General features: G+C 35.6%; 44 protein-coding genes (2 of these 44 running past the window's edge). 26 read left to right on the plus strand and 18 right to left on the minus strand.

Annotation, left to right across the window (positions count from 1 at the left end; all coding sequences use genetic code 11):
* Positions 1–258 carry the 3' end of a LysR family transcriptional regulator gene (locus tag B0M43_RS21860; protein ID WP_078005381.1) on the plus strand. Its footprint begins 621 nt before the window's first position, so only the last 258 of its 879 coding nucleotides appear in the window; its start codon lies off the left edge, out of view; the stop codon is at positions 256–258.
* Positions 259–429: 171 nt separating this feature from the next.
* A complete protein-coding gene (locus tag B0M43_RS21865) occupies positions 430–1,710 on the plus strand; it encodes a DUF2130 domain-containing protein (protein WP_078005382.1) in 1,281 nt (426 codons plus the stop codon).
* Positions 1,711–1,815: 105 nt separating this feature from the next.
* On the opposite strand, the gene B0M43_RS21870 is transcribed toward B0M43_RS21865, so the two are convergent.
* On the minus strand, positions 1,816–2,598 hold the full coding sequence (locus B0M43_RS21870) for an META domain-containing protein (RefSeq protein WP_078005383.1): 783 nt from the start codon (positions 2,596–2,598) through the stop codon (positions 1,816–1,818).
* Between the two features lie 267 nt (positions 2,599–2,865).
* On the opposite strand from B0M43_RS21870, the gene nirB reads away from it, so the two are divergent.
* From nirB to B0M43_RS21915, 9 genes are all read left to right on the plus strand, one after another.
* Positions 2,866–5,379, plus strand: a complete 2,514-nt coding sequence (gene nirB / locus B0M43_RS21875; protein WP_078005384.1) for a nitrite reductase large subunit NirB — start codon at positions 2,866–2,868, stop codon at positions 5,377–5,379.
* A gap of 207 nt (positions 5,380–5,586) precedes the next feature.
* Positions 5,587–5,964 carry a nitrite reductase small subunit NirD gene (nirD, locus tag B0M43_RS21880; RefSeq protein WP_065450653.1) on the plus strand — a complete coding sequence of 126 codons (378 nt, stop codon included), beginning with the start codon at positions 5,587–5,589 and terminating at the stop codon, positions 5,962–5,964.
* Positions 5,965–6,269: 305 nt separating this feature from the next.
* Complete coding sequence (locus B0M43_RS21885; RefSeq protein WP_078005385.1) at positions 6,270–6,854, plus strand: DUF4202 domain-containing protein; 585 nt, start codon at positions 6,270–6,272, stop codon at positions 6,852–6,854.
* A 66-nt stretch (positions 6,855–6,920) separates the two neighbouring features.
* Complete coding sequence (locus tag B0M43_RS21890) at positions 6,921–8,726, plus strand: ATP-binding protein (protein WP_078005386.1); 1,806 nt, start codon at positions 6,921–6,923, stop codon at positions 8,724–8,726.
* A gap of 511 nt (positions 8,727–9,237) precedes the next feature.
* Positions 9,238–9,897, plus strand: coding sequence for a response regulator transcription factor (locus B0M43_RS21895; protein WP_065450418.1), 660 nt, complete (start codon positions 9,238–9,240; stop codon positions 9,895–9,897).
* 95 nt (positions 9,898–9,992) lie between these two features.
* Positions 9,993–11,471, plus strand: coding sequence for a nitrate/nitrite transporter (locus tag B0M43_RS21900; protein WP_078005387.1), 1,479 nt, complete (start codon positions 9,993–9,995; stop codon positions 11,469–11,471).
* Between the two features lie 105 nt (positions 11,472–11,576).
* Positions 11,577–12,839 (plus strand): alginate export family protein, encoded by a 1,263-nt coding sequence (locus tag B0M43_RS21905; RefSeq protein WP_078005388.1) that lies wholly within the window; start codon positions 11,577–11,579, stop codon positions 12,837–12,839.
* A gap of 206 nt (positions 12,840–13,045) precedes the next feature.
* A complete protein-coding gene (locus tag B0M43_RS21910; RefSeq protein ID WP_078005389.1) occupies positions 13,046–13,669 on the plus strand; it encodes a bifunctional 2-polyprenyl-6-hydroxyphenol methylase/3-demethylubiquinol 3-O-methyltransferase UbiG in 624 nt (207 codons plus the stop codon).
* Positions 13,670–13,928: 259 nt separating this feature from the next.
* Positions 13,929–14,699, plus strand: a complete 771-nt coding sequence (locus tag B0M43_RS21915; RefSeq protein WP_078005390.1) for a carboxylesterase — start codon at positions 13,929–13,931, stop codon at positions 14,697–14,699.
* Positions 14,700–14,790: 91 nt separating this feature from the next.
* On the opposite strand, the gene B0M43_RS21920 is transcribed toward B0M43_RS21915, so the two are convergent.
* Positions 14,791–15,501: a Crp/Fnr family transcriptional regulator gene (locus tag B0M43_RS21920; RefSeq protein ID WP_078005391.1), complete on the minus strand. Its 711-nt coding sequence runs from the start codon at positions 15,499–15,501 to the stop codon at positions 14,791–14,793.
* 182 nt (positions 15,502–15,683) lie between these two features.
* Between B0M43_RS21920 and B0M43_RS21925 the strand changes: the two genes are divergently transcribed.
* The 3 genes from B0M43_RS21925 to B0M43_RS21935 all read left to right on the plus strand — a co-directional run bounded on the left by B0M43_RS21925 (position 15,684) and on the right by B0M43_RS21935 (position 21,984).
* The gene (locus tag B0M43_RS21925) at positions 15,684–19,202 is read left to right on the plus strand and encodes a nitrate reductase (protein ID WP_078005392.1); all 3,519 of its coding nucleotides are present in this window, start codon (positions 15,684–15,686) and stop codon (positions 19,200–19,202) included.
* A 344-nt stretch (positions 19,203–19,546) separates the two neighbouring features.
* Positions 19,547–20,977, plus strand: coding sequence for a rubredoxin (locus B0M43_RS21930; protein WP_078005393.1), 1,431 nt, complete (start codon positions 19,547–19,549; stop codon positions 20,975–20,977).
* A 377-nt stretch (positions 20,978–21,354) separates the two neighbouring features.
* Positions 21,355–21,984 (plus strand): hypothetical protein, encoded by a 630-nt coding sequence (locus B0M43_RS21935; protein ID WP_078005394.1) that lies wholly within the window; start codon positions 21,355–21,357, stop codon positions 21,982–21,984.
* A gap of 118 nt (positions 21,985–22,102) precedes the next feature.
* Here the strand turns inward: B0M43_RS21935 and moaA are convergent, their stop codons facing one another.
* The 16 genes from moaA to B0M43_RS22015 all read right to left on the minus strand — a co-directional run bounded on the left by moaA (position 22,103) and on the right by B0M43_RS22015 (position 37,652).
* Positions 22,103–23,110 (minus strand): GTP 3',8-cyclase MoaA, encoded by a 1,008-nt coding sequence (gene moaA / locus B0M43_RS21940; protein WP_078005395.1) that lies wholly within the window; start codon positions 23,108–23,110, stop codon positions 22,103–22,105.
* Positions 23,097–24,011, minus strand: coding sequence for a bifunctional molybdenum cofactor biosynthesis protein MoaC/MoaB (moaCB, locus tag B0M43_RS21945; RefSeq protein WP_078005396.1), 915 nt, complete (start codon positions 24,009–24,011; stop codon positions 23,097–23,099). The genes moaA and moaCB overlap by 14 nt, the downstream gene beginning before the upstream one ends.
* Positions 24,004–24,441, minus strand: coding sequence for a molybdenum cofactor biosynthesis protein MoaE (locus B0M43_RS21950; protein WP_072972525.1), 438 nt, complete (start codon positions 24,439–24,441; stop codon positions 24,004–24,006). The genes moaCB and B0M43_RS21950 overlap by 8 nt, the downstream gene beginning before the upstream one ends.
* A gap of 104 nt (positions 24,442–24,545) precedes the next feature.
* Complete coding sequence (gene moeB, locus B0M43_RS21955) at positions 24,546–25,619, minus strand: HesA/MoeB/ThiF family protein (protein ID WP_078005397.1); 1,074 nt, start codon at positions 25,617–25,619, stop codon at positions 24,546–24,548.
* An 11-nt stretch (positions 25,620–25,630) separates the two neighbouring features.
* Entirely contained in the window at positions 25,631–25,867 is a 237-nt protein-coding gene (locus B0M43_RS21960) for a MoaD/ThiS family protein (protein WP_078005398.1), read from the minus strand.
* Complete coding sequence (gene cobA / locus B0M43_RS21965; protein WP_065450432.1) at positions 25,867–26,658, minus strand: uroporphyrinogen-III C-methyltransferase; 792 nt, start codon at positions 26,656–26,658, stop codon at positions 25,867–25,869. The genes B0M43_RS21960 and cobA overlap by 1 nt, the downstream gene beginning before the upstream one ends.
* 5 nt (positions 26,659–26,663) lie before the next feature.
* Positions 26,664–27,236, minus strand: a complete 573-nt coding sequence (locus B0M43_RS21970) for a molybdenum cofactor guanylyltransferase (RefSeq protein ID WP_078005399.1) — start codon at positions 27,234–27,236, stop codon at positions 26,664–26,666.
* A gap of 167 nt (positions 27,237–27,403) precedes the next feature.
* The gene (locus B0M43_RS21975) at positions 27,404–28,150 is read right to left on the minus strand and encodes a sulfite exporter TauE/SafE family protein (RefSeq protein WP_078005400.1); all 747 of its coding nucleotides are present in this window, start codon (positions 28,148–28,150) and stop codon (positions 27,404–27,406) included.
* A gap of 205 nt (positions 28,151–28,355) precedes the next feature.
* Positions 28,356–29,528: a gephyrin-like molybdotransferase Glp gene (gene glp / locus B0M43_RS21980; RefSeq protein ID WP_078005401.1), complete on the minus strand. Its 1,173-nt coding sequence runs from the start codon at positions 29,526–29,528 to the stop codon at positions 28,356–28,358.
* Positions 29,529–29,695: 167 nt separating this feature from the next.
* Entirely contained in the window at positions 29,696–29,953 is a 258-nt protein-coding gene (locus B0M43_RS21985; protein WP_065450436.1) for a DUF6755 family protein, read from the minus strand.
* A gap of 18 nt (positions 29,954–29,971) precedes the next feature.
* Entirely contained in the window at positions 29,972–30,490 is a 519-nt protein-coding gene (locus tag B0M43_RS21990) for a ubiquinol-cytochrome c reductase iron-sulfur subunit (protein ID WP_065450437.1), read from the minus strand.
* A 10-nt stretch (positions 30,491–30,500) separates the two neighbouring features.
* Entirely contained in the window at positions 30,501–31,070 is a 570-nt protein-coding gene (locus B0M43_RS21995; RefSeq protein WP_065450438.1) for a 4Fe-4S dicluster domain-containing protein, read from the minus strand.
* Positions 31,071–31,089: 19 nt separating this feature from the next.
* On the minus strand, positions 31,090–33,306 hold the full coding sequence (locus B0M43_RS22000) for a molybdopterin oxidoreductase family protein (protein WP_065450439.1): 2,217 nt from the start codon (positions 33,304–33,306) through the stop codon (positions 31,090–31,092).
* Positions 33,307–33,475: 169 nt separating this feature from the next.
* Positions 33,476–34,528 (minus strand): MFS transporter, encoded by a 1,053-nt coding sequence (locus B0M43_RS24540; protein WP_078005402.1) that lies wholly within the window; start codon positions 34,526–34,528, stop codon positions 33,476–33,478.
* 26 nt (positions 34,529–34,554) lie between these two features.
* On the minus strand, positions 34,555–36,147 hold the full coding sequence (locus tag B0M43_RS22010) for a magnesium transporter MgtE N-terminal domain-containing protein (protein WP_065450441.1): 1,593 nt from the start codon (positions 36,145–36,147) through the stop codon (positions 34,555–34,557).
* 29 nt (positions 36,148–36,176) lie between these two features.
* Positions 36,177–37,652: a nitrate/nitrite transporter gene (locus B0M43_RS22015; RefSeq protein ID WP_078005403.1), complete on the minus strand. Its 1,476-nt coding sequence runs from the start codon at positions 37,650–37,652 to the stop codon at positions 36,177–36,179.
* A gap of 1,282 nt (positions 37,653–38,934) precedes the next feature.
* On the opposite strand from B0M43_RS22015, the gene B0M43_RS22020 reads away from it, so the two are divergent.
* The 12 genes from B0M43_RS22020 to B0M43_RS22075 form a co-directional block, all read left to right on the plus strand.
* The gene (locus B0M43_RS22020; RefSeq protein ID WP_078005404.1) at positions 38,935–42,066 is read left to right on the plus strand and encodes a TonB-dependent receptor; all 3,132 of its coding nucleotides are present in this window, start codon (positions 38,935–38,937) and stop codon (positions 42,064–42,066) included.
* 16 nt (positions 42,067–42,082) lie between these two features.
* Positions 42,083–43,555, plus strand: coding sequence for a RagB/SusD family nutrient uptake outer membrane protein (locus B0M43_RS22025; RefSeq protein ID WP_078005405.1), 1,473 nt, complete (start codon positions 42,083–42,085; stop codon positions 43,553–43,555).
* Positions 43,556–43,582: 27 nt separating this feature from the next.
* Positions 43,583–45,151 (plus strand): arylsulfatase, encoded by a 1,569-nt coding sequence (locus B0M43_RS22030; protein WP_078005406.1) that lies wholly within the window; start codon positions 43,583–43,585, stop codon positions 45,149–45,151.
* 43 nt (positions 45,152–45,194) lie between these two features.
* Entirely contained in the window at positions 45,195–47,120 is a 1,926-nt protein-coding gene (locus B0M43_RS22035) for an arylsulfatase (RefSeq protein WP_078005407.1), read from the plus strand.
* A gap of 69 nt (positions 47,121–47,189) precedes the next feature.
* Entirely contained in the window at positions 47,190–47,741 is a 552-nt protein-coding gene (locus B0M43_RS22040; RefSeq protein ID WP_078005408.1) for a DUF1254 domain-containing protein, read from the plus strand.
* 379 nt (positions 47,742–48,120) lie between these two features.
* Positions 48,121–48,714, plus strand: coding sequence for a DUF1214 domain-containing protein (locus tag B0M43_RS22045; protein WP_078005409.1), 594 nt, complete (start codon positions 48,121–48,123; stop codon positions 48,712–48,714).
* A gap of 275 nt (positions 48,715–48,989) precedes the next feature.
* Complete coding sequence (locus B0M43_RS22050; protein ID WP_078005410.1) at positions 48,990–50,060, plus strand: sterol desaturase family protein; 1,071 nt, start codon at positions 48,990–48,992, stop codon at positions 50,058–50,060.
* An 8-nt stretch (positions 50,061–50,068) separates the two neighbouring features.
* A complete protein-coding gene (locus B0M43_RS22055) occupies positions 50,069–52,021 on the plus strand; it encodes an alkyl/aryl-sulfatase (RefSeq protein ID WP_078005411.1) in 1,953 nt (650 codons plus the stop codon).
* A 10-nt stretch (positions 52,022–52,031) separates the two neighbouring features.
* Complete coding sequence (locus B0M43_RS22060) at positions 52,032–52,751, plus strand: rhodanese-like domain-containing protein (protein ID WP_078005412.1); 720 nt, start codon at positions 52,032–52,034, stop codon at positions 52,749–52,751.
* 161 nt (positions 52,752–52,912) lie between these two features.
* The gene (locus B0M43_RS22065; RefSeq protein WP_078006115.1) at positions 52,913–54,529 is read left to right on the plus strand and encodes a sulfatase-like hydrolase/transferase; all 1,617 of its coding nucleotides are present in this window, start codon (positions 52,913–52,915) and stop codon (positions 54,527–54,529) included.
* 273 nt (positions 54,530–54,802) lie between these two features.
* Positions 54,803–56,065 carry a YeiH family protein gene (locus B0M43_RS22070; RefSeq protein ID WP_078005413.1) on the plus strand — a complete coding sequence of 421 codons (1,263 nt, stop codon included), beginning with the start codon at positions 54,803–54,805 and terminating at the stop codon, positions 56,063–56,065.
* A gap of 486 nt (positions 56,066–56,551) precedes the next feature.
* Positions 56,552–57,671, plus strand: the 5' portion of a protein-coding gene (locus tag B0M43_RS22075; RefSeq protein ID WP_078005414.1) for an arylsulfatase. Its footprint extends 527 nt past the window's final position; only the first 1,120 of its 1,647 coding nucleotides appear in the window; it begins with the start codon at positions 56,552–56,554; its stop codon lies off the right edge, out of view.

Consider the following 57,671-nt stretch of genomic DNA (forward strand, 5'->3'; position numbering starts at 1 on the left):
CTTTGTGCTTTTTACGGCTTTGAACCGCAAGTTGTTCACGAATCCAACAACATCAATTCGATTGTGCAATTGGTCAAAAATGGTTTGGGAATTTCGATTGTTCCCTCTAATATTGCGAAGAATAATCAGGATGCCGAAATTGGTTTTATTGAACTGAAAAAAGTCAATTTATTTACGGATGTTTCGTTAATTACTTCAAAAGAAGATGATTCTGAGATTACGAAAACTGCCGTGGAGTTTTTATTGAAAAAAGAATAGCCACGAATTCACGAATTTCTTTTTTTTGTTTGCGCATAGATTTTAAAAAATAAAAATTCGTGAATTCGTGGCTAAAAAAACGTTACAATTTATCACAACTTGTTTTGCACTTAAAAGAGAACTTTTAAATACCTTAGCAAATTATAATTCTCGTTAAAAAAATCAATAAAAATGGCTGAGCAATCTTCAATTATATGCCCAAATTGCGGGACACCAATCGATGTAAATGATGTATTAAAACATCAGTTGGAAGATAGTATCCGTAAAGAATTTCAACAAAAAGCCAATGCTCAATCCAGAGAATTGGAACTTAAAAATGAACAATTCGAAAAAGCCAAAGCCGACTTTGAAGCCAAAAAGAAACAGGAAAATGAACTTTTCGCTGAACGCCTAGAACGCGAAAAAAAGACAGCCGAAAAAGAAATCACCGAAAAACTAAAAGCCAAACTCGAAGAAGAAAATAAAGATCGTTTGACCTTAATGGAAAAAGAACTTTCTGAGAAATCAGAGAAACTTCGAGAATTGAATAAAATGACAGGCGAAATTGCAAAACTCCAACGTGAAAAACTGGAAATGAAAGAAGCCATCGAAGCTGAAGCTCAAAAGCAATTAAACGCTACTTTGGTTCTGGAACGCGATAAAATCCGTAAACAGGAAGAAGAAAAAAACGAATTAAAAATAAAAGAATATCAAAAACAATCTGACGATCAGAAAAAGTTAATCGAAGAAATGAAACGCAAGCAGGAACAAGGTTCTATGCAGTTACAAGGCGAAGTAATGGAATTAGCAATCGAAGAATGGCTGGCGAATAATTTTCCGTTAGACAGTATTGATGAAATTAAAAAAGGTGCCAATGGTGCTGATTGTCTTCAGATTGTAAACACACGCGAACTGCAAAATTGCGGTTCTATTTATTACGAAAGCAAGCGTACCAAAGCTTTTCAGCCATCCTGGATTGAGAAATTCAAAAATGATATTCGAACTAAAAGAGCGAATATCGGTGTTTTAGTAACCGAAGTAATGCCAGCCGGAATGGACCGAATGGGAATGCGCGACGGCATCTGGATTTGTACTTATGAAGAATTTAAAGGTTTAAGCGCGGTTCTGCGACAATCTTTGATTCAGGTAAGTCAGGCGGTTCAGGCGCAGGAAAACAAAGGCGATAAAATGTCGATGTTGTATGACTTTTTAACAAGCAACGAATTCCGTTTGCAGATTGAAGGAATCGTAGAAGGTTTTACGCAAATGCAAGGAGATCTTGATGCCGAAAAAAGAGCGATGCAGAGAATCTGGAAACAACGCGAAAAACAAATCGAAAAAGTAGTACATAATACTTTAGGAATGTACGGATCGATTCGTGGTATTGCCGGAAATGCGGTGCAAACGGTAAGAGCTTTAGAACTTGATTTTATTGAAGAAGAAAAAGAGGATCCTAAGGAATTATTTGAATAATTTTTTTAAATTCCAATAATTTAAATTCCAAATACCAATTTCTCACAAGTTTGTCATTCCTAGTTCCTAGGAATGACAAACTATTCGAAAACATCGAAATTCAAATCAATCCACCTTTCTAAATACTAACAATTTTCCTGACGGATTCGAAAGTGTCAATCTGTTATCTCCAATAGAATAAGTAGTTGTACTTTGCAGCGCTTTTATAAATTGATCCTCCTTATTTCCTTGTGCACAAGCCATCCTAGTTGCAACTACTTTAGAAAATCGCAGAAGATCTTTTTCATAAAAAATACTCCCGCTAATTGCATTACAACCTCCGTAACCCATAAATTTATTTTCTGAAGAATTTATTTCAATCCTTGGCAATTCTTTTTGATAATCAGTTGCAAAAACTTTGAAACCGTTTAGTTCTTCCAAAACCCAAATATCATGAAGGCGATAGTCAGTGTTATAATTCCCGCATCCGCTCAATTTTGTATTAGTAAGCTCGGTGTTATTTTTAATTTCAACTGAAACTTTATAAGGAGAGATTACTCCCGACATCGAATTTTGACATTCTAATTGCTGAATCGTGATTGTCGCACTTGCTGTTTCATTACTTACTTTATACATTTTTATATTAGCATCCATTGCCTTTATGACTTCGGTTGCAGGAAAAGCAAGTTTTTCCTTTCCCGGAATTAAGGATGTAAACTCAATATTCTCATTGCCCATTTTTATTCCCCAAAAAGGTTCATTCCCGGTTCCCGTAAAGTAATATTTCATTTGATCTTCCTGACTTCCGTATTCAGAACTAGTATTTTGTGTATCTGAAGTTTTGCCCGCTGTAGATTTACAACCTACTGTCAATGATAGTAATAGCAAAAGTGTAAGTAATTTTTTCATAGAATTTACGTTAAGAATATTCCATTTAAATAAAACATATATAAAATTCTTATGAATTTACGACATTTTTTCGAAATCCTTATTTAGAATCTTTTCAAATTTATAATAGTTATAACTTTTCTAATTCAATCAAAACCCGCATTACGTAAAAGATTACGATAAAATACGTAAACAACAATCGTTATCAATTCAAAAAAAATAATTATTTACGTATTTTTATAAGTATAAATACTTATATTTGCATAGTAATACTTAATTAAAGAAATCATGATAAGAGTAATAGTAGTTGGAAACGGCATGGTTGGTTATAAATTTTGCGAAAAATTCATTGCAAAATCAGGACATGAAAAGTATCAGATAACCGTTTTTGGTGAAGAACCAAGGCGAGCCTACGACCGTGTTCACTTAAGTGAATACTTTGGAGGAAAAACTGCCGACGATTTATCACTTTCTACAACCGAATGGTACGTAGAAAACAATATTACACTCAACACATCTGAATTAATTACAGATATTAATCGTAGCGATAAAACGGTACATACTCATTTAGAGAAAACTCATACGTACGACTACTTAGTTCTGGCAACAGGATCATCAGCTTTTGTTCCTCCTATTGACGGAGTCGAAAAAGAAGGCGTTTTTGTCTACAGAACCATCGAAGATCTTGATGCAATTATGGCTTACGCCAAAAAGATAAAACAAAAAGGTGCAACAGAAGCAGCAGTTTTAGGCGGTGGTTTATTAGGTCTTGAAGCAGCAAAAGCTGTTAGGGATTTAGGACTTAATCCGCAAGTGGTAGAATTTGCTCCGCGTTTAATGCCAAGACAATTAGACAAAGGGGCAAGCGATATGCTTCAGTCAAAAATAGAAGAATTAAATATTGGTATTCATCTAAACAAAGCCACGCAATATATCGACGGAAAAGAGTGTATAACGGGAATGATGTTTGCAGATAACGAATTGTTAAAGGTTGACATGTTGGTTATTTCTGCCGGAATTAAACCTCGTGATGAACTGGCTAGGGTTTCAGGACTTGAAGTGGGTTTAAGAGGTGGTGTTGTGGTAAACAACCAAATGCAGACATCAGATCCTTCTATTTATGCGATTGGCGAAGTAGCCCTTTACAACCAAAACATTTACGGACTTGTTGCTCCAGGTTACGAAATGGCCGATGTAGCAGCTGAGCAAATCTTAAATGGTTCCAAAACTATGAGAGAAACCATCGATATGTCGACACAATTAAAATTAATAGGTGTTGAAGTAGCGAGTTTTGGTGATCCTTTCGTAGAAAATAATGATGTAACCGCTATTATCTATGAAAACAAATTAAGTGGAATTTATAAAAGAATCAATGTTACCAAAGATTCTAAAACCTTACTAGGAGGAATTCTGGTGGGTGACTCCAGCGATTACAACTCTCTTTTCCAGATTTTCAGCAATGCTATGGCCTTACCAAAAAATCCCGAAGATCTTATTTTAGGTTCAAGAGACGGTTCTGAAGGTTCTAGTTTAGGCAGCGTTCTTGACTTACCCGATACAGCAGTAATTTGTTCTTGCGAAAATGTAACAAAAGGCGCAATTTGCTGTTCACTTTTAGATGAAACCTGCGCCAGTTTTTCAGATGTTGTCAAACATACCAAAGCAACTTCTGGCTGTGGAGGCTGTAAACCAATGGTTTCAGATTTGGTAAAAGCTACTCAAAAATCTCTTGGCAAAGAAGTAAAAGATGTTATTTGCGAGCATTTTAGCTACAACCGCCAGGAATTATATGATTTGGTAAAAATCAATAAATACGAGAATTTCTATGAAGTAATAGATCATCACGGAAAAGGCGACGGCTGTGAAGTTTGTAAACCAGTTGTGGCTTCAATTTTTTCTAGTATTTATAATGATACTGCTAATAAACACGTTACAACTCAAGATACCAACGATAGATTTTTGGCCAATATTCAACGCAACGGAACGTATTCTGTTGTACCAAGAGTTGCCGGTGGAGAAATTACTGCTGAGAAATTAATAGTTATCGGAGAAGTGGCAAAACAATTCGATTTATACACAAAAATTACTGGCGCACAACGTGTTGACTTATTTGGAGCACATTTGAGTGATTTGCCAAAAATATGGAAAATCCTAATTGACAATGGTTTTGAAAGTGGTCACGCTTACGGAAAATCACTTCGCGCCGTAAAAAGCTGCGTTGGAAATGCGTGGTGCCGTTACGGAATGGACGACAGCGCCGGATTTGCAATCGAATTAGAAAACAGATACAAAGGAATTCGCTCTCCGCATAAATTAAAAGGAGGAGTTTCGGCCTGCATTCGCGAATGTGCCGAAGCCCGAGGAAAAGATTTTGGACTAATTGCTGTTGAAGGCGGATGGAATTTATATATCGCAGGAAACGGTGGCGCCAACCCAAAACACGCTGTTCTGTTAGCCGAAAAGATAGACAAAGAAACCGTTATCAAATATCTAGATCGTTTTTTAATGTATTACATCCGCACGGCTGGACCGCTTATCAGAACTGCAACCTGGTTGGATAAATTAGACGGAGGTTTAGAATACCTAAAAGAAGTCATTATCGAAGACAGTTTAGGAATCTGTGAAACTCTTGAAGCCGAAATGCAGACTCTTGTAAACACCTTCGAATGCGAATGGAAACAGGTACTTGAAAAACCAAGATTGTTAAAACGTTTCAATCACTTTGTAAACTCGGAAGAGAAAGATGACAATGTTGTTTTTGTTCCGTTAAGAGATCAAAAAGCACCAAAAGCATGGTCGTAAAGCTTTATACATAATTATTTAAACACACATAGCTTTCAAAGATTTTTAATTTTTAATTCTCAATTTTTAATTAAAAAATTCAGCTCCAAAAAAAGAAAAAAAATATCACAAACGTTTGCTGTCCTCTTACCCTCTTTTTTACTGCGCCATCAAACTCTCTTGATTGTAAAAAGAGGGATAAGAAACAGGAACACAAAATTTACTGAAATGGAAGAAATCTTAAATCAATACGAAACAGTTCATCCAAACGACGCGACAATTTGGTTCAAAGCCGGAAAAGTAGAAGATTTCCCCACCAATCGTGGCGGCTGCATCAAATACAAAAACAAACAAATTGCCATTTTTAATTTCACGCGCCGCAACGAATGGTACGCTTGCCAAAATGCCTGTCCGCATAAAATGGAAATGGTTTTGGCCAGAGGAATGACGGGATCTACAGATGATATCCCTAAAATTGCCTGCCCAATGCACAAAAAAACTTTTTCATTAGTTGATGGTTCAAACCTAAACGGTGAAGATTTTAAAATTGCAACTTATCCCATTAAAGTTATTGAAGATGAAGTATTTGTTGGCTTTGTAGATTAACAATACAAGTTTTATTCACAATCTTGTCATTCCGACGGAGGAGGAATCCCCGCAAGTAGCTCCGCACAGAAGAACGCCAATCTTTGTAGAGCTACTCGCGGGGATTCCTCCTCCGTCGGAATGACAAAAACAGACGAAAATATTCTTATGAAAATGATTGCCCTAGCCCCGATAGTAGTGGAAATCCTTTTGTGGCGGGGTTCGCCACAAAAGATTGCAACGGATAGCGGGATTAGCTCCTGAAAAAAATTAAGCCTTAAAAGTTAATTTACGTATATTTGAAATTCTATTATCAGACCAAAAAAATGACTACACCTTTTCAAAAAGCAAGCGAATGGATTGATGCTGAAAATGCTCAGGATCCTAATATCGAAATCGATCAAAATACTGAATACCCAAAGGAATTATTGTATTCGAACAGAATGTACGAAAGACTGATGCAGTTTGAACCTGAAGCTTCAGAACAAATTCAGATTGCCTCAAAAGCACAACATATTTGCCGATGGAAAGTTGCTCGCGAATCTTACCCAATGGATCGTGTGGGCTATTTGAGATGGAGAGAAGACCTTAAAAAATTTCACGCCAAAACTACAGCCGATATCTTAGAAAAGGCGGGATACAATCAGGACTTTATCGATCGTGTTTCTTTTTTAATCGAAAAGAAATTATTAAAAAAAGATGCCGAAACCCAATTGCTGGAAGACATCATTTGTCTGGTGTTTTTAGAGTATTATTTAGATCCTTTCGTACATAAACACGACGATGAAAAACTAAAAAACATCATTAAAAAAACCTGGGATAAAATGTCTGACAAAGGACATCAGGAAGCCTTAAAAATCAATTATTCTGAAGAAAATCTTAATTTAATAAAAGCCTCTTTAGGATTGTAATCTGAGATATGGAATCAGTTTGAAAACGAATTTCATTTTAAGATAAAAGACAAATATTCATTTCGAATGAAAAAAAGCAATCAGGAAGCTGCAGATAAAATTAATTTCAAAAATTTACGCCGCTGGTATTTTTTTGCACTCTGGACTATTGCCGTAACCGTCATTCTAAGTCAGATTTTGGTTCAGTACAATTTAAAACAGCAACTAAGCGATTCTAAAATCATCAATATTTCGGGAAAGCAAAGAATGCTAAGCCAGAAAATTGTCAAAGAAGTCTTGATTTTACATTATGTTTCAGATACCATTTCACAAAAACAAATTTCGCATTTAAAGGAGGTCCTCGAACTCTGGAAAACAACTCAAAATGCGCTTGAAAACGGTAATGACAGTTTGGCTTTCCCCAGAGAAAAAAGCGAAACCCTCAATAAATTATATACCGAAATCAATCCGGTTTTCAGCACTATTAGTCAGTCAACTAATTCTTTTCTTTTAAATTTAAAACAAAAAAGCAATTTAGCCCAAAACCAAAAACTGGTTCAGACTATACTAAAATACGAAGGCGTTTTCCTTTCAAAAATGAATCAGATTGTAAGTCAGTACGATCTTGAAGCACACGAAAAAGTAACAGAACAACGCAAAATAGAATATTGGATTTTCGCCTTTACGCTTTTCGTTTTACTAATGGAGTTTTTCTTCATCTTTAAACCTACCAATAAAAAAATAGAAAAACTGATTGCCAGACTTTTATCTTCTCAAAAGAAAGCTTTAAAGCTCGCTTATGACACTGAAATTATTAGCGAAATAAAAGAAAATTCGGTAAAAGAATTAAAATCGCTGAACTATGCCATGGAAAATACGCTGCTGTATTGCCGTATTGCACCAGATGGCTCGATCATTCATATTGGAGAAAAATTTGCCAAACTTTTAAACTATACGAGATTTTCATCCAACAAAAAATTCTCTGAAGTGCTAACAACCGATGAGAAGGAACAACTGAATATTGACCGAATTATCTTTGAGAAACACAGAAGCGGCTGGCAGGGCGAAATTAAAATCATCAATAAAGAATCCCAGACATTTTGGCTCGACTTATCGATGGTTCCGGTAACAATCAAAAAAGAAGAATCAGAACTTTTAATTATTTGTTTCAATATCACCGAGCGTAAAAAAGCACAACGGGAAGTCGAACGCCTGAATATCGAAAACAGTACCGAAAAAATCAATCAGCAAAAGATTATTTCGAGTAAAATCGTCGAAAATCAGGAAAACGAACAAAACCGAATCGCGAAAGAAATTCACGACGGAATTGGCCAAATGCTTACCGGTTTAAAGTTTAGTCTTGAAAGTATCAATCTGGAAGACAAAGAAAAATCAGCTCAAAAAATCGAATACTTAAAAAAACTATCACTCGATATTATAAAAGGCGTTCGCACCGCAACTTTCAATCTAATGCCTCCGGAACTCAGCGATCACGGCATCGTTTCCTCTCTGGCAAAACTTACGCAGGAACTTTCGAAACTAACCGGAAAAGAAATTCTGTTTTACAACAAAACCGAATTTAATCAGCGTTTAGATTCTTTGATCGAAATCAACATTTACCGCCTAACGCAGGAAGCCATTAATAATGCCATAAAATACGCCGAATCATCACACATAATTGTACAGCTTTCGCACAGTAATACTTTGCTAAGCATTATTGTAGACGACAACGGAAAAGGTTTTGATATTCACGCCGTAGACAAAAAGCGCAATAGCGAATCCGGAATGGGATTATTGTTTATGAAAGAGCGAATTCAATACGTAAATGGCCGTGTATTTATTAATTCTATTCCCGGCGAAGGAACAAGAATTACTTTTAATATTCCGATGTAAAATAAATTCCAAATATTTTTAATTCCAATTCTCACACAAGCTTTTCAGGCTGAGCGAAGTCGAAGCCCCGCAAAGTAAATCTATCAAATAATAATAATTTGGGCGAGACACCATCCCGATAAGAAGGCAAATTTACTTTGCGCTTATTCGCCCTCTTACCGGCATACTGTCGGGCTATCCTCTCCGCCGTGGCGGATTGCTCCTATCCCTCTCGCGGGCAATTGCTTTCATAAGATCTTAATAGTTACTCAGAAATTACCAGAAATGACAAAGCTCAAGTAAAAACTTTGTCCAAGTTCTAAACTTTGACAAAGTTCAACCCAAGACCATCTTCAAATAGCAACATATAAATTATAATGTAATTCCATTTTTTAATGATATTTTAATGTTGGCTTTAATATTAGAATTTGCAATTTTAAAAATTTAGAAATTAAAATTCAAAAATTACGTATATTAGCATCTTCTTTGTAGATGAATATACGTAAAAATCAAAAAAAAATTTAAGTAAATTATGAGCAATATCATTCGTGTAGTACTGGCAGACGATCATGTTTTTGTAAGAGATGGAATCAAATCATTACTTGAAAACGAAGCAAACATCGAGGTTGTAGGCGAAGCTATTGATGGTGCCGATGCTCTTGAAGTCGTTGCACAAAACAAACCTGATTTACTTATAGTAGATATTCGTATGCCCCACTTAACAGGTATCGAGGTAGTAGAAAAACTTAGAGGCGAAAATAATAATGTAAAGATCATCATGCTTTCTATGCACGAATCTGAAGAATACGTATTAAAGTCTATAAAAGCCGGCGCCGATGGTTATTTACTAAAAGGTTCAAGCAAAGAAGAATTCTTAAAAGCACTGCATACCGTTGCTGCCGGCGGAAAATATTTTAGTGGCGATATATCCTCTATATTAATTAGCCAGTTGACCAACTCTTCGACATCATTAGAACCTAAACAAAGTTTAGCTGATGAAATGATGATTACCAAAAGAGAAAAAGAAATCCTGACACTGTTATTATCCGGAAAAGGAAATAAAGAAATTGCTGAAGCACTTGATATCAGTAAGCGCACCGCCGAAGTACATCGTTTTAATTTAATGAAAAAATTAAAAGTAAAAAACCTGATGGAACTTTCGAACAAAGCAACTGAATATTCTTTATTATAAATTACGTATTTATACGTAATTATTTTTCAAAAACTGCGTTTTGGCAGTTTTCAACTAAGTTATAGTACTTATTTTTATCAAAAATTATAAGTGCTATGAAAACTACAAACCCATTATCTCAATCTCACAAAATTTTAATTTTGAACACATTGGCCTTTACAGTGTGTTTTGCCTGCTGGACACTAAATGGTGTTTTAGTAACTTTTTTAGTCGATAACGGAATTTTCCACTGGAGCGTTGTTCAGGTGGGATGGCTTCTGGGTATTCCGATATTAACGGGTTCTATCATGCGTTTACCTATTGGAATTCTAACGGACAAATACGGTGGAAAATACGTTTTTTCATTTTTACTCCTCCTCTGCTCGATTCCCTTATTTCTGCTTCCTTACGCTGACAGCTTTTTTATGTTTGCCTTATTGAGTTTTTTCTTCGGAATGGTAGGAACAAGTTTTGCCGTTGGGATAGGATATACATCCATATGGTACCCAAAAGAATGGCAGGGACGCGCACTGGGAATTTTTGGAATGGGAAATGCAGGAGCTGCCATCACTACCTTTTTGGCACCTTCATTATTAAATCATTTCTCTATTGACGATCCTCAAAATGGCTGGAAAATATTGCCGGTTATTTATGCCATTTCATTATTAATAATAGGAGTTGCATTTTTGATTTTCGCTAAAAATAAAAAAATAGAAAATAGTACAAAAAGCGTTTCTCAAATGCTTGGTTCTTTAAAATCAGCAAGAGTATGGCGTTTTGGAGCCTACTACTTTTTGGTATTCGGGTGTTTTGTCGCTTATTCGCAGTGGTTATTACCCAATTTCATGAATGTGTATCAAACCAGTCTGGTCATGGGCGGATTATTTGCAACGCTTTTCAGTTTACCTTCCGGCGTGATTCGTGCTTTTGGAGGATATTTATCAGATAAATTCGGAGCCAGAAAAGTGATGTATTGGGTTTTAAGTTCATCAGTAATTTTGAGTGCTTTATTAATGATTCCGAAAATGGAAATTACTACCACTGGCCCGGGCGTTTTAGCTACTAAAAAAGGCACTATAACTGCTGTTTCAGATAACAATATCAAAATTGGGGAAACAGATTTTGCCGTGGCACAAAAGAAAGAAGATGTAAGCGAAAGTTCCATCTTTCCAACCAGTACATCCTGGCAGCAAGTCGTGGTAGAACAAAATCAAACGGTGAAGAAAAAAGAACTTTTGGCCAAAGGAATTACGGTTATTAAATTTGATGCGAATATGTGGGTCTTTCTGGTTTTAGTGATCTTAATAGGAATTTCCTGGGGAATAGGAAAAGCGGCCGTTTACAAACATATTCCGGAATATTTCCCAACAGAAGTTGGCGTTGTTGGCGGCATGGTAGGCATGATTGGCGGTTTGGGCGGTTTCTTTGGGCCAATCATTTTTGGATACCTTTTAACTGCAACCGGCATCTGGTCCAGTTCATGGATTTTTATTCTCATTTTTTCTGCTGTCTGCTTAATTTGGATGCATTACACAATTAGTAAAATCATGAAAGAAAAATCACCTATTTTCGCAAAAGTAATTGACAGACAATAGTTTAAAAATTAATATTCAAAATAAAAATTAGTTCGAATATGATTTATATCATTGTAAAAGAGCTATTTTTCTGATAAATTTGTTGTGATTTTAAAAAAACCAATCATGAAAAAAATAAAAATCATCCTATTCCTATTATTGGTAGGAATAAGTCTTGACATTCAAGCACAGGAATTAGATGTAAATCTGCAACTACGTCCTCGTTTTGAATATCGTAACGGGTATAAAACTCTTATTCCTGAAGGCACAGAAGCAACTTCTCAAGTCTCACAACGTTCAAGATTAAATTTTAATTACAAGCAGGATCAATTATCTGCAAAATTAACTCTACAGAATGTCAGAACATGGGGAGATGTGGGAACAACCACAACTTCAGATAAAAATGGCATAGCCGTTTTTGAAGCTTGGGCACAATATGATATATCCGAAAAATGGAGCGCAAGAGCAGGTCGTCAGGTACTTTCTTATGACAACCAACGTATTATGGGAGAAATTGACTGGTTACAACAAGGACAAAGCCACGACGCGTTGATGGTCTCTTTCCATCCCAAAAACCACCAGCTTGACATGGGATTAGCCTATAATTCTGATGCCGAAAATACTTTTCAAACTCCTTATAAAGTAGGTAATTATAAAGCAATGCAATATGCCTGGTACCATACTAACGTAGATCAATTAGGTATTAGTTTATTAGTTTTGAATACGGGTTACGAATATGCTAATCCGGCACAAAAATTATTAGTAGACTACAAACAAACGTTTGGTACTTATTTGACTTATAAAACCAAAAAAATTGACAGTAATTTAAGTTTCTACGGTCAAACCGGAAAAAGCGCAGACAATCAGGTTAGTGCATGGGATGGAGCACTAAACTTTGCATATGCTATTACAGATTCATTTAAGGCAGGTATTGGTTACGAATATCTATCAGGAAAGGATCAGGATGACGCAAGCAAAGTAATCAAATCATTCAACCCTATTTTTGGTACTAATCACGCTTTCAACGGCTACATGGATTATTTTTATGTTGGTGGAGGTCATCAAAACAGTGTTGGATTGCAAGACGCCTCTTTGAAATTCAATTATAATGTAAAAAAATGGCAATTTGCTTTAATGCCACATGTATTCCTGTCTGCTGCTGATGTAGTGGTGGCTAATGAAAAAATGGATTCATATTTAGGAACTGAGGTCGACTTTACTGCCGGATTCAATTTCAAAAAAGATATCACACTTACAGGAGGATATTCTCAAATGTTTGGTACTAAAACTTTAGAAGTTTTAAAAACTCCGGGATATGCCGGGCACACCAACAACTGGGCGTGGTTAATGATTTCAGTAAATCCTAGAATTTTCAGCTGGAAAAAATAAAGATTTTTTTTAAATCAAAATAATACAATTTACCCTTTTTCTAAAAAAGAAAAAGGGTATTTTTTTGTTTTCTACGCGAAGGACATTTGCACTTATAATTGGGTATATTTGATGTACGAAAAACTAAATCTTTCCTTTATTTAACTGAAAGAATAATCAGTAAAGCCTCTCTTAGTACTAATCTTCAAATCCAATAACAAAAAAAAATGAACAACACCTGGACAGACAGATGGAACGACCGCTACAGCAGCGAAGAATTTGCCTATGGCACAGCGCCCAACAATTACTTAAAAGAACAATTAGAAAAACTTAAAACCGGAAGTATTCTTTTCCCGGCTGAAGGCGAAGGTCGAAATGCAGTTTTTGCGGCCCAATTAGGTTGGAAAGTCTCCGCATTTGATATTAGTGCCGAAGGAAAAAACAAAGCCCTTAAACTAGCCGAAGCAAATAATGTTGTAATTGATTACCAAGTTGGAGAACTGGAAACCCTTAATTATCAAGCAGAACAATTTGATGTAATTGCATTAATTTATGCACACTTTCCTGCAGCTATTAAATCATCCATTCACCAAACATTAGAAACTTATTTACGCAAAGACGGATACATCATTTTTGAAGCTTTCAGCAAAAAACATTTAGAATATCTGGCTATCAATGATAAAGTTGGCGGACCAAAAGATATTGAATCCCTATTTTCTATTGAAGAAATACAATCTGATTTTCCTGATTATGAAATCATTCAATTAGAAGAAAAAGCAATCACATTAAACGAAGGTTTGTTCCATAACGGAAAAGGTTCTGTTATTCGATTTGTTGGAAAGAAAAAATAAGCTCTCTAAAAAAACGTTTCGTAGAGATGTGCAAAAAATTTCTACCGCACATCTCTACACAATTTCACTTCAAAAACAAATAAACAACTGCAATACAGTTGTTTAAATTAAAATCAATTGTTAAAATAAAAACTTTTATTTGTATTTTAGTACAAAAAAAAAAGAAACTATCTAAAAGCGGCAACCTAAAGTAAAAAGGTTGTTTCTCATTTTGCATTGCCCTATTCTAAAATTAGTATCAATTTTAAATAACTAAATAATGGCAAAATCAAAAACAATTGTATTAGTGCACGGAATGTTTGTGAATGATAGTACCTGGTCAGAATGGAAAAATTATTATGAGCAGAAAGGATATACAGTATATGCCCCTGCAAATCCCGGACACGATGGTGATCCTGCAGCACTTCGGGAAAAGATACATCCGGAACTTGTTGATACAGGCTTTATAGATGTAGTACAAAATATTGCAAAACTCATCGATACTTTACCTGAAAAACCACTTGTAATTGGGCATTCGATGGCAGGATTAGCAGTACAAAAACTTATAGATTTAGGCAAAGCCGATGCCGCAGTAAGCATCAATGGAGCGCCTCCTAAAAATGTTCTTCCTCCATTTTGTACAGTAAAAATTGTTTGGCCCGCAGTAAATTTCTTTTCCAGTAAAGGATATTACTTAGGATCAAGAGACTGGTACAATCGTGCCTTTTTTAATACACTACCAAAACCTGAACAAGACAAAGCTTACGACCTGATTGCTGTTCCTGAAAGCAGAAAAATTGGCAGAGAAACCTTATTGAAATCCTTCTCAAATGCAGATTTCAAAAAACCGCATCAGCCTATTTTATTTATTGGCGGAGGAAACGATAACATATTTCCGCCAGCCTTAACCAAAAAAATTGCTGCTCAATATAAAGATCCCAATAGCAAAGTTGATGTAAAAATCTATGACAATAAAAGCCATTTTATTTGTGGCGAAAAAGGTTGGGAAGAAATTGCAGATTACATATTAAATTGGTACAACAATCTGTAATATAAAAAAAGGAGACGCACAAAAAAGTATACTATTGTGCGTCTTTACATTATGATGACTAAACATCACTACTTGTAACTTCATATTAAATTTAAACAGTAAAATATTTATGCTCCATAATTTCACATCGTAATTTAGGCACAGCCAAAATCCCAATTTTTTTACCAACGGTTTTTATCAGCATTTCCTTTTTTAGAGTTGAAATTACGCGAATCGCCTGCTCCTCAGTCGTTCCGGCAAAATCAGCAATTTCTTTTCTCGAAAGTTCAATATCTATTAAGTCATTTATTTGTCCAAACTTACGGTGAATATACAGCAACAAATCAATTACACGTTCGCGAACATTCATGTGGGCAATTTTACGAATATTGTTCTCACTTTTATTGAGTTCATCGGCATAAAACAACATCAAAGCATATGTAAATTCCGGAATTTTCTGAAGCATTTCCAGCATCGTTTCGTTACTAAAATTGCATAAAACAGTATCTTCTAAGGCAGAGGCACCTATCAAATATCTCTTGCTGGTTCCAAATCCGCGAAAACCGATGGTATCTCCATTTTTTGTTAACCGAACAATTTGTTCCCTTCCGTTTATTCCTGTTTTTATTGTTTTTACTTTTCCTGAACAGATAAAGTACAATCCTTTTATAGGATCACCCTCTTTGATAAAAGAATTTGATTTTTTGCAAATAAAAGTTTCTTTCCTTAAAACATATTCTTTCATCTGTTCTAAGTGCAAATGTTTCTTAATAAAACAATTTTCGTTGCTACAGGTATAACAAATAGGCTGCGGGTCTTTCATGAGTTCAAATTTTATGCATAATACACTAAATTGTTGTTCCTCTTTTATTTTAATCAAAAGTATAAAAATAAATTATAAAAATAAGTATTTATACGTAAAAATACTTATTTTTGTTTTAGAAATAAATAAGTGAATTATTTAGTTTTAAAATAGATTTAGGACTAGTACTTAAAAAAACTGTGATGCAAAATACCAAAATCAAAACTACCTGTTCGTATTGTGGCGTTGGCTGTGGCATAATCGTAACCAAGGATGCCAAGAATGGCGTAATGGTTACGGGCGACAAAGACCATCCGGTAAACAAAGGAATGTTATGTTCTAAAGGAATGAATTTGCACTACGTAGTCAATGACACAGCAGACCGGATTTTATATCCCGAAATGCGCGGCAGTAAATCATATCCGCTCGAACGCGTTAGTTGGGATACTGCGCTTGATCGCGCCGCAGCCGTTTTTACCTCTATCATAAAAAAGCATGGTCCGGATAGCGTTGGTTTTTATATTTCTGGCCAGTGTTTAACCGAAGAATATTATCTGGTAAACAAATTGGTAAAAGGCTTTTTGAAAACCAATAATATAGATACGAATTCTCGTTTGTGCATGAGTTCAGCCGTTGTGGGCTATAAAAAAACTTTTGGAGAAGATGCTGTACCTATTGCTTACGATGATATCGAACTGGCAGACACTTTCCTGATTACGGGAGCAAACCCTGCCTGGTGTCATCCCATTTTATTTCGAAGAATAGAAAAACACAAAGAGAAAAATCCTAAAATAAAAATCATTGTTATTGATCCGAGACGCACGGATACCACCACTTTTGCCGATTTGCATTTGCAGATTATTCCCGGATCTGATATTATTTTATACCATGCCATTGCCAAACGTATCATCGAAAAAGGCTATGTAGATCATGATTTTGTAAAAAACAATGCCGAAAATTTTAAGCAATACAAAGACTTAGTTTTAAGTACCTCTTTAGAAAAAGCATCAAAGATTTGTGGTATTTCGGTCAATGACATTAAACTTGCTGCCGATATTATTGGTAAAGCCAAAGGTTTTATTTCGCTTTGGGCAATGGGTTTGAATCAAAGTGCTGTTGGAGTTGATAAAAATACCGCTTTACTAAATTTATCCTTATTGACAGGACAAATAGGCAAACCGGGTTCAGGGCCTTTTTCATTAACGGGACAGCCCAACGCAATGGGCGGAAGAGAAGTTGGCGGAATGGCGACACTTCTCGCGGCACACAAAGACATTGCAAATCCGGAACATCGCAAAGAAGTCGCTGATTTTTGGGGCGTTGATGCAATATCAGATAAACCTGGACTAACTGCAACCGAAATGTTCGAAGCTTTGGAATCAGGTAAAATGAAAGCTGTCTGGATTATCTGTACCAATCCGCTAGTGAGTTTACCCGATTCCCGCCGAATCGAAAAAGCATTGCAAAATGCCAAATTTGTAGTGGTTCAGGATATCTCGCACAATGCAGATACTTCAAAATATGCTGACTTATTACTGCCTGCCGCCGGTTGGTTAGAAAAAGAAGGTACAATGACCAATTCGGAGCGACGAATTTCTTATTTACCAAAGGGAATCAACGCTCCCGGTGAAGCACTTTCGGACATTGAAATTTTAATTCGCTTTGCTAAAAAAATGAACTTTAATGGATTCAACTTTAATAGCGCAGAAGAAATCTACAAAGAGCATTGTGCATTAACTAAAAACACCAATATTGATATTTCTTTCCTAAATTATCATCGTTTAAAAACCGAAGGAACTTTTCAATGGCCTGTACCAGATTACGGACATCCGGGCACTCCCCGACTTTTTACGGATAAAAAATTCTATACGCCATCACAAAAAGCGATTTTTAATTTACCAACAGCAATAGAAAACACATCAGAACAACCCAATCCGCAATTTCCGTTTATCTTAACAACAGGAAGGGTGCGCGATCAATGGCATACGATGACGAAAACGGGAAAAGTGTCAAGATTAATGACACATACCCCAAATCCAGTTTTAGAAATAAACCCAATTGACGCTTTTAAAAATGACATTAAAAATGGCGATATTGTTATTGTATCAAGCAAAAACGGAGAAGTTCGCGTTAAAGCAAAAGTTACAGACAGCATCAAAGAAAAAGTCGTTTTCCTGCCCATGCATTGGGGTAAACAACTCGAAAATGATCTCAACCGAACCAATAACTTAACCAATACGGTTGTTGATCCTGTTTCTAAAGAGCCAGATTTTAAATACACAACGGTCAATATTAGCAAATATGTAAAACCTTTTCAGAAAATTGCAATCGTAGGTGCGGGAGCTGCTTCTTTTAGGTTTATTCAGAACTATCGTGAGTTCAATTCAACAGATGAGATTGTAGTTTTTTCGAATGAAGTAAATCCGTTTTACAATAGAGTTTTACTTCCCGAATATATGACTGGCGAATTTAGCTGGGAACAATTATTAAAAGTAAAAGATGGTGAGGCTTTAAATAAATTAAAAATAACAATGAATGCCGGCGTGGCCATCACGAAAATCGATTCAAATAAAAAAACAATAACAGATAGTTTAGGCAACTTACATACATATGATTCGTTAATCATGGCAACAGGTAGCCGACCTTTTGTTCCTGAAAATGCACAACTACATCTTCCAGGCAGATTTACTGTAAGACGTAAAGAGGATGCAGATCGTTTAAAAAAACATCTTGACAGCACTAATTTACCTACTGAGGAGCAACATGTTGTTATTATTGGCGGAGGTTTATTAGGTTTAGAACTGGCTGCAGCCTTAAAACACAAAAAAGTTAAAACGACGATTATTCAAAGGGCTTCCCGATTGATGGAACGCCAATTGGATCGAATCTCAAGTAAATTATTGGCAGAGGAAGTTCAGCTTCGCGATATTCAGATTTATTTTGATAACGAAGTAAGCACTGTTTTTGAAACCGATAATCCGAATGAAATAGAAATTGCGCTAAAAAGCGGCAGAATCATCACGGCAAATGCTATTGTTTATACGATTGGAACAATTCCGAATATCGAAATAGCGCGCGAAAGTGGCCTTGCCTGCGGACGCGGCGTAAAAGTAAACCAGTATTTGCAAACCTCAAATCCTGATATTTTTGCGATTGGAGAAATAGCAGAATTCAACAATAAATTATTCGGAATCACTTCTGCCGCCGAAGAACAAGCTGATATTCTGGCTAACTTTTTAGCTGGCGACATCAGCAGTTTTTACAAAGGTTCTATTTTAATGAATATCCTAAAACTAGAGGATATTAACCTGTGCAGCATTGGCGATATTGAAATTCCGGAAAATGACGATTCATACGAGGAAATTATTTTCGCAGATCTAAAAAAACGTTATTACAAAAAATGCATCGTTAAGGATGATTTGCTTGTTGGCGCTATTTTGATGGGAGATAAAAATGAATTTGCCGAGTTTAAAACCATGATCGAAAGCAAAATCGAATTATCAGACAAGCGAAATTTATTATTAAGAGGAAGCTCAAATGCAAAACCTGTTCTGGGAAAATTAGTTTGTTCCTGCAGTCAGGTTGGAGCCGGAAATATAGAAGAAACCATCAAAAGCGGCGTAAACAATTTTACTGATTTATGCAAAAATACCGGCGCAGGATTAGGCTGCGGAAGTTGTAAAACAGAGGTTAAGGAGATATTGGCGAAATGTAAAGTTTAAAAAAATTGTTTCAAGTTTAAGGTTTCAGGTTTTTAAGTTGCCTTAGTTTGAATATAAATTTTACCACAAAGAGCACAAAGTTTTTTCGCAAAGTTTCGCAAAGGCTTATATAGTATGTAAAGTTTGTTTTCTATCGAAAAAAGTTCACAAAGCTTTGCACTAAAATTTTTACTCAAAGCTTTGCGAGCTTTGACTACTTATTAAACACAAACTAAAAAACTTTGCGAAAAAACTTTGTGAACTCTGCGGTAAAATCAAAACAATACAAAAACCTGACCCGAGGCTGAAAGCCGAACAGCCAAAGCAAACAAAACAAACCTGAAACCTGAAACAAAAATAGAGATATGGAACTAACGAGATTAATAGTAAAAGGAGGCGTTATTTCGCCGGGAGAATTAAGGGAAGTAGTCAATATGGCGATGGATCAGGGTTTAGATTCTATTTCCTTTGGTTCAAGGCAGGATATTATTTTTCCAAAAGGATTTAAAACTTTAGACAAAGAAAAACTGGGCAAACATCACTTTGTTTTTCCTGAGCAAAAAAGCGGCAATAATATTGTTTCATCCTATGTTTCTACAGATATTTTCAGGAATACCAATTGGCTTACCGGCAATAAGTTTTTATATATTCTGGAGCAATTTAAGGAGCAGCCACGACTAAAAGTGAATATCAACGATCCCAAACAACAGCTTGTTCCTTTGTTTACCGGACATCTTAATTTTATTGCTTCGGAACATGAAGATTACTGGTATTTATACATTCGTTTACCCAATTGGGAACGTATGGAAGTATATCCAATACTTATTTATAGTTGGGATATCGCACAGTTTTACTATGAAATTGAAAGAATTACAGCTCAGGAATCTATTGGTATCGATATGATATTTGCACTTGTCAGCGAAGCTTTGGACACCAATAACCGAACAATCGACAAACCATTGAACGTTCCTTTTTATCCCTTTCCTTATTATGAAGGCATGAACCGTATGGGAATCGACCAATACTGGCTGGGTTTGTATTGGAGAAATAATTTGTACAATTTAGATTTCCTTAAAGAAATGTGCGATTTGTGTTTTGATTGCAAAATTGGTAAAATATGTATTACGCCCTGGAAATCTTTTATTGTAAAAGGAATTCCCAAAGATAGAAAACTGGAATGGGAAAAATTTCTGGGTAAACGAGGCATCAATGTCCGTCATTCGTTATTAGAACTCAATTGGCACTTACCTGTAGCGGTAGAATGGGCTTTGAATCTTAAAACATATTTGGTTCGAACACTCGATCAATTTGACATTAGCACTTACGGCCTCACTTTTGGATTATCAGAGTACAATCGCGACGGACACTATTTTACATCGATAGTGGTCGAGAAAAATGAACTACCAAAGGCTCTGGAATCCATTAAAATAAGAGATACTTATAATGTTTTATATGCAAAGAATTTCGATGCCAATACACGCGAATATGTGGTGCATTCGCAAGATATAGACAAACTTGAACTCCCAACAATATTAATTGAACTGAGTAAGAAATATTTCGAAGAACTAGGAAATTCTGTTCCTGAAACAACAGAAAATCCACAGAAAAAAGAAAAACCGCAATTAGATATTTACCAATGTCAGGAATGTTTAACACTTTATAAATCCGAATACGGAGATGAAAGTCAGGGAATCCCGAAAGGCATTTTATTCACTGATTTAGCTGAAAACTATTGTTGTTCTCTATGCGAAGCGCCAAAGAGTAATTTTAAGATTCTGGAAATTGTTGAGAATTAAACTAACTGATTTCATTAATATTTTCAGGAGCTAATCCAGCTGTCCGCTATATCTTTTACTTTTTAAAGAAAAAAGTAAAAGGATGCCGCTTCCATCTGGGCTATGGCACTCGTTTTCAAAAGCAAAATCAATTGAAACTATCATTTATCATTCTTTCATATTATAAAGTAATTTACATTATTTCTCAAGTAGAATTGTTAAGAGATTTTAGTCTTTATTTTTTACCAAAAACTCAATCTATTAAAAATAAGCCCTTTATAGTTAATTTTTAAGTAAAAACTTAACATTGGCGGACTTGTTTTATGTTTATCTTTACTTAACTGTTAATTAACAATTTAGTTACATTGTAGCAATTACTTATCTAAAACCGCATCAATATGGAAAACGAAAACGAAAAAATTACCCCAGAAAAAATTGATTCAACACCTGAAAATTCTCAGCCTGTTACAGAAAATAAAAAAACGGTAACTACGCCGGCTACAAAAACCCCAGTTCGCAAAGCAACGCCGACAACTGCTGCAAAACCTGCTACGCCAACTACTACAACGCCGAAAGCTACAACAAAAACTGCAGCAACAACTTCGCCGAAACCGGCAGCCCGTAGAGCTCCGGCAAGAAAAATTACTCCAGCTGCTATTGAAAAAACAGAAGAAATAACAACTCCTAAAGTAAGCATCAAAGAACCAGTAAAAAAAGACTCATCAGAAAGCAAGGCTGATGACGTGGTTGAAAAAACAAAAGGAGAAAGTAAAAAAGATAAATCAACAGATAAAAAGAAGAAAAAAGTGAAAGACCAAGACAAGGAAAAAGAAAAAAAGAAATTAGCGAAGAAAAAAGATCAGGCTAAAAAAGACAAAAAGAAAGAAAAGGCTAAAAAAGCAAAACAAAAAGCTGCCGCTAAGAAAAAAGAAAAGGCTAAAAAAGCTAAGGATAAAGCGAAAGCTAAAAAAATAGCTAAAAAGAAAGCGAAATCTAAGAAAAAAGAGAAAGCTAAAAAGAAGAAATAATATTAAAAGAAGGTTTGACTTGAAAAAGTTAGACCTTTTTTATTTGGTAAAGATTTATTCTTCTAGTTTATCATTTCGAGGCACGACAAATGACAATATTTCGTAAACTCTAAAAGAACTATCCCCCAATCGCAATCATACTACGATTATCAAAGTGAAGCGTGGGATCATCCATTTCTTCCAGCGTAACCATTCCGGCTCGAACTTTCTTTTTATTTTTTATAGATTCAGAAATCAAATTCGTGATCGATTCACCATTTCTTAAAGGCGTTAGCAAATCGGTTTCAGCATTTGAGAAGAGACAATTCTTGATTTTTCCGTTTGCTGTAAGGCGAATTCTGTTGCAGCCGTCACAAAACGGATTTGTTATAGAACTTATGATTCCGAAATCACCCTGAAAATCTTTTATTCTATAAGTTCTCGCCGTAAAGTTTTTTTCGTCTTCTAGTTTCTCAATTTCTTTTGAAGGGAAATTTTTCTCCAGTTCTGATAAAATTTCGTTTTGGGAAATCATTTTACTTCTGTCCCACTCGTTACCGGCAAAAGGCATAAATTCAATAAATCGAACTGATAAAGGCAAATATTGGGTTAATTTGACAAAATCTACAATTTCATTTTCGTTAAAACCTTTCATCAAAACTACATTTACTTTTACTTTAAAATCATTATTCAAAAGCAAATGCAAATTATCAACAACTTTCTCAAACTGATTTCTAAGTGTTATAGAATGAAATTTAGAAGCAATTAGCGTATCTAAACTCAAATTGATTTTAGTGATTCCATAAAGCTTTAAAGTATCAATATGACGATCGATTAAAATACCATTTGTAGTAATCGAAAGAGCAACGCCAAGAGCGGCTAATTTTGAAGCAATTTCCGGAAAATCTTTTCGCAGAAGCGGTTCTCCTCCTGTTAATCTAATTTTATCAACACCATTTTCCACGAAAGTTTGGGCAATCGAAAAAATCTCATCGGCCGTCATTAAACTGGCTTTTGGAGATAATTCGATTCCGTCAGCAGGCATGCAATACGTACAACGCAAATTGCATTTCTCTAACAGCGAAATACGCAAATAATTGTGTTTTCGCCCAAAATCATCCGTTAAAATGGTTTTAGAGGGTGTCATGATTTTTTCCTTTTAAGATATGAAAAACATGCAGTACGTGCGGAAAAATGGCATCCATAGATTCTCTCGCACCGTTTGTTGATCCCGGCAAAGCCAAAACCAAACTTTTTCCTAATGTTCCTGCAACTGTTCTGGATAACATTGCATATGGCATTCTTTGCTGACCATAATCACGAATGGCTTCTTCAATTCCCGGAATTCTGCTTTCCAGTAATGGAGACAAAGCTTCGGGAGTAACATCTCTTGGAGATAATCCTGTTCCTCCTGTAAAAATGACCAGTTGGTGCTCTTTGGCGAAAGCCATTGTTTTTTCCTGAATAATATCCAATTCATCAGGAATAATTTCATAATGTGCTGTTTCTACTCCGAAGGCATTTAGTTTTTCTACAATAATTTTTCCAGAGCGATCTTCTTTATCACCCGCAAAAATAGAATCAGAACAAACAAAAACTGCTGCCTTAATTACACTTGAAAATTTATTTTTGAAAGATGATTTCCCACCTTCTTTATGAATTAATTTAATAGTCGAAATTTCGATTTCCTTATCAATCGGTTTCAGCATATCATACATCGTCAGGGCCACTATCGATGCTCCGTGCATGGCTTCAACCTCTACTCCTGTTTTGTAAACGGTTTTTACATTAAAAATAATTTCAATCGTTAAACCTTCAATTTTATAATCTACCGAAGTAAATTCAATTGGAATGGGATGACAATCCGGAATCGATAAATGCGTGTTTTTTACTGCAAATAATCCGGCGGTTTTCGCCATTTCAAACACATTTCCTTTTGGCACCAGGTTATTTACCACAGCATCAATTGTTTCCTGTTTACTTACTTTTACAATTGCTGTAGCTGTAGCAGCTCTTAAAGTGCTTATTTTATGCGTAATATCAACCATTAGTATTTTGTTTCCAGGTGAATGTATCGTTTTCAAACATTTCTTTTCCAAAAATGGGCACATCGGTTTTTATCCAGTTTACAATGGCTTCTGTCGCTTCATAAACTTGTTTGCGTCGTGTTGCCGAAACAAATACAAACAAACAAATTTCGCCTGCTTTTACCACGCCTAAACTATGGTAAATGTGCATGCAGGTCAAATCGAATTTGGCAAAAGCTTTTTCGCGAATAGCATGCAGCGCTTCATTGGCCATATCCGTATAAGCGGAATAATCGATTGCAACAACCGTATTATCGTGAATAACATCGGCACGAACTTGTCCTAAAAAAATATTATGCGCACCAATCGTATGTTTTGACTGATGCTTAGCGATTGATTCTGCGATAAATTCAGGAGCAATTGGCCCTTCTACAAATACATTTTTACTCATTGTTTATGTTTTTTTTCTGCCACAGATTAAAGGATTGAATTGCTTTTTTCTTCTTCCACGAATTTCACTAATTTTAACAATCAATTTAATCCTTTAATCTGTGGCTATATTTTTATTTCTTCTAATAATTGTTTCATTACCAAAGCTCCTCCAAGAACACTTTTTACATTTTTAAATTGATGTTTCTGAAGCAATTCTGCTGCAACTTTACTTCTAATTCCGGATTGGCAAAAAACGTAAATGGTTTGGTTTTTATCGAGTTTTTCCATTTCATTTTCCAAATTCATTAAAGGAATCCGGATTTGATTTATTAAACTGATTTTTGGTAATTCATCACTATTTCTAACATCTAGAAATAAAACCTCACGAATATTAATTTCATCTAAAACCGATTCAAATTTTACTTCTTCAACCTGATATTCTTCTTTACTATATTTTTTATCAAAAATCTCTTTGGTCATCAATTGAACATCACTTTTATCAAAATCATATTTTTGCTGTTCGTTATTCAAAATACTATACACTACTATTTTACCACTTAAGACATTTCCAATTTCCAAAATCATTTTGATGACTTCGTTGGCCTGAAGCTGTCCGATAATCCCAACTGTAATTCCAATTACTCCGGCATCTTCACAATTGGCTGATTGTGTATTTTCATCCGGATACAAACATCTGTAAGTAGGTCCATTTTGATAATTAAAGACCGAAACCTGGCCTTGAAATCTAAAAACAGATCCGTATACCATTGGCTTATTTGTAATTAAACACGCATCATTTATCAGATATTTAATAGCAATATTATCTGTTGCATCAACAATAATATCATAATTACCGAATAAGGAAATGGCATTTTTTCCTGACAATTTCTCCGTAATTGCATTCACTTTTACAAGCGGATTCAATTCAGCAATCATCGCTTTAGCTTCTTTTGCTTTATATTTTCCAACAGCCGAACTTTTGTAAATGACTTGGCGATGCAAATTCGAAATTTCGATAACATCATCATCAACAATTCCTATTTCTCCAACACCGGCCGCAGCTAAATAAGGCAATATCGAAGCTCCCAAACCTCCTGCTCCAATAACCAGAACTTTAGCTTTAGATAATTTATCCTGACCGGCCTCTCCTATTTCAGGAAGGATTATTTGTCGGTTATAACGTGCTGTTGTATTCATACAAACTCAATTTATCCTCCTGCAAAAGGCGGTAATAAGGCAACAATGTCACTTGTTTGTAACTTATAATCTGTTGCTTTTGGTACAATTTTCTGGTTCACTGCCACACTAAAAGAAATCGAATCAAATCGATATTTCGCCTCTAAATCCTGTAATAAATCCTGCAATGACAATTCAGAAGTTGCTATCTTTTCGAAACTACATTTAGTCTTTTCTGCTACAGCACCAAAATATTTAATCTCAATCATTATTTTAAATTTAAATTCTGAAAAATAAATTCATCTTCAAAATGTTCCTGAAAATAAGACGTCAGCCTTGAAGTGTTTTTTACTACTTCGCCAATTACAATAATTGCCGGTGACGAAATTTTATTTTCAGCTACTAATTTACTAATTGAACTTATCGTTCCTACTACTTTTTGTTCGGTATTTTTAGTTCCGTTTTGAATAATTGCTATCGGTAAATCATCCTGTCTATTTTGCTGATAGATCGAAATGATTTCCTCTAATTTATGCATTCCCATCAAAATAACCACCGTCGCATTCGATTTTGATGCTAAATGAACATCTTTAGACAATTCATGATTGGAAGTTGTTCCCGTAATTACCCAAAAACTTTCGGCAATCTGACGTTGTGTCAAACTTATTCCTACCGATGCCGGAACTCCTAAAGCAGATGAAATTCCAGGAACAATACTGGTTGCTAACCCAAATTGTTCTGCATATTCTATTTCTTCACTTCCTCTTCCAAAAATAAACGGATCACCGCCTTTCAAACGTACGACATGACCATAACGATTTGCCATTGAAACAATCAATTCGTTAATCTGATCCTGCGTATAAGCGTGACAACCCAATCTTTTGCCCACAAAAACAATTTCTGCCTTTGTTGCATATTGCAATAATTCTTCATTGACAAGCGCATCGTATAAAACAACATCAGCTTTTTCTAAAGCTTTTATGGCTTTTAACGTAATTAATTCGACATCGCCAGGACCTGCGCCTACAATTGTTAATTTTGGTGTTTTTAAATTTCGCATAGCTTTTAACTTAAATTGATATTCAGGTCGTTTAATTCGTCAACAGAATTAATATTAGTCAAATGAAAGTTTTCACTTTCTTCGATCGTGATGATTTGATGCGGAATTTTCGCTATTAAATTCATCATTTTTAAATCGTCATTATCAATTGCGCTTTTGATAATGGGTAATACTTTTTTAGAATAAATTCCAATTAAGGGATGCATTCTGCTTTCCGAAGCAAAAACGGTGATTTCAGCTTCCTGATTGTGTTTCGAAATTAATTCTGATAATAATTCGGTCGAAATTAAAGGAATATCACAACTCAGAATCAAATTGAATTCTGTTTCAGAATTGGTCAACGCTGTGTAAATTCCTCCCAAAGGTCCTTTATCAGTTATGATGTCGGATATTTTTTGGTACGATAAATAATCGTATTCTTTATTATTCGTTATTAATTTTATAGTCGATGTAATGGGTAAAACTGCTTTAATAATATGCTCAATAAATGGTTTATTCTGAAACAGGACTAATCCTTTCTCAGCTTGCATTCGGGAACTTTTTCCTCCACAAAGAATAAATACTGTTAAAGCTTCCATGACTAATTTTGTTTCAGGTTAAATGAGAAAAATTTTACCGCAAAGAGCGCCAAGATTTTATTTTCTACTGAGTTTAAAAATAAATTACTTAGGCAAAAGAACATTGCGTACTTCGCGGTTAATTTTTTGTTTCAAATTTCAGGTTTTAACATTGTTACTTATTTTCATTATGGAAAAATCAATTTTATACTTGCCATTAAAATCACGGTTCCTAAAACAAATTTCAATGTTTTATTAGAGAAATATCCACTACCGTAAAATCCGCCTAAAACTCCTCCAATAACTGCAATTGGAACCAGATAAAAACTCTCGGTTGGAATCGTTTTTCCTCCTAAAAAAAATCCTAACATTCCTGCAAATGAATTCACAAAAATGAATAAACTTGATATTGCTGCAGACTCTTTTACGGTTGCCCAACCTAAAAATAATAAAATTGGACTCAGGATAATTCCACCGCCAATTCCTAACATTCCGGACAATAAACCTATTATAAATCCTATTGCCAATGCAAAAGGCAATTTAATCTCAACTGCTTCTTTTTCTTTAAAACTAAATAATCCAAACAATCTGAATGCAGCAAAAACCAATACAATACCCAAAATAATTTTATAAATCGTATTATCCAAAGTGACAAAACCTCCAATAAATGCCGCTGGAACTGAGGCAATCGCAAACGGATAAAACAGCTTTGGCTTGAAATATTTCATTCTGTAATAAAAGAAAAACGAAATACTTGATACAAATAAGTTCAACAGCAATGCCGAAGGTTTCATAATAGCAACCGGAAAAGCAAAAATGGTCATCAAAGCCAAATAACCCGATGCGCCGCCATGCCCAACACTAGAATACAAGAAAGCAATCACGATTAAAGCAAAGCTGAATAATACAATATTTTCGGAACTAAGAAGGCTCATAATTTTTGTTTCGGTTTTTTGTTTTGTTTTTTTGTTTCAAGTTTCAAGTTTTGTTTCAGGTTTATGCTATATGTTTAAATTTACATACTGCATTTCAAACTTTTCACTAAATATTCCTTTAATCTATTCTCTTTAATCTATTCTCTTTAATCTATTCTCTTTATTCTATTCTCTTTATTCTATTCTCTTTATTCTATTCTAAAAACTAATCTATTGGCAAAAGAGTCACTAATTGTCCCTTTTCTAAACTTTCCACCTCATTAGGAACAACTAATAAACTATTGGCAATTGCAAAGGTATTTAGCATTGCTGAACTTTGACCGTCTAAAACGGTAACATGAGTTTCATCATACAACGCTTTTAAAAATAATGTTTTTCCGGTTGTATTAGTAATGTTATCATTTAATTTTCGAAGCATTTTCTTTAGATGAATGTCTTTAAATCCCATTCTGTTTTTGATTGCAGGATATACATAAATGTAAAAATTGGTTAATGAGGAAGCCGGGTTTCCGGGCAAAGCAAAAACTAAAGTATCATTTTTAGATCCAAAAAACATTGGCTTTCCGGGTTTCTGGTTGATTTTATAAAAAAGTTCCTTTACCCCGTTTTCTAACAAAGCTTCTTTTACAAAATCGTAATCTCCAACAGAAATTCCGCCTGAAATTAAAACGATGTCATGTTTCTTTAAAATTTCTTTTAGTGCTTTTTTAGTCGCTTTGAGATTATCTTTTACTTTATAAATCTTGGTTTTCTTTACTCCAATTGTCTGAAGCGCAGCTTGCAACATCACCGAATTACTTTCGTAAATTTTTCCTTTAGATAATTTCTTACCGGGTTTTACCAATTCGTTTCCGGTTACTAAAATCGCAACTTTAGGTTTTTTATATACCTCAACTTCCGTGATTCCTAAGCAGGCTAAAAAACCAATTGCCGCAGGCGTAATTAAAGTATTTGCCTTAAAAACAACTTCTTCTTCGCCAATTTGCTCTCCTTTATGGCGAACATTAGCGTATTGTTCTGGCATTCTGGTAATTAAAATTGAATTCTCGGTAGCCATTACGTGCTCCTGCATGATTACAGTATCGGCATTATCAGGTACATGTGCACCCGTAAAAATCCTTACTGCTTCATTTTCTTTCAGTTTTATTTTGGAATGATCTCCGGCCTGCACAATACCTACTATGTCATATTGATGTTTTTCGCTATGAATAAATGCATAACCATCCATTGCAGATTGACGAAACGGCGGCATTGCAATTGGAGAATACACTGTTTCGGCCAGAATATATCCTAGTGATTTACTCACCTGGATTTTTTGAACTGGCATAGTAGTGCTATTCTCTGCAATAATAGATAAGGCTTCTTCGACTTGAATCATGGTTGCTATTTTATATATAAGCAAAAAATACTTATTACAAATATAAGTATTTTTACTTAGTTTTAATCATTAGTAAACTAAAATTTTAAAAAGAATATAAATTTAAGCTTAATTCTTCATATACTTCCAGAAAAAACGATAAATAGCTTGTTGCTTTGTTAATAAATTTATTTCGTTATTTTTCTTTTAAAATTTCCCGATGGCAAATAATACATCCATGCAAATCCTATAAAAAATAAGATTGCGGAAGCTATAAAAGCAGGTAACAGTATTTCTTTATTATTATCTAATGCATTATTCAGCGAAGCATAAAGTAACCAAATTTGAATACTCACATTTAAAATTAAAACAACAATGAGCGTCGAAAGTATAGTATTAAGTTTATTTGGATTTGCCCGATTCTGACTTCTTCTAAAAGTACTCATAGCTTATTGAATTTAGGATTATAAATAAATGTCTTTCTTTTCTACCATTGCTTTTACATAAACGGCATCGTCTTTAAAAAACACTTCTAATTGCGGTAACGCTCTTGGCGGCGGCCCGGCAATTACATCTCCTGTCATGGCATCAAATGAACCTTCGTGACATGGACAATGAATGATTCCGGTTCCGGGTTTGTAAAATACAGAACAGGAAAGGTGCGTACATTTTTGCTCATAAGCCCTGAAATCGCCACTTTCTAAATGAATCAATATGTACGGAATTGTACTTCCTTCGATTACGAATCCTCTTGTTCCTCCTACAGGAATTTCTTCTTTATTACAAATAAAATGTTCTCCCTGAACACCTTCTTTTGGCAGCAAATACGCTTTGGCGGCAACGAATCCGCTTCCTACCATTAATCCTCCGGAAACAAAAGTCAGGAACTTGGCAAAATCTCGACGGCTTACCTGAGTGGATTCCAGTTTTTTTATTGGGAAATCTTTTTTCCAGTTTTCATTTAAATTATCTTCTTTTGACATGGATACAGATTTAATATATTCTTAATTCTTTACTTCCTTTTGGCATCATAATGTTCACTTTTGTATTGACTGTTTCTTTACCAAAAATAAATGTGTTGATAGGCGAACTGTTGGGTCTCATTTCTTCGATTTCTGCCCTTGTCCCGTAAAACAAAGCACCACTAGGGCAAACAGTTGCACACATTGGTTTTTTACCTACACTTGTTCTATCGTAACACATCGTACATTTCATCATCAAATCGTAATCTTCCATTTTTTTAGGAACTCCAAACGGACAGGCCATTACACAATTTGAACAGCCAATACATCTTTCTGTGTTTGCAGTATGAACAACTCCAAATTCATCCTGAGAAATAGCATCTGCAGGACAAACATTGGCGCAAACCGGGTCTTCACAATGCATACAAACCTGCACGGTTGTCTGAATTGTTGAAGAACGTTCTACATAATTTACACTTATCAATGACTCCTGCCCATTAGTTTCGCATTCTGCACAAGCCATTTCACAGGCTTTGCAACCAATGCAACGTTGCAGATCTACAAAAAACTCTTCGTTTTTATTGAAATTAGTTAAATTCATCGCGTCATTTTTTTATAGGTTAAACACTTGCATAAGCTTCAGATTCATTTGATGAGGGAGCTACTTGTCCTAACGGATCTAGTAAGCAGGCGCATACTTTAAATTCTGGAATTTTAGAAATTGGATCTAAAATTCCAGTTGTAAGCTGATTTGCTGATTTGGCTCCAGGCCAATGATACGGTATAAAAACAGTATCTTTCCGAATGGTTTCTACAATATTTGCCGGAAAAATTCCTTCTCCTCTTCGAGTAGCCACACGAACTAGTTCGCGTTGTTTTATATTATATTTTGCAGCCAATTCAGGGTGAATTTCTAACATTGGTTCAGGAAACTGATCTACCAATTTGCCAATTCGACGGGTTTGTGTACCGCTCAAATATTGAGAAACAACTCGTCCTGTTGTCAGTGTTATTGGATATTCATCGTTTGTGATTTCGCCCGGTTCTCTATAGGGTGCGGGATTAAAATGTGCTTTTCCGTCAGGAGTCTTAAACTTTTTGTCTTCCCATAATCTGGGAGTTCCAGGATGATCTAATGACGGACATGGCCAGAAAACACCCATATTATCTTCTACTTTTTTATAAGTAATTCCAAAATAATCTGCTGTTCCTCCTTTTGAAGCGACTCTTAATTCATTAAAAATGGCTTCGCTATTATCGTAAGTAAATTTATCTTTTTCACCCAAACGTTCGGCAATTTCTAATAATATTGAAGTATCCGTTCTTGCATCTCCCGGAGGTGTTACAGCTTGTCGAATACGGATAACACGTCCTTCTGCCGAAGTTGTGGTTCCTTCTTCTTCTTCCTGTAAAGAACCTGCCAGAACAATATCTGCATGACGGGCAGTTTCATTCAAAAAGAAATCAATACAGACATAAAACTCTAATTTTTCAAGAGCCGATCTCACATAATTATTGTTGGGAAGCGACACTAACGGATTAAAACAAATCGAAATTAGTCCTTTGATTTCATCTCTGTGAATGGCTTCAATAATTTCGTAAGCGGTTAATCCTTTACCGGGCATGTCTTTTTCGTCGATTCCCCAAACTTCAGAAATATACTTTCTGTGTTCCGGATTTTCGATATCTCTATTTCCAGGCAATTGATCACATTTGTGACCGTGTTCCCTTCCTCCCTGTCCGTTTCCTTGTCCGGTAATGGTTCCGTAACCACAATAAGGTCGGCCAATTCTTCCGGTTGCCAAAACTAAATTGATACAGCCCAATACATTATCAACTCCTTTTGAGTGATGTTCTATGCCACGTGCGTGAAGTAAGAAACTTGTCTTCGCTTTGCCCCATAATTCGGCTGCAGCCTTAATTTTATCTTTATCAATTCCGGTAATTTCTTCTGCCCATTCTAAAGTATAATCTTTTACTGCATCGATTGTTTCCTGAAATCCAGATGTATAATTGTCTATAAAATCGTGATCCAGCATATCGTAATCAACCAAATATTTTAACATCGCACCGTATAAAGCAGAATCTGTTCCGGGTTTTACATCTAAATGAATATCTGCCGTTCTGGCTAGCGGAATCATTCTCGGATCGATCACAATTAATTTTGCTCCGCGATCTCTGGCTTTCCAGATCCAATGTGTTAGTGTTGGAAAAGTTTCACTAATATTTGCTCCGGCAACGATAATTACTTCGGCATGTTCTAAATCTGAATAGTTGTTCGAAGCACGATCTAAACCAAAAGCTTTTTTATTTCCGGCTCCTGCACTTACCATACAAAGTCTTCCGTTATAATCCAGATTTCTGGTTTTTAATGCTACTCGGGCAAATTTCCCAACCAAATAACTTTTTTCATTGGTTAGCGATACTCCTGATAACATTCCAAAGGCATGTTTACCATATTTTTCCTGAATTCTTTTAATTTCAGATACGGTTTTATCCATGGCTTCATCCCATGTTGTTTTTTCAAAACCTTTTCCTTCTACTCTTTTTAAAGGATGTAAAAGACGGTCCGGATGGTTATTTTGCAGGTAACGCTGAACTCCTTTTGGACATAAACGCCCTTCATTAAAAGGAAATTCCATCCATGGCTCGAAACCTACTACTTTATTTTCTTTGACCAATAATTGAATCCCACACTGCATTCCGCAAAAACAACAGTGCGTTTTTACTACTTCGTCCGGTTCGTCTCTACCTACGTAACCATCTTTTGGTGCATAATTTAAATGCGGCCCAAAATCTTCAATAATTTTTTCGGTTGATACAGGTAATTTTGCCATGTCTTTATTTTGTTTTATTTTGTTTCAGGTTTATTTTTTGTTTCAAGTTTTTTTGTTTCAGGTTTCAAGTTCACACTTTGTGCAGACTTTGGTTTATAGACAAGCTATAGTAACCTAAAACTTGAAACCTGAAACAAAAAAACTAAACCTGAAACCTGAAACTCTTTTTTTATCCAAATAAGCTTCCGCCACTATCTAATCTTGCTTTTAGGTGTGCTTTTGCCAAACGCGATCTTTTTCCTTCAGGACTTAAATCAAGGTGTGATGTACCATCTTCATGTGTAAAGTCAAAACCTAATTGTTTGGTAACAATTTTCAAATCATCGATATGAAGTTTGGTAGCAAATGCTTCTCCTGTATGAGGGCAAACAGCCATTCCTTTTTTCATTCCTTCTTTCTTATAAATATGAGCCCCAATCTGAGCCGGACGCTGAATAATATGAAAGAATTTTCCAAAAGGAATCCATATCAAAAACATAATTACCGTTACGGCGTGAATTACAGCTAAGAAATCATATGCGAATCCTTTCATAAACTGATAAGAATAAGTAAGACACAATCCTGTAACCGATATTGCAATCAATAAAATCAGAGGCAATAAATCTCCTTCAAAAGTTTGGGTTGCTATTAAACCGGGATTTGTTAATCTTCTTCTCAAATAATAAACAGATCCAAATATTACTAACCATGAAGACCAATTTAGAGCATGAAAAATCAAAAATGCCATTACAGATCCAATTTGAAAATCCATCATTTTAAATCCAAAAAAATGAGCCTCATAAACAGATATTGAATTTTCTGCCAATGTAAAGTGAATCCATCCAAACGTAAGAGGGATTGTTATCGCAAAGGCCGATAAACATCCTAATGCGATACAAAAATGTGCTGCCCAACGGTATTTACTTCTGGGATAAATGAATTTTTGAACTACTATATTTTCTACAGTTTCTTTGCCTAAAAACCACATGTGTTCAAATATTTTCCCTGTAAAAAGAAATTTAATACTGCGTTTGAAGTACATCCAGGTTGGCGGACGCTGCAACCAAACAGAGTAACGATAAACTATCCCGAAGAAAGCGAATACGGTTCCGAATAGATAAGTTACAAGAGCAGCATCAAAATTTTGCAATTGTCTTGATCCGTAAAAAACGAGCACTATAGTTAATGCTGATACGAGAGTTGCAACAAGTAAAGCTTTGGTATTAAATGTTTTATTTTTCATCCTTAATTTTATTTAATGATTACTTCCTAACTTGGTTTCTCACAACCTTTACGATTATAGAACCACCAATTGATACCTGTAGCTAATATAGTGAAAATAGCAACACCAATAAAGAATTGATTTACAGTACCATTGGCAGAAAGGTTGTTTCCTATTAATTTAGAAAAGATAAATGGTCCAAATGCTGCAATCGCTGCTGTCCATCCGATAACTCCTGCTGCCTGACGTTGGTTTTCAGCAAAAATAATTGGGTATTGTCTAAAAGTACCCGCATTTCCAATTCCTGTAAAGAAGAACATTCCCAGAATTACCGCGACAAACATTGGAAACTGATCCATACTGGTTGGCGCTACTAATCCCTGAGTAACCAAAATTACAGAACCTGCTAAAATTCCTAAACCAGTAATAGTAGTAAGAATAGCCCCTCCAACTTTATCAGCAACAAAACCAAAAGCAATTCTGCTTGCAGAACCAATAAGAGGACCGTAGAATGCATATACTAAAGGATCCGGTGCGTTAGGGAAATCTCCATATAAAAACTTTATCATCAAAGGGAAGGCTGCAGATAAACCCGCAAATGTTCCAAAAGTCATTACATAAGTAATGGTACAATACCAAGTATGTTTATTAGAGAAAATATCCATTTGTTCTTTAATAGAAGCTTTCATTGGAATACTTCTTAAATAAAACCAGCTTATAAATGATAATAGGATTAAGAAAGGAACATACCAAAATGCAGCTGACTGTAAATATATTTCTGTGTTTTTAACAGCTGTATTTTCAGGACTAATATCATTTAATATTTTTTCAGCCATCTTTGGGTTTGCATTTGCAATTGCCTTAGCTTTGGCTTTCACCGGCAGTGAAGTAAACAAAACTACTTTGTCATCTGAATGTATTGATGCACTTACTGAGTCAATAACAGTTTTCTTTACGTTTGTCAATATTCTAGTTTGCACTTCAGGATCCAGAGCAGCAAAAACCTCTTTTTGTTTTTGAATGCTGGCATTCTGAAACACAATTATTGCTTCTTTATGATCAATACTTGTAAATACAGATGCGGCACCAAAAATACTGACACTTATAACAAGCGGTGTAACAAATTGCGCTACAGAAACACCAAAATTTCCAATTCCGGCTTGTATGCCTAGTGCAGTACCTTTAAGTCTTTTAGGAAAGAATAAACTTGTACTTGGCATATAGGATGAGAAATCTCCTCCGCCAAAACCTGTTGTAAAAGCCAAAAGTGCAAATATCCAAAACGGCGTATTTACATCCATTACCGCAAACCCAATACCTATTACCGGAATTAATTTAATTGCTGTAGCAAAAGAAACTACATGTCGGGTACCAAAAATGGGTAATATAAACGTATGTATAATTCGAAGAAAACCTGCAGATAAACCAGGAATTGCTGTTAACCAAAAAAGTTGATCTTTAGTAAAACGAAACCCTAATCCCGGTAATTTAACAGCTATAACGCTCATCATAAACCACGAGGCAAATGATAATATTAATGTTAATGTTGTTATTGTCAAAGTTTTCCAGGCAATTTTACTTCCGGTAGAACTCCAAAATGCATCATCTTCGGGGTCCCATTTGTCTAACCAAGTTTTCATATTTGCGTATTTATTAATTATTAGTTGTTTTAATGATTGTCTTCTATGTGTCTGGTAAAATTTGGAGATTTTGTTCGGAGTACATTTATAATGGTTCGATGCATCCAAAGCAAACAAAGGACAGAAATGACGAAAATAAATATCCAAGAGCTGGTCCAGAGTCCAGTATAATTAAGTAAGTAACCAAAGATGATAGGGCCAACGAATCCTCCCAAACCGCCTATCAAACCAACCATTCCTCCTACGACACCTACTTCATTAGGAAAATATTCCGGTATATGTTTGTAAACAGCTGCTTTACCAATTCCCCACGATATACCAATAAGGATTACCAATATCACATACACCCAAAGATTTGCACTAAATTTGATCTGCGTAATACCCTGAGCTAATAGTTCTTTCTTCTTTACTTCCTGATTTTGTTTTACTACAATTTCCTGCCAGGAATTTTTTACAGGAAAAATGGCGGTTTCGTGATTTGCTGAAGTTTCTTTTTGATTGATTTTATGCACTTTACCATTAACAACTATTGCATCTGCTGCAACTTCTGTAACTACACCATTATTAGTAGCCAAAACTCCGGGTCCTGCCGTAAAGATTTCCATTTTAGGAAACATCAGTAAAAAACTAATTATTATTGATGAACCTAAAACCCAATACATTACTTTTCTTGCTCCAAACTTATCTGATAAGTATCCTCCAAAAGCTCTCACAATTCCGGATGGTAAGCTAAACATTGTGGCAAACATTCCGCCCATTACCAATGTAGTATGATAAACATTCATAAAGTTTGGCACTAGCCATTGCGAGTAGGCCACAAAACATCCAAAGACTAAAAAATAATAAGCTCCAAATCTCCAAACCCTTATATTTTTAAGAGGAGACATTAACTCTTTCATTGTTTTTGACACTCCTGAATTGACTTTATTTTTAGCAAAAACAATAAAAAGCAAGCCTATAAGAACCAATACAGAAGCGTAAATAACAGGAAGCATTTTCCACCCATTAACAGGATCTGTCTCTGAGAATTTATTTAATAGGGTTGGCGCAATAAAAGTAGTAATTGCGGCACCTGCATTTCCCATTCCAAAAATACCTAAAGCCCTACCCTGCCAGTTTTTAGGATACCAAATAGAAGTATAGCCAATCCCGACAGCAAAGCTTGTTCCTACCAACCCAAAGAAAAAACTTAAAACCGCAAAACTCCAGAAAGAAGCAGCAAATGGAAGAAGAAACAGTGGAATTGAGCACAATAATAACAATACCGAAAATATAATCTTACCACCATATTTATCTGTTAAAATACCAATTGGAAGTCTGAAAATAGAACCAGATAAAATAGGAATACCTAATAACCAGCCTGTTTCGACAACTGTCCAGTTAAAAATTCCTTTATCTACGAGATAAGTAACCAAAACTCCATTTAATGTCCAACAAGCAAAACACACTGAAAAAGCCAGCGTATTTAAAAATAAAATTTTGTGAGATTGAGATAGATTATCCATACAGAAATATTAAAATATCTAGTTTTAATTTCATAATGAGTACTTACTTCCTCAATTACAAAGCAAAGTTAGATCGATAGATTATTAGAAAACATGATATATATCATTTTAAAGACAGTCTTATTTTTGAAAACAAATAAAACACAACCACCTAATTAACAATGACTTAATTAAAAAAATTACTATTCTTGTTAATAAGAGAACTTTCGAGACTAAAATATCTTTTCAATAATTTCAATCTATTTATAATAATATTCTTTTTTATTCTTCTATAATATTTTAATCCTACAAATGAAAATATCAGTTTTCATTTTTCAAGCACTATTCCATACAATAAAAATAAGAAAATATTTATAGTAAATAACTAACAATTAATTATTTATAAAAATAAATTATAAAAGAATGCTTTTTTATTACTTAACAATCCGTTATTTTTCACCTACAAATTGTTATCTTTTTTATTAGAAAAAAATTAGAATTTCAGGGTATCTTATTAATTAAAAAATTAGATATGTAATTGTAAATTAGACTGTATCAGACGTTTTTACATTGTTTTTGAAGATTTTAAGTTTTTAAAAGTGTAAAAAAAAAGTGTAAAATACTACATTTTTCCTCTTTTCTATGGTGCTTTTTAACATTTGCTATAGCCAACCACACAAACTCAACATATTGATTTACAGTATTATAATCTATTTATTTTTGATTATAGATGATTTATTTTGCTTTACACTAAAAAAAAAATGAACAAATTTTTGGATTTTATTATATTAAAATTAACTTTGTCTATAGGATTAGTAGAGTATAAAATTATTTGAAACCATAAAGAATTATATTTTGAAAACAACCAAAAGCATAGCGTATAACATTTTTCCTAAAAAATATACTTATAACACAGTCTGTTATATGTGCTTCTGTTGCTAATTCTTAGCCTTTTTTTCGTTTACATTCGAGATCTCTTTTTCACCGAATCGATTTATAAAGACGAAATTTAAAATACACCAAAAAATCACCTTATTGAAATTACAAAAATCTGTTTGATCCGTTATTTGGTATCAAAAGGATTATTGAAACTGTACCTATAAATTAAAAAGAATAACTAATAACTAAAAAACAAAGATGAAAAAGATGCAAAATTGTTGCTGTAAATAAAAAAAGCCATTTCTGCGGCAACAGAAATGGCAAGGCTTAAAGAACATTTATCACTAAACCAAGAATACCTGTAGAGAGTTGAAAAATCAACTTTCAAGGCCTCTTGTTAATTACTTAAAACCAGTACAAAGAAATGAAAAATTTTTTAAAAATAAACTCATTACTATTTCTCCTGCTTGTCACCGCAGGAATTAATGCCCAAAATACAACACCACTTATACAATCGAAGCTCGACGGAACTGTGGTAGATGATGTTACAAATCAGCCAATTATCGGAGCTTCGGTTGTTATTAAAGGAACAACACACGGTGTTCAGACAGATGCTGAAGGAAAATTTTATTTTCAAACCGGTCAAAAATTTCCTTATACCTTAATCATAAGCTACATTGGTTATAAAAAGGCTGAAATAATCGTAGATAAAAATCCAATTACAATTCATTTAAAAGAAGAACGCCAGGAATTGGATGAACTGGTAGTTGTTGGCTATGGTTCTCAAAAGAGAAAAGACATTACAGGTTCTGTAGCTTCTGTTCCCAAAGCTAATTTATCCCAAGTCACCTCATCTGCAGATAACTTACTACGAGGAGCAATTCCGGGAGTGGTAGTTACACAAAGTTCGGGGCGCCCGGGAGCTTCATCAAGCGTACGTATTAGAGGAGGAAACTCGATTACGGCCGGTAATGAACCTCTGTATGTTGTAGACGGAATATTAATTTATAATGATAACAATAATAGTACAGCGGGTGTTACGAATGCCGGTGCAACAGTCAATGTGCTCTCGACTATAAATCCGGCCGATATTGAATCTATTGAAGTATTAAAAGATGCTTCAGCAACTGCTATTTACGGATCGCGTGGCGCTAATGGTGTCGTTATTATTACTACGAAAAAGGGAACAAAAGGACAGGATAATATTTCTTACCAAGGTTATTTTGGATTCCAAAATGTATCAAAAAAACTCAACTTAATGAATGCCAGCCAATGGGCAAGCTTGCGTAACGATGTTCAGGCCAGTATTGGTCAGGCTCCTTCTTTTACACCAGCTCAGATAGAAGCGTTTAAAACATCGGGAAGTTATGACTGGCAAGATGCTCTTTTTAGAACTGCAGCACCTGTACAAAATCATCAGTTATCTTTCTCTGGTGGAGATGAGCGTTCAAGATACGCAATTTCAGCAGGATATTTTCAGCAAGACGGAATTGTAATTGCATCCGATTTTAAAAGGATTTCACTTCGTGTCAATTACGAAAGAAATTATTCTGATAAATTTAAATTTGGCGTAAATGCTAACTACAGTAATTCGATTTCTAATGGTGTTGGTACTAATGGCGGTGCTACTGCCGGAAGATCGCCAAACCCGTTAGTGGTGGCTTTGTATCAACCTCCTGTAGTACCTATTAAAAATGCTGACGGAAGTTATAACTTAACCAATAATCCCTATGCAACTGCTGTAAATGGTATTATACCAAACCCTATCAACGACTTAGTCAGTACAACCAACGAAACTAAAATAAACAGAATTTTGACCAGCTTATTTGGTGAATATAAAATAACTAAAAAACTTACTGCAAAAGTAGCGGTGAGTGGTGATGTTATTGATACAAAACAAAACTATTATGCTTCGTCTACCACTACTGCCGGAGCAGGAACAAAGGGATTGGCTTCTGTTGGAGATCGTTTAGTAAGTTCTGTATTGAATGAAAACACGTTGAATTACAATACCACTTTTGGCGAAAACCATAAATTCTCGGCCTTAGGAGGATATACACTTCAATACACTCAAGGTGAAGTAGTAAATGCAGGATCTAATACATTTGTAAATGATGCTAATACGTATAACGCTCTGCAAGATGGTGTTGCAGTAAAACCCTATAGTGATGCATTCGAAAGTGTATTAAAATCATGGCTAACCAGAATAAATTATTCATACAAAGGAAAGTACAATTTTACTTTATCTGCACGTGCCGATGGTTCATCAAGATTTGGATCAGAATCTCTTTGGGGTTATTTTCCTTCCGCAGGATTTTCATGGAATATTACCGACGAAGATTTTGCTAAAAATATTAAAGGTGTAACCGAAGCCAAACTTAGAATTACAGCAGGAACAACAGGAAACCAGGAAATTGGTAATTACCTTTCTCTTGCTCAAATGGGTTCTGTAAACTATTCCTTTGGAGGAACATTACAAACAGGTTTAGCCCCTACCCGATTGGCAAATCCGGATTTGAAATGGGAAAAAACGAATCAATATAATGTTGGTTTAGACTTATCACTATTAGATAGAAAAATCAATTTTGTATTTGATGTGTATTACAAGAAAACAAACGACTTATTAATTAATGTTCCTATTCCGCTTACTTCAGGTTATGCTACAGTGCTTCAGAATATTGGAGGTGTTGAAAATAAAGGTATTGAAATTGGTTTAACAACAGAAAATGTAAAAACAGAAAGTTTCTCATGGAACTCAAATGTTGTGTTCTCTGCCAATAAAAACAAAGTAGTTTCAATAGGAAACGGAGTAGATCAGTTTTTTCCTGTAGTACCAAACGGATCTTTATTACAGCAACAACCCGTAACGGTAAAAGTAGGATTACCTCTGGGAACTTTCTGGGGATATAAAACCAACGGAATTTTCCAGACTCAGGAAGAAGTTAATACGCAGCCAAAAATAAACAGTTTAGCCAATACAAAAGTTGGAGACAGAAGATATGTTGATACTAACGGAGATGGCGTAATTACAGCACTTGACAAAGGTAACTTGGGAAGTTCTCAGCCAAAATTTGTTGGAAGTTTTAGTAATACCGTTTCATATCGAGATTTTGATCTTAATTTCTCTTTTCAGGGATCATATGGCGGAAAGATATTTAATGCCTTAAATCAGCAATTAGAGATTTCTACTCTTGGAACAAATGCTAATGTTACGCTGGAAGATAGATGGACTCCAACTAACCCAAGCAATGAAATCCCGAGAGCAACAAGTTCTCCTCTTGGAATCGTTTCTGAGCGTTATGTAGAAGATGCTTCTTTTTTAAGATTAAAATTAATCACTTTAGGATATACATTGCCTAAAAGCGCTTCTCAAAGATTAGGAGCCAAAAGCATTAAATTCTATGTATCTGCTGAAAATTTAATTACATGGACAAAATACACTGGTTATGATCCAGAGGTAAGTTCATATGAACAAAACAACTTATATCCCGGAATTGATTTTGGTTCTTATCCAAACTATAAAACATTTATTTCGGGTCTGAACATAACTTTCTAAGTAAAAAATATACATAATGAAAAAGATACTAATAACAATCATACTAAGTGCCGGTTTATTTGCATCGTGCACAGATTTAGAAGTAACACCAACCTCTTTTGTTACCGAAGATAAATATTTTAAAACGCAGGATGATGCTGTGGCAAGTGTAACTGCTGTTTATGCCTCTTTAAGTCTGGATCCCGGTGAACAAAGTTTATTTGGCAGAAACCTTTATTTCTTAACCGATATGGCTACAGATTACGCTTCAGCAGGAGTTTCGGCAACAAACCCTCAGGTAAGAGCTTTAAGCAGTTTGACCCATGATGCCACTTCTGATCGTGTTCAGGTTGCCTGGCGCCAAATCTATAACGGAATAAATAGAGCGAATGTTTCTATCGATAATATCCCTAAAGTAGCAGGAAACGAAACCGTTAAAACAAGATTGATCAATGAAGCAAAATTCATTAGAGGATTACTATACTTTCAGGCAGTTCGTTTGTGGGGAGGAGTGCCAATCGAATTGCATGAACCAACTTCTATACAATTAGAAAGTTTAAAATCAAGAAGAGAAACTGTTGATGCTGTTTACACTCAGATTATTTCAGATTTGAATGCCGCCGAAGCCTTACCTGCAACTTATCCCGCAAGTGATGCAGGACGCGCAACATCAGGAGCTGCAAAAGCAACTTTAGCCAAAGTATATCTAACAAGAAAAGACTATCCAAATGCAATTTTAAAAGCCAGAGAAGTCATCAACGGTGGTTACGGATATGCCCTTTTTGAAAGTTTTCAGGATATTTTTACTAAAACAAAAAAGAATGGAAAAGAACATATTTTCTCTGTACAGTTCGAGCCAAATCAGGCAGGAAACGGATCAAGCGGAAGTACTTTTCAATCGACATCATTTATAGGTTTTACTGCTACAGAACCAGCAGATATTATCTCGGATGTTGCTTTATTTTATGATATATATGCTCCTGGAGATACAAGAAGAGATGTAAGTTATGCCAAGACATTGCCAATTCCGGGAACTGCAAATATTTACACTTTCCCTAAACCCATCTTTAAAAAATACTTGGATTTAACCAATGTGGCAACTCCGGGTAACGTGGCTATTAATTTCCCAATTATTCGATATGCTGATATCTTATTGTCTTTAGCGGAAGCGATAAACGAACAGGGAACACCAACACCGGAAGCTTATGAACTGATCAATCAGGTAAGAAGAAGAGCTTTTGGAAAACCAATTACAACGCCGGACGCAGCTGTAGATTTATCGGGATTAACACAAACCACTTTTAGAGCAGCAATCCAGGAAGAACGCAAAAAAGAATTTGTTCAGGAAGGGCAACGTTGGTTCGATCTGGTTCGTTGGGGAACTCTGGTTACAGAAGTGAAAAAAGTAACAGCTAAAAACTCTGTTTCAGAAAGAAATAACCTTTACCCTATTCCACAAAGCGAAAGAAGTATTGATCCGGTTGGTTTGCCACAGAATCCTGGATACTAATAACCGATTTTCATCCAAATAAATAAAATGATTAAAAAACTGTTCATTATTGCCCTATTGGTTGTTGCACAATTTCAGCTATTGGCACAGAAAAAGCAACCTAATATCATCGTCATTTTGGCAGATGATTTAGGCTTCTCAGATATTGGTGCTTTTGGCTCAGAAATTAAAACGCCAAACTTAGATAAGCTCGCTAAAAACGGGCTTATTATAAAGCAATTTTACAATGCAGGACGTTGTTGTCCTTCCCGGGCTTCATTGCTCACGGGTTTGTATCCACACCAAGCAGGAATTGGCGACATGGTTCAGGACAAAGGATTTCCTGCCTATCAGGGATATTTAAACGAGCATTGTATCACGATTGGGCAAGCACTCAAACAGGCAGGATACAACACAATTGTTTCCGGAAAATGGCACGTGGGTCTGCAACCATCAGCATGGGCAGTTAATAGAGGGTTTGATGATTCTTTTACTTTACAAAATAATGGAAGCAGTTATTTTAACTCAGAACCTTTATATAACGACGGAAGAAAAGTCACTTTTATGAAAGGAGATAAAGAAATTATTCGCACAGATACTTCTACTTATCTAACTCAGGAAATTACCAATTTTGCTATTAGTTCTTTAGAAAAACAACGAAATAAGCAACAGCCTTTTTTTCTTTATGTGGCGTATAATGCTCCACATTGGCCCATTCAGGCATTGCCGGAAGATATTGCAAAATACAAAGGCAAATACCTCGAAGGCTGGGATAAATTGAGAGCAAGTCGTTTTAAAAAATTAAAAGAACAAGGAATCATTGATAAAAATTGGGACTTATCAAATCGTTTTGAAAAAGTACCGGATTGGGAAAAACTTAGCGTCGAAGAAAAAGACAAATGGGATACGCGAATGGCAATATACGCCGCCATGATCGACCGAATGGATGCTGGAATTGGAGAAATCCTGCAGAAAGTCAAGTCGTTGGGAGAAGAAGATAACACACTTATCCTTTTTCTTTCGGATAATGGTGGAAGTGCTGATGATGTAAAAAATTGGAATTATGTTACACAAAAAAATGGAACTCCAGGTTCTGTTGCCTCAATTGATAGTTATGAAAGTCCGTGGGGAAATGTGAGCAACACGCCTTTTCAATTATTCAAAAAGAACACTCACGAAGGTGGCATTGCTTCCCCTTTTATTGCTTATTATCCTAAGCATATTAAAGCGGGAACAGTAAGCAACAGAATAAGTCATTTGATTGATATTTTTCCAACTTTTCTCGAGTATGCGGGTTTTCAATATCCGGATTCTTTTCAGGGAAAAAAGCTAACACCTTTAGAAGGAATTAGTTTAAAAAAGGAATTTGAAGGACAACAATCCGATGCACATGAAGCCTTGTTTTGGGAACATGAAGGCAGCAAAGCAATACGAAAAGGACAATGGAAGGCTGTAGCCGAAAACAATCAGCCCTGGGAATTGTACAATCTTGCTACTGACAGAACCGAAACAAAAAACGTAGCAAAATCAGAACCGAAACTACTCCAAAACCTGATTGAATTACATCAGCAATGGTCTGTAAAAGTAGGTGTGCAAGATTGGAATAAAATAAAATAGTTAAACAATGATTACGCATTAAATAATTAAAAAATTTAATCTAATGAAAAAATTCAAATTGAATACTAAAATCAAAAGTCCACAAAAAGGGCTGCTGATTACTGCATTAATACTGACGCAATTAGGTTTTGCGCAAATAAAACCCGATCCCAACTACAAAGGTGTAATTGGCAAAACACTAGCCGATTCTAAAGAATATTGGCCAGATCCTGTAAAAGCTCCTGAAGGTGCGCCAAACGTAGTCTGGATTTTATTAGATGATGTGGGTTACGGCGCTACAAGTGCTTTTGGAGGTTTGATCAACACACCTACTTTCGAGAGTTTAGCCAATAACGGTTTGCGTTATACCAACTTTCACACCACAGCGATTTGTGCACCTACCCGCGCCGGATTATTAACAGGTCGTAATGCACACGCCGTTCACGTAGGCGGGTTTTCGCATACTGCTATGTCAGCAGGTTTTCCGGGATATGATGGTCGAATTCCGTCTTCGGCAGGAACGATTGCTGAGATTTTACGCGACAACGGATACAATACTTTTGCAGTAGGTAAATACGGTGTAACTCCAGATGAAGATGCTACAGATGCAGGTCCGTTTGACAGATGGCCAACCGGAAAAGGTTTTGATCATTTCTACGGATTCTTAGGATCAGAAACAGATCAGTACAATCCGGATTTAGTTGAAGATCAAACCTGGTTAAACGGAAATACAAGACTGAATAATGCAGGAAATGATAAATCTAAAAACCAATTTACAGCTGATTTAAAAGGGAAACACTTAAGTGAATTGATCACAGATAAAGCCATTACCTATATCGATCGTCAGAAAAGTGCAGCACCAAACAAACCTTTCTTTTTATATTATGCGCCAGGAGCAACACATTCTCCGCATCAGGTAGCCAAAGAATGGAGTGATAAATACAAAGGTAAATTTGATGAAGGCTGGGATGTTTACCGCGATAAAGTAATTGCCAATCAAAAGAAATTAGGTTTAATTCCGGCTGATGCCAAATTGCCTACGCGTGATTCTTATGTAAAAGCGTGGAATACTTTATCTCCCGACGAAAAGAAACTATACGCTCGTTTCATGGAAATCTACGCCGGATATCTGGAATATACGGATTATGAAGTAAGCCGAATCGTTAATCATCTGAAAGAAATAAATCAGTTAGACAATACCGTTTTCTACGTTGTTTTGGGTGATAATGGAGCTAGTAAAGAAGGAACAGGATCCGGAACAATCGATCAGCCGTTGTTGAAAAAATTATTTGGGAATGGTTCTAAAGAAGATGATGTAAAAGAAAACCTGGCTAAAATTGATCTTTTGGGAACTCCGGAAGCTATCGAAGGAAATTATCCTTATGGATGGGCTTTGGCAGCGAATACACCTTTTAAAAACCTGAAACAAGATGCTCATTCTGAAGGAGGAACGCGTAATCCGTTGATTGTTTATTATCCAAAAGGAATCAAAACTCCTGGAATTCGTAACCAATACGGTCACGTGATCGATATTTTGCCAACCACTCTGGAAACAGTTGGCATTACAGCTCCAAAGGAAATCCGCGGTATTGCTCAGGATTCTATTCAGGGAACTTCATTAGCCTATTCTTATGCCGATGCAAAAGCGCCTTCAAGACATAAAATTCAATACTATTATATTTTTGGATCAAGAGCTTTGTACAAAGACGGCTGGAAAGCTGCGGCACCTCATCATCCTGATTTTATCGATATTGTTGATAATGGCGCTTTGGCAAAAAGTACTGGACCAAGTACCTACGATAATGATGTTTGGGAATTATACAACCTGAATACTGACTTTAACGAAAGAGTTGATCTGGCTAAAAAGAATCCTGAAAAACTAAAAGAACTTCAGGCTGCTTTTGATGATCAGGCGAAGAAAAATAACATCTATCCTTTTATCGACTGGCAGGATGTTTTGAAACAACGAGTTCACAAGAAAAATAAATAGAAATTCTTCAGTACTATTCATGATACTTTACAGCATGATGAATAGTACTGATATTAAAACAAGTAAATTATGGCAGCAACAAAACCAATTTTGAAAAAAGGCCTCTTCGCCTTGATTCTTGTAGTAATTGCAGTAAGTTTTTACTACCTGACCATTTGGGTAACTCCCTACTACGTGCAGAAAAAATTTGCAGAAAAAAGTCTGGGCGTTGTCAATACTCCACGATTTGGAGATCAGCCCAATGCCGAAAACAGCAGAGTAATTCCGTTACCAAATCCTGACTTTTTATATTCGACAATCAATTATGATTTGAAAGAAAATGTATTGAAAATTTCAGGAATTGTTCCCGATTCTACTTATTGGTCTATCTCGGCTTATCAAGAAAATACCACCAACTTTTTTGTTGAAAACGAGGAAAAGGTAAAAGCCAAATTCGAATATTATTTAGCTCCTGAAGGAAGTACTGCCGAGGTTTTGAAAAATATTCCGAAGGAAAAAATTATTTACAGTCCAACGAATAAAGGATTGATTCTGTTTCGTTATTTGGTTTCGAAAGCATATCCGGTAAAAACATTGGCCGAATTGCAGCATGGCGTAACGGTAGAGAAATTAGGGAAGTAAGCTTAACTTTTGGCATGGTACGCAGATGACACGGGTTTGCTTTGCAAAGACGCGGATTTAAACGGATTTTTTAAAATTTAATCCATCATTCGCGATTGTAACCGCACAAGCTTTGTCATGGTACGCGGATGAAACGGGTTTGCTTTGCAAAGACACGGATTTAAACGGATTTTTTTTAATTTAATCCATCATTTGTGATCGTAGCCCCAAAGTTTGTCATTCCGAGGAACGAGGAAACTCCACGAGCAACTCGACAAAGATTGACGAATTTCTAATCGGAGCTACTTATGAAGATCCTTCCTCCGTCAGGATGACAAAAATGCGTATAAACTTTGACAAGGTCAGAGAAACAAAACATTCAATTTAAATAAAAATTAAAATGGCTTTAAATCAAAAAATTAAAAAGACAGGACTTGCGGTAGCATTGATCATTCTCGCTATTATATTTGGGAGTGCCGTTGGTGTTTACAACATCAAATCCGGCAAAAGCAACTCGCAACGTATTATTGGTAACTGGCAAACGGTTGATAAAGACAAAGACCTCAACTCAGCCGATTTACTAACCGTTGCACAAGTGGCAGTTTACGGACCTTATGCCTTAACTAAAAAAGAAGTTATCTACCTGAGCACAAGTACTGATAGCGAAGGAAACGCATTAGACCCAAAAGCTGATTATGTCATTAGCGGAAAAAAACTGGACGCTAAATATTGGAGTATTACAGCGTATGACGAAAATGGTTTTTTAATTAAAAACCCAATCAACAAATACAGCTATAATCTTGAAGATGTAAAATATGAAGCGGATAGTACTTCGTATAAAATCAATCTTTCAGGAACTGAGAAAAAGGAAAACTGGCTGCCAATCAACGATGTTCAAAAAGCAAGTCTGATCATTCGTTTGTACTTGCCTTCTGAAAAACTCAGAGAAAATTTAACGGTGGAGACGCTTCCAACCATTCAAAAAGTAAAATAATAATCAATACGTATTATAACAAATTTGGAAAAAATCAACAAACAAAACTCTATTAATTCAATAGAACTAAAGTAGTATTTTATTTATTTTTACATTTATTAAAAACGCATTGATTTTCATTACAGTTATAAACATAAAAATTAGAAATCATGAAACGAGTAGACTATGAAATTATAGGAAAAAAAATCATCGTGGGAGCGATTGTTTTTTTAGTTCCGCTAGTCATTTTGGCGGGAGGTTTAGCATTAATTAGTAATTTTTTAAAATAAGATACCATGGCATTAATAGATCACAATTCAAGAAGCAGATTAATAAGAGATTTAAGTATTAGTTTCGTCATATATTCACTTCCGGTAGTGGCAATATTTCTTTATTTCAAACTAACAAATGGTGTTATAACACAATCGCACCTTACCTTACCCTCGTTTTTAGAATTTACAAAACCGGCTTTCGAAAACATTCGAACTTGGGGATTAACTGTTTTTATGTTGGTTCTGGGAATTATAGAATTTACAGCCGGTTTATATGATGATGAATGGACGGGTGAAGAACGCAAAATAGATATTATTTGTTTCCTGGCTCCAAAATTACTTTTACCACCGGTGATTGCATTTTTCAGCTTAACAGCATTGCCATATTTGATTCCGAATTTGGCCAACTCCCTTTCATGGGTTCCGTTTTGGGGAGGATTTTTCCTTATCGCAATTGCAGATGATTTAACACAATACTGGTACCACAGACTGCATCATCAGGTTCCGTTTTTGTGGAGATTTCACAGAACGCACCATTCGGCTCCTTATATGGGAATGGCGATGGCATCGAGACAAAACTTTATTTACACGGTTTTCTTTTCTCAAATTTATTTAACGGCTACACTAACGTATTTTGGTTTAGGATTACCTGCTTTGTTTGTTCTGGTGATCAAAAGTTTCATCACTCTTGGCGCGCATTCAAGCATCAAATGGGACAAACCATTTTACAAATACAGAATCTTACATCCAGTTGCATGGGTTCTTGAACGCTTAATTTCGACTCCGGCAACGCACCACGCACATCACGCAGATACTAGCGGAGACGGCGTTGGACACTTTAAAGGAAATTTTGGGAACATGTTTTTTCTTTGGGATGTGATTTTCGGAACGGCTTTAATTACACGAAAATATCCAAAATCGTACGGAATGAAATCGTACAAACAAGAAGAATGGTATGCGCAATTTTTGTGGCCAATATTCAAATCCAAAAAAGAAGGAAGTGCTTTGGCAGAAGGAGTCTTATCTGTTCCAATAAAAGCCAAAATAGAAACTGTTTCTGCGGGTCCGGTGTATTACGAGCAGGCTCAATCTTAAAAAATACCATGAAAAAAAATAAAATAACAACCCTGTTAATAGGTTTCACCATTGTTGCAAACGCACAAGCGCCAAAACAGGCGTCAACTTTTACCCAAAAATCAAATGAGGCAGTATATTCGAAGTTAAACTTTGATGATACTGCTGATTTTACCGACGCCAAGAGAGGTTTTATCGCCACTCTTGCCGACGGTAAAATTCTTTCTAAAACCGGAAATATCGCTGTAAACCTGAACGATTTCGCCTTCATTAAAGGAAAATCTCCTGAAACGGTAAATCCTGCTTTATGGCGTCAGGCACAGCTCAACAACATCAACGGATTGTTTAAAATTACCAATGGCGTTTATCAGGTTCGTTCTTTTGATGTTGCCAATATTTCGTTTATCGAAACCAAAAATGGTTATGTTGTCATTGATGCCTTAACTATTGGTGAAGCTTCTGCTGCTGCTTATGAATTGGTCAAAAAACACGTCGTTAATAAACCTATTTTGGCCGTAATTGTAACGCATAGTCACGGCGATCATTATGGCGGTATTGAAGGATTGGTTGCTGCCGAGGATATCAAATCCGGAAAAGTAAAATTTATTACACCAAAAGGTTTCTACGAAGAAGCGGTAAGCGAAAATGTACTTTTAGGAAATGTAATGCGCCGAAGAGCCGGATATCAATTTGGGTTAAGTTTAGAAAGAAGCGCGACAGGTCAGGTTGATGTGGGTCTGGGAAAACCGTTTTTAAGCGGAGGTTCTTCCTCTCTTTTACAGCCTAATTTTGAAGTGGAAAAAACCGGACAAACGATCAATATTGATGGCCTGGATTTAATTTTTCAGCTTACGCCGAATTCTGAAGCTCCAGCCGAATTAACGGTCTTTGCTCCTGCTCAAAAAGTTTTCTTTTCTGCCGAAATTGCCAGTCATACCTATCATAATGTCCTAACGCCTCGCGGTGCCAAAACCCGAGATGCTAAAGCCTGGGCAGGATATCTGGACGAAGCCATTGATTTATTTGGAGACAAAACCGAATTTATTGTTCCGTCGCATACCTGGCCGGTTTACGGTCATGACAAAGGAATTACTTTTCTGGAAAAACAACGAGATTTATACAAATACGTGCACGATCAAACTGTTCATTTGGCCAACAAAGGTTTGAATAAAGACGAAATTGCCGAAGAAATAAAACTTCCTGCCGAATTGGGCAAAGAATGGTACAATCGTGATTTTTACGGAACGGTAAAACACAATGCCAAAGCAACTTATCAATTCTACTTAGGTTGGTGGGACGGAAATCCTGCTGATTATGATAAACTACCACAAGTAGAATCGGCTAAAAAATATGTCGAATGGTTTGGCGGTGAAGAAACAGCCTTAAAAAAAGCCACCGAAAGTTACCAAAAAGGAGAATGCCGTTGGGTTGCCGAAGTACTGAAACATGTCATATTTGCGAATCCTGAAAATGTTGCCGCTAAAAATTTACAAGCCGATGCTTTCGAACAAATCGCTTATCAAAGTGAATCCGGAATTTGGAGGGATTTGTATTTATCAGGAGCAAAAGAACTTCGCGAAGGCATAATTGTTCCTAAAAACCCTGTGAATCGTGCCGCAGGATTTTTGTCTACACTAACTCCAGAAGCTATTTTCGATTATTTATCTGTAACGGTTGACGGAAATAAAGCGGCAGGAAAAGACGTAAAATTGCGTTTCATCTTCCCGGAACTCAATAAAAACATTCTGGTTTATCTTAAAAACGGCGTTTTGCACCAAAGTCAAACCCGACCAAATGATAAAGCCGAATTTACCCTAACAATCCCAAAAGCCAAGTTTGTAGCTTTATTATCCAATCCTGAAACGGCACGCGACATTCTAACTTCTGACGGCGTTAGTTTTGAAGGTGATCCGTTTAAATTCAGAGAATTGGCAAGCACTTTTGAACCGGCAAATCCGTATTGGAATATTGTAACTCCATAAAATCAAAATCATGAAAAATAATATATTAAAAAGTAGTTTCGCAGCTGTATTTTTCCTTTTTACAGTAGTAGGATTTTCACAAGATAAAGGCACCAGTAGTATTGTGTTACTGGATGCTTTTTATGCGAAAATTAAAAGCCAGAAAAATCCACAAATAATTGATGCCAGAGGTCCTGAAGAATTTGCTCTAAATCATATTGAAGGTGCTGTAAATTTTAATCTTAAGTCTGATAATTACGAGAAAGCTGTAGCGGCTTTAAATCCTTCGCAACCTGTATTTATCTATTCTATTGCAGCTTACAGAAGCGGTCTTTTATCTACTGAATTAATAAAAAAAGGATTCTCTGAAGTCTATATTCTTGATGGCGGAATTGCAGCCTGGATTGGTGGCGGAAAACCTTTTTATTCGAATTTAAAAAGCAAATTATCCACACCGGAATACAAAAAAATCATTGCCGACAATACGTACGTTTTAGTAGACATTGGTTCAAAATATTGCGCCACCTGCAAAACCGTAAAACCAATTTTAGAAAATCTGAGAACACAATACGGAGAGAAACTTAAAATTGTTCAGATTGAGTTAGAAGAGAGCCCACAAGTTATTGCCGATTTAAAAACGGTAAAGGTCTTCCCTACTTTGATCTTGTATCAAAATGGTAAAATTGTATTCAAAAAAGATGGTTTAGGCGATTTGAAAAACGATGTTGATGTGGCTTTGGCTGTGAAATAATCGAAACTTTTTTCAACGGATTAAAATCCGTTGCTACAAAATAAATCATTCCTCCGGAATTTTATACAAGAAGTTCCGGAGGAACAAATCATATTGTAGGGATGGATTTTAATCCATCCTTCGCAATTATAATTGTCATCCAAAATAAAAAAATAAAAACCATGGCATTATCAAAAACAAAAAAGATTCTTTTTTCCATTCTTATTGTAGTGGCAATTCTCGCTATCTTTTTATTCTGGCCCATCAACACAGATGGAACCTTAATAAAACCGGACGCAAAATTACTTAAAGGAAAAGCAGCATTTTTATCTGAAAAAGTCCCAACAGACAGTTCTTTCAAAAAACCAAATATTATCATTCTTTTGGCTGATGATTTAGGGAAATATGATATTTCGTTGTACGGAGGGAAATCGACACCAACGCCACAAATAGATTCCTTGGCAGCATCCGGAGTTACGTTTCAGGATGGTTATGTTTCCGCTTCGATTTGTTCACCTTCACGTGCAGGAATTTTAACCGGGCGTTATCAGGAGCGTTTTGGTCATGAATACCAGCCCGGAGATCGTTATCCAAAAAACAATCTCGAATATTACGGTTTCAAATATTTAATCAATACCAATAATTGGAAACTGAATGATAAAATCAATTATCCAAACGAAGCTTCGATCGCGACACAAGGTTTGCCACAATCTGAAATTACGTTTGCTGACCTCGCCAAAAGAGAAGGTTACAGCACAGGAATTATCGGAAAATGGCATTTGGGACACAACAAAGGATTTTTTCCTTTAGACCGCGGTTTCGATTATCACTACGGGTTTTATCAGGCATTTTCGCTTTACACTCCCGAAGATGATAATCCGGATATCATCAACCACCACCATAAAGATTTTACAGATAAAACAATTTGGGGAAATGGCCGTGTTGGCATCGGGCAAATTCGTCGTGATACTACGATCATTCACAACAAAGCCTATTTAACCGAAACATTTGCAGATGAAGCCGAAGCTTTTATTGATCGAAATAAAAAGAAACCATTCTTACTTTATGTTCCGTTTAATGCGCCACATACACCATTTCAGGTTCGTAAAAAATACTACGATCGTTTCCCGAATGTCAAAGACGAAAACAAACGTGTTTATTTTGCCATGATCAGCGCCCTAGATGATGCCGTGGGAAGAATCAGGGCAAAAGTTAAAAAAGAAGGTCTGGAAGAAAATACCTTAATCATTTTTGCCAGCGACAACGGTGGCGCCGATTATACTTTCGCCACCACAAACGCGCCATTAAAAGCCGGAAAATTTTCTCATTTCGAAGGCGGCGTAAATGTTCCGTTTGCACTTTCGTGGAAAGGAAAAATCAAACCGCATACTATTTATAAAACTCCCGTAAGTACGTTGGATATTTTTGCTACAATTGCTGCGGCGATTCATTCTGATTTACCAAAAGACCGCGTTTATGATGGCGTTGATCTTGTAAATACAGTCAACGAAAATAAAGAAGCACACAAAACATTATACTGGCGATCCGGCGATGCAAAAGCCATCAGAAGCGGTGACTGGAAACTAATTATCAGCGGAAAAACGCACGAAGAATGGCTTTATAATTTAGCAAATGACAAGTCTGAAACAACAGATTTGGCTCAACAAAATCCTGAAAAAGTAAAAGAATTACATGTGGCTTTAAAAAATTGGGAAAAAGGTTTGGTAAAACCTTTATGGCCAAATCTAACGCATTATGAATTCGATTTTGGCAAACAAAAATATTTTGTCGATTTATAGTCAACATCATACAAACCTGACAGGTTTTAAAAACCTGTCGGGTTTAATTCAGAATATCTTTTAATTCGATTTTTGAATAGCCTCCAGCTTTAGCTGGAGATTAGATTTAATAATATTTCAGGGCTTTAGCCAAATATAAATGTTCGGCTAAAGCCAATGTGTATCAATCAATAATAACCTCCAGCTAAAGCTGGAGGCTATTCAAAAAAAAATAAACAAATTAAATACCTAACAGGTTTTTAAAACCTGTTAGGATAATAATAAAATAACACAATGTCAACCCCAACCAAAACATTCAACATTCACGAAGACTGGACCGTCGTAATTCTCGGATTTATCATCATCGGGATTTCCCTTTTTGTTTTTCTTCCCGAAGTTCCCGTTTTCAAATGGTCCACCGGAACCGATTTATTTCACGATGTATTCGATTTGGCAAACCTTAAAATTCTCGGATTACAATTTTTATACCTGATTTCCATCGGAACTTTGGGCGCCTTATTAATCGGTAAATCGGTAAAGCACTTTTTGTTAGGATTTCCTTTAGTTTATATTCTAACCGTTATCGCACTAATTATTGCAGGAAATACAGAAGTTAAAGGACTAAATTTGGAAGCTGTAATTTTCAGTTTAGCCATCGGTTTAGGGATTGGAAACTTCTTCAAACTTCCCGAATGGTTTCGACCAGCACTTTCTACAGAAGTATTTGTCAAAATAGGTTTGTTTTTATTAGGAACCACCGTTATTTTCTCAGACATTCTAAAAGCCGGTTCTCTGGGATTAATTCAGGCTTTGGTTGTTGTTTTAGCAGTTTGGTATTTTGCTTTTTGGCTTTGCCGAAAATTAAAAATCGATGACGAATTGACCATGATGATTTCGAGCGCGGTTTCTATTTGTGGTGTTTCCGCAGCTATTGCCACGTCGGGAGCTATAAAAGGCGATTCGAAAAAACTGTCTTATGTAATTTCAATTGTTTTGGTAACCGCAATCCCAATGATGATTTTCATGCCGATAATCGCTAAATATTTCAATTTTCCTGAAGAAGTAACCGGAGCCTGGTTAGGCGGAAGTATCGATACATCTGGAGCAGTCGTAGCTTCCGGATCTTTGGTTGGAGAAACGGCCTTAAAAATTAGTACGATTGTCAAATTTTCTCAAAATGTATTACTGGGAATTGCTGCTTTTGCCATATCGGTTTATTGGACGTACACGCATAATAATTCGGCGGAAGCCAAAACATCGAAACCTACGTTAAAAGTAATTTGGGAACGTTTTCCAAAGTTTGTTATCGGTTTTATTATGGCTTCAATCCTCTTTTCTTTTTTTCTTACTTCTGAAGCGAGGGACGAAGTAAAAGACAGTTTAAAGAATTTACAGGGAATTTGGTTTGCTCTTGCTTTTACCAGTATTGGATTGGAAACGAACTTTAAAGATTTACTGAGTAATAATAGCCGCAAACCTTTATACGCTTTCTTAATCGCGCAATTATTCAATGTGATTATTACGCTAATTATCGCTTTTTTACTGTTTGGAAAATGATTTTTTTTTTAAACACATAGAGACATAGCTTTTTGGAGTGTTTAAATAAGTCGTTTCACTCGTAATAAAACACATAGCTATGGGAATGTAAAACCAAATTTTGAACTCGAGAACTTTGTCAAAGTTTTAAACTTTGACAAAGTTAAAATTCGATGATTTAGACAAAAGTAACCACAATCATTGTCATCCTGAGCGAAGTCGAAGGACACAAGTAGCTCGACAACGATTGTCGCTATTCTTTGCGGAGTTTCTTGCGGAGATCCCTCGTTCCTTCGGGATGACAAACTATGATTGGCCTAGCCCCGATAGAAGTGGAAATCCTTTTGTGTCCGCCACGGCGGACACAAAAGATTGGAACGGATAGCGGGATTAGCTCCTAAAAAAAGATTAGGTTTTATTATAAAATCCCGGATGACAAAAATGAGAAGAATGGATTAAAATCCATCCCTACAATATAATTTTCGACACTTTAAAATATCAACAATAATGAAAAAAACACTTATTACACTAAACCTTCTACTTGCTGTAGTGGCTTTAAATGCACAAAACAAAACAACTTCTGAAAAACCGCACATTATTTTAATAATGGTTGATGATATGGGCTATTCTGATTTAGGGAATTATGGTTCCGAAATTAAAACACCCAATCTCGATAAATTAGCCAGTGAAGGTTTACGCTTACGCGAATTTTACAATAACTCGATTTGCGCGCCAACACGCGGTTCTTTGCTTACTGGGCAATATCAGCACAAAGCCGGAATGGGATTTTTTGATGTTAATTTAGGATTACCCGCTTATCAGGGTTATCTCAACAAAGAATCTCTGACATTGGGAGAAGTTTTTCGTTCGGGTGGTTACAGCACTTTGCTTTCCGGAAAATGGCACGTAGGTTCTGAAGATAAAGCGCAATGGCCTAATCAAAGAGGATTTGATAAATTTTACGGCATCCTGAAAGGAGCATCGAACTATTTTGATACCAAACCTTTGCCTTTCGGGAAAACGCCTTATCCAGTAAAACTGATTCGTAATAATGAAGAGTTACACCCTAAAGATGATTCGTATTATTTTACAGATGAAATTGGGAATAATGCCGTGACTTTCTTAGACGAACAAAATAAAGAAAATAAACCGTTCTTTTTGTATTTAGCGTTTACAGCTCCGCATTGGCCATTACAGGCAAAACCAGTTGACATTGCCAAATACAGAGGAAAATTTGATGAAGGCTGGGATATTTTAAGAGAAAAAAGAATTGAAAAACTAAAAGCAAACGGTATTTTACCCGCCAATCAAACGGTTTCTGCACGAGATCCTGAAGTGCCGGAATGGAGTAAATTAACTTATGACGAAAAGCAATTCTGGAAAGCCAAAATGGAAGTTTACGCCGCTATGGTCGATAATATGGATCAGAATGTGGGGAAAGTTTTAGAGAAATTAAAGGCGTTGAAAAAAGATAAAAACACGCTGATTATTTTCATTTCTGATAATGGAGCGCAAGGCGGCTTCAATACCTATAATCCGTTAGGAAGAGGTTTAGTAAGAAATGATGGGCCAGTTGGAACTTCGGGATTATTTGATTATCAGGAACAAAACTGGGCGTATTTATCGA

The organism is Flavobacterium sp. KBS0721 (assembly GCF_002007065.3).
Classification (GTDB): Bacteria; Bacteroidota; Bacteroidia; order Flavobacteriales; family Flavobacteriaceae; genus Flavobacterium; species Flavobacterium piscis.

Bases quoted from the DNA above. Each gene is read 5' to 3' on its own strand.
- B0M43_RS21865 (WP_078005382.1), top strand. From the start codon at position 430: ATGGCTGAGCAATCTTCAATTATATGCCCAAATTGCGGGACACCAATC.
- B0M43_RS21870 (WP_078005383.1), bottom strand. From the start codon at position 2,598: ATGAAAAAATTACTTACACTTTTGCTATTACTATCATTGACAGTAGGT.
- nirB (WP_078005384.1), top strand. From the start codon at position 2,866: ATGATAAGAGTAATAGTAGTTGGAAACGGCATGGTTGGTTATAAATTT.
- nirD (WP_065450653.1), top strand. From the start codon at position 5,587: ATGGAAGAAATCTTAAATCAATACGAAACAGTTCATCCAAACGACGCG.
- B0M43_RS21885 (WP_078005385.1), top strand. From the start codon at position 6,270: ATGACTACACCTTTTCAAAAAGCAAGCGAATGGATTGATGCTGAAAAT.
- B0M43_RS21890 (WP_078005386.1), top strand. From the start codon at position 6,921: ATGAAAAAAAGCAATCAGGAAGCTGCAGATAAAATTAATTTCAAAAAT.
- B0M43_RS21895 (WP_065450418.1), top strand. From the start codon at position 9,238: ATGAGCAATATCATTCGTGTAGTACTGGCAGACGATCATGTTTTTGTA.
- B0M43_RS21900 (WP_078005387.1), top strand. From the start codon at position 9,993: ATGAAAACTACAAACCCATTATCTCAATCTCACAAAATTTTAATTTTG.
- B0M43_RS21905 (WP_078005388.1), top strand. From the start codon at position 11,577: ATGAAAAAAATAAAAATCATCCTATTCCTATTATTGGTAGGAATAAGT.
- B0M43_RS21910 (WP_078005389.1), top strand. From the start codon at position 13,046: ATGAACAACACCTGGACAGACAGATGGAACGACCGCTACAGCAGCGAA.
- B0M43_RS21915 (WP_078005390.1), top strand. From the start codon at position 13,929: ATGGCAAAATCAAAAACAATTGTATTAGTGCACGGAATGTTTGTGAAT.
- B0M43_RS21920 (WP_078005391.1), bottom strand. From the start codon at position 15,501: ATGAAAGACCCGCAGCCTATTTGTTATACCTGTAGCAACGAAAATTGT.
- B0M43_RS21925 (WP_078005392.1), top strand. From the start codon at position 15,684: ATGCAAAATACCAAAATCAAAACTACCTGTTCGTATTGTGGCGTTGGC.
- B0M43_RS21930 (WP_078005393.1), top strand. From the start codon at position 19,547: ATGGAACTAACGAGATTAATAGTAAAAGGAGGCGTTATTTCGCCGGGA.
- B0M43_RS21935 (WP_078005394.1), top strand. From the start codon at position 21,355: ATGGAAAACGAAAACGAAAAAATTACCCCAGAAAAAATTGATTCAACA.
- moaA (WP_078005395.1), bottom strand. From the start codon at position 23,110: ATGACACCCTCTAAAACCATTTTAACGGATGATTTTGGGCGAAAACAC.
- moaCB (WP_078005396.1), bottom strand. From the start codon at position 24,011: ATGGTTGATATTACGCATAAAATAAGCACTTTAAGAGCTGCTACAGCT.
- B0M43_RS21950 (WP_072972525.1), bottom strand. From the start codon at position 24,441: ATGAGTAAAAATGTATTTGTAGAAGGGCCAATTGCTCCTGAATTTATC.
- moeB (WP_078005397.1), bottom strand. From the start codon at position 25,619: ATGAATACAACAGCACGTTATAACCGACAAATAATCCTTCCTGAAATA.
- B0M43_RS21960 (WP_078005398.1), bottom strand. From the start codon at position 25,867: ATGATTGAGATTAAATATTTTGGTGCTGTAGCAGAAAAGACTAAATGT.
- cobA (WP_065450432.1), bottom strand. From the start codon at position 26,658: ATGCGAAATTTAAAAACACCAAAATTAACAATTGTAGGCGCAGGTCCT.
- B0M43_RS21970 (WP_078005399.1), bottom strand. From the start codon at position 27,236: ATGGAAGCTTTAACAGTATTTATTCTTTGTGGAGGAAAAAGTTCCCGA.
- B0M43_RS21975 (WP_078005400.1), bottom strand. From the start codon at position 28,150: ATGAGCCTTCTTAGTTCCGAAAATATTGTATTATTCAGCTTTGCTTTA.
- glp (WP_078005401.1), bottom strand. From the start codon at position 29,528: ATGATTCAAGTCGAAGAAGCCTTATCTATTATTGCAGAGAATAGCACT.
- B0M43_RS21985 (WP_065450436.1), bottom strand. From the start codon at position 29,953: ATGAGTACTTTTAGAAGAAGTCAGAATCGGGCAAATCCAAATAAACTT.
- B0M43_RS21990 (WP_065450437.1), bottom strand. From the start codon at position 30,490: ATGTCAAAAGAAGATAATTTAAATGAAAACTGGAAAAAAGATTTCCCA.
- B0M43_RS21995 (WP_065450438.1), bottom strand. From the start codon at position 31,070: ATGAATTTAACTAATTTCAATAAAAACGAAGAGTTTTTTGTAGATCTG.
- B0M43_RS22000 (WP_065450439.1), bottom strand. From the start codon at position 33,306: ATGGCAAAATTACCTGTATCAACCGAAAAAATTATTGAAGATTTTGGG.
- B0M43_RS24540 (WP_078005402.1), bottom strand. From the start codon at position 34,528: ATGAAAAATAAAACATTTAATACCAAAGCTTTACTTGTTGCAACTCTC.
- B0M43_RS22010 (WP_065450441.1), bottom strand. From the start codon at position 36,147: ATGAAAACTTGGTTAGACAAATGGGACCCCGAAGATGATGCATTTTGG.
- B0M43_RS22015 (WP_078005403.1), bottom strand. From the start codon at position 37,652: ATGGATAATCTATCTCAATCTCACAAAATTTTATTTTTAAATACGCTG.
- B0M43_RS22020 (WP_078005404.1), top strand. From the start codon at position 38,935: ATGAAAAATTTTTTAAAAATAAACTCATTACTATTTCTCCTGCTTGTC.
- B0M43_RS22025 (WP_078005405.1), top strand. From the start codon at position 42,083: ATGAAAAAGATACTAATAACAATCATACTAAGTGCCGGTTTATTTGCA.
- B0M43_RS22030 (WP_078005406.1), top strand. From the start codon at position 43,583: ATGATTAAAAAACTGTTCATTATTGCCCTATTGGTTGTTGCACAATTT.
- B0M43_RS22035 (WP_078005407.1), top strand. From the start codon at position 45,195: ATGAAAAAATTCAAATTGAATACTAAAATCAAAAGTCCACAAAAAGGG.
- B0M43_RS22040 (WP_078005408.1), top strand. From the start codon at position 47,190: ATGGCAGCAACAAAACCAATTTTGAAAAAAGGCCTCTTCGCCTTGATT.
- B0M43_RS22045 (WP_078005409.1), top strand. From the start codon at position 48,121: ATGGCTTTAAATCAAAAAATTAAAAAGACAGGACTTGCGGTAGCATTG.
- B0M43_RS22050 (WP_078005410.1), top strand. From the start codon at position 48,990: ATGGCATTAATAGATCACAATTCAAGAAGCAGATTAATAAGAGATTTA.
- B0M43_RS22055 (WP_078005411.1), top strand. From the start codon at position 50,069: ATGAAAAAAAATAAAATAACAACCCTGTTAATAGGTTTCACCATTGTT.
- B0M43_RS22060 (WP_078005412.1), top strand. From the start codon at position 52,032: ATGAAAAATAATATATTAAAAAGTAGTTTCGCAGCTGTATTTTTCCTT.
- B0M43_RS22065 (WP_078006115.1), top strand. From the start codon at position 52,913: ATGGCATTATCAAAAACAAAAAAGATTCTTTTTTCCATTCTTATTGTA.
- B0M43_RS22070 (WP_078005413.1), top strand. From the start codon at position 54,803: ATGTCAACCCCAACCAAAACATTCAACATTCACGAAGACTGGACCGTC.